Annotated in this window: 44 protein-coding genes and 1 tRNA gene; 26 read left to right on the forward strand and 19 right to left on the reverse strand. The window is 60.0% G+C overall.

The genetic code is table 11. The features are described 5' to 3' along the window. Positions 1-49: 49 nt before the first annotated feature. Positions 50-295, forward strand: a complete 246-nt coding sequence (locus D1159_RS12385; RefSeq protein WP_161845976.1) for a pyridoxamine 5'-phosphate oxidase family protein — start codon at positions 50-52, stop codon at positions 293-295. 57 nt (positions 296-352) lie between these two features. Here D1159_RS12385 and D1159_RS12390 read toward each other — a convergent pair whose 3' ends face one another. After that, positions 353-523, reverse strand: a complete 171-nt coding sequence (locus D1159_RS12390; RefSeq protein ID WP_161845977.1) for a 4Fe-4S binding protein — start codon at positions 521-523, stop codon at positions 353-355. Positions 524-673: 150 nt separating this feature from the next. On the opposite strand from D1159_RS12390, the gene D1159_RS12395 reads away from it, so the two are divergent. The 3 genes from D1159_RS12395 to malQ all read left to right on the forward strand — a co-directional run bounded on the left by D1159_RS12395 (position 674) and on the right by malQ (position 6,277). Next, entirely contained in the window at positions 674-3,220 is a 2,547-nt protein-coding gene (locus D1159_RS12395; RefSeq protein WP_202621071.1) for an ATP-dependent Clp protease ATP-binding subunit, read from the forward strand. 50 nt (positions 3,221-3,270) lie between these two features. Next, positions 3,271-4,647, forward strand: coding sequence for a nucleobase:cation symporter-2 family protein (locus D1159_RS12400; RefSeq protein ID WP_161845978.1), 1,377 nt, complete (start codon positions 3,271-3,273; stop codon positions 4,645-4,647). A gap of 142 nt (positions 4,648-4,789) precedes the next feature. After that, positions 4,790-6,277: a 4-alpha-glucanotransferase gene (gene malQ, locus D1159_RS12405; RefSeq protein WP_161845979.1), complete on the forward strand. Its 1,488-nt coding sequence runs from the start codon at positions 4,790-4,792 to the stop codon at positions 6,275-6,277. A 162-nt stretch (positions 6,278-6,439) separates the two neighbouring features. Here malQ and D1159_RS12410 read toward each other — a convergent pair whose 3' ends face one another. From D1159_RS12410 to D1159_RS12425, 5 genes are all read right to left on the reverse strand, one after another. Then, positions 6,440-7,156, reverse strand: a complete 717-nt coding sequence (locus D1159_RS12410; protein ID WP_161845980.1) for a stalk domain-containing protein — start codon at positions 7,154-7,156, stop codon at positions 6,440-6,442. Positions 7,157-7,201: 45 nt separating this feature from the next. Further along, the gene (locus D1159_RS19230; protein WP_202621074.1) at positions 7,202-7,498 is read right to left on the reverse strand and encodes a hypothetical protein; all 297 of its coding nucleotides are present in this window, start codon (positions 7,496-7,498) and stop codon (positions 7,202-7,204) included. Between the two features lie 90 nt (positions 7,499-7,588). Further along, a complete protein-coding gene (locus D1159_RS12415) occupies positions 7,589-8,815 on the reverse strand; it encodes an aspartate kinase (protein WP_161845981.1) in 1,227 nt (408 codons plus the stop codon). 171 nt (positions 8,816-8,986) lie between these two features. Continuing rightward, entirely contained in the window at positions 8,987-10,201 is a 1,215-nt protein-coding gene (locus D1159_RS12420) for a homoserine dehydrogenase (RefSeq protein ID WP_161845982.1), read from the reverse strand. 32 nt (positions 10,202-10,233) lie between these two features. Then, the gene (locus D1159_RS12425; protein WP_161845983.1) at positions 10,234-10,674 is read right to left on the reverse strand and encodes an ACT domain-containing protein; all 441 of its coding nucleotides are present in this window, start codon (positions 10,672-10,674) and stop codon (positions 10,234-10,236) included. Positions 10,675-10,852: 178 nt separating this feature from the next. On the opposite strand from D1159_RS12425, the gene ytvI reads away from it, so the two are divergent. Next, on the forward strand, positions 10,853-11,920 hold the full coding sequence (ytvI, locus tag D1159_RS12430) for a sporulation integral membrane protein YtvI (protein WP_161845984.1): 1,068 nt from the start codon (positions 10,853-10,855) through the stop codon (positions 11,918-11,920). A 58-nt stretch (positions 11,921-11,978) separates the two neighbouring features. Here the strand turns inward: ytvI and D1159_RS12435 are convergent, their stop codons facing one another. After that, a complete protein-coding gene (locus D1159_RS12435; protein WP_161845985.1) occupies positions 11,979-12,650 on the reverse strand; it encodes a TIGR03936 family radical SAM-associated protein in 672 nt (223 codons plus the stop codon). A 71-nt stretch (positions 12,651-12,721) separates the two neighbouring features. After that, complete coding sequence (locus tag D1159_RS12440; protein WP_161845986.1) at positions 12,722-14,560, reverse strand: TIGR03960 family B12-binding radical SAM protein; 1,839 nt, start codon at positions 14,558-14,560, stop codon at positions 12,722-12,724. A 393-nt stretch (positions 14,561-14,953) separates the two neighbouring features. On the opposite strand from D1159_RS12440, the gene D1159_RS12445 reads away from it, so the two are divergent. The 11 genes from D1159_RS12445 to purD all read left to right on the forward strand — a co-directional run bounded on the left by D1159_RS12445 (position 14,954) and on the right by purD (position 26,334). After that, complete coding sequence (locus D1159_RS12445; protein ID WP_161845987.1) at positions 14,954-16,147, forward strand: coenzyme F420-0:L-glutamate ligase; 1,194 nt, start codon at positions 14,954-14,956, stop codon at positions 16,145-16,147. A 376-nt stretch (positions 16,148-16,523) separates the two neighbouring features. Beyond that, complete coding sequence (purE, locus tag D1159_RS12450) at positions 16,524-17,012, forward strand: 5-(carboxyamino)imidazole ribonucleotide mutase (protein ID WP_347563690.1); 489 nt, start codon at positions 16,524-16,526, stop codon at positions 17,010-17,012. Between the two features lie 42 nt (positions 17,013-17,054). Then, positions 17,055-17,765 carry a phosphoribosylaminoimidazolesuccinocarboxamide synthase gene (gene purC / locus D1159_RS12455; protein WP_161845988.1) on the forward strand — a complete coding sequence of 237 codons (711 nt, stop codon included), beginning with the start codon at positions 17,055-17,057 and terminating at the stop codon, positions 17,763-17,765. A gap of 159 nt (positions 17,766-17,924) precedes the next feature. Next, a complete protein-coding gene (locus tag D1159_RS12460) occupies positions 17,925-19,352 on the forward strand; it encodes a phosphoribosyltransferase family protein (protein ID WP_161845989.1) in 1,428 nt (475 codons plus the stop codon). A gap of 17 nt (positions 19,353-19,369) precedes the next feature. After that, on the forward strand, positions 19,370-20,413 hold the full coding sequence (gene purM / locus D1159_RS12465) for a phosphoribosylformylglycinamidine cyclo-ligase (RefSeq protein WP_161845990.1): 1,044 nt from the start codon (positions 19,370-19,372) through the stop codon (positions 20,411-20,413). Between the two features lie 15 nt (positions 20,414-20,428). Then, positions 20,429-21,070, forward strand: a complete 642-nt coding sequence (gene purN / locus D1159_RS12470; protein ID WP_161845991.1) for a phosphoribosylglycinamide formyltransferase — start codon at positions 20,429-20,431, stop codon at positions 21,068-21,070. Positions 21,071-21,153: 83 nt separating this feature from the next. Then, entirely contained in the window at positions 21,154-21,864 is a 711-nt protein-coding gene (locus tag D1159_RS12475) for an IMP cyclohydrolase (protein ID WP_161845992.1), read from the forward strand. A 47-nt stretch (positions 21,865-21,911) separates the two neighbouring features. Continuing rightward, the gene (locus tag D1159_RS12480; protein WP_161845993.1) at positions 21,912-23,042 is read left to right on the forward strand and encodes a DUF2185 domain-containing protein; all 1,131 of its coding nucleotides are present in this window, start codon (positions 21,912-21,914) and stop codon (positions 23,040-23,042) included. 14 nt (positions 23,043-23,056) lie between these two features. After that, entirely contained in the window at positions 23,057-24,232 is a 1,176-nt protein-coding gene (locus D1159_RS12485) for a phosphoribosylaminoimidazolecarboxamide formyltransferase (protein WP_161845994.1), read from the forward strand. A gap of 4 nt (positions 24,233-24,236) precedes the next feature. Continuing rightward, a complete protein-coding gene (locus D1159_RS12490) occupies positions 24,237-25,043 on the forward strand; it encodes a TraX family protein (protein WP_161845995.1) in 807 nt (268 codons plus the stop codon). 31 nt (positions 25,044-25,074) lie between these two features. After that, entirely contained in the window at positions 25,075-26,334 is a 1,260-nt protein-coding gene (gene purD / locus D1159_RS12495; protein ID WP_161845996.1) for a phosphoribosylamine--glycine ligase, read from the forward strand. 174 nt (positions 26,335-26,508) lie between these two features. Here the strand turns inward: purD and D1159_RS12500 are convergent, their stop codons facing one another. Both D1159_RS12500 and D1159_RS12505 read right to left on the reverse strand, forming a co-directional pair. Then, a complete protein-coding gene (locus D1159_RS12500; RefSeq protein WP_161845997.1) occupies positions 26,509-28,083 on the reverse strand; it encodes a cellulase family glycosylhydrolase in 1,575 nt (524 codons plus the stop codon). A gap of 236 nt (positions 28,084-28,319) precedes the next feature. Next, positions 28,320-28,396 (reverse strand) — tRNA-Arg (locus D1159_RS12505). A gap of 187 nt (positions 28,397-28,583) precedes the next feature. Here D1159_RS12505 and D1159_RS12510 point away from each other — a divergent pair. The 5 genes from D1159_RS12510 to D1159_RS12525 all read left to right on the forward strand — a co-directional run bounded on the left by D1159_RS12510 (position 28,584) and on the right by D1159_RS12525 (position 34,616). Then, positions 28,584-30,467, forward strand: a complete 1,884-nt coding sequence (locus D1159_RS12510; protein WP_161845998.1) for a S41 family peptidase — start codon at positions 28,584-28,586, stop codon at positions 30,465-30,467. A 259-nt stretch (positions 30,468-30,726) separates the two neighbouring features. Further along, the gene (locus D1159_RS12515; RefSeq protein ID WP_161846015.1) at positions 30,727-31,359 is read left to right on the forward strand and encodes a redox-sensing transcriptional repressor Rex; all 633 of its coding nucleotides are present in this window, start codon (positions 30,727-30,729) and stop codon (positions 31,357-31,359) included. Beyond that, entirely contained in the window at positions 31,356-32,507 is a 1,152-nt protein-coding gene (locus tag D1159_RS12520) for a hypothetical protein (RefSeq protein WP_161845999.1), read from the forward strand. The genes D1159_RS12515 and D1159_RS12520 overlap by 4 nt, the downstream gene beginning before the upstream one ends. A 128-nt stretch (positions 32,508-32,635) precedes the next feature. Further along, entirely contained in the window at positions 32,636-32,767 is a 132-nt protein-coding gene (locus D1159_RS20060) for a hypothetical protein (protein ID WP_279280060.1), read from the forward strand. A gap of 595 nt (positions 32,768-33,362) precedes the next feature. Continuing rightward, complete coding sequence (locus tag D1159_RS12525) at positions 33,363-34,616, forward strand: hemolysin family protein (protein WP_161846000.1); 1,254 nt, start codon at positions 33,363-33,365, stop codon at positions 34,614-34,616. 46 nt (positions 34,617-34,662) lie between these two features. Here D1159_RS12525 and D1159_RS12530 read toward each other — a convergent pair whose 3' ends face one another. After that, positions 34,663-34,950 carry a helix-turn-helix transcriptional regulator gene (locus D1159_RS12530; protein WP_161846001.1) on the reverse strand — a complete coding sequence of 96 codons (288 nt, stop codon included), beginning with the start codon at positions 34,948-34,950 and terminating at the stop codon, positions 34,663-34,665. Positions 34,951-35,143: 193 nt separating this feature from the next. Between D1159_RS12530 and D1159_RS12535 the strand changes: the two genes are divergently transcribed. Continuing rightward, positions 35,144-37,183, forward strand: a complete 2,040-nt coding sequence (locus tag D1159_RS12535) for a serine hydrolase domain-containing protein (protein ID WP_161846002.1) — start codon at positions 35,144-35,146, stop codon at positions 37,181-37,183. Between the two features lie 62 nt (positions 37,184-37,245). Here the strand turns inward: D1159_RS12535 and D1159_RS12540 are convergent, their stop codons facing one another. Next, the gene (locus D1159_RS12540) at positions 37,246-38,439 is read right to left on the reverse strand and encodes a M20 family metallopeptidase (RefSeq protein WP_161846003.1); all 1,194 of its coding nucleotides are present in this window, start codon (positions 38,437-38,439) and stop codon (positions 37,246-37,248) included. Between the two features lie 677 nt (positions 38,440-39,116). On the opposite strand from D1159_RS12540, the gene D1159_RS12545 reads away from it, so the two are divergent. The 3 genes from D1159_RS12545 (at position 39,117) to D1159_RS12555 (ending at position 40,734) form a co-directional block, all read left to right on the forward strand. After that, positions 39,117-39,800: a VTT domain-containing protein gene (locus tag D1159_RS12545; RefSeq protein WP_161846004.1), complete on the forward strand. Its 684-nt coding sequence runs from the start codon at positions 39,117-39,119 to the stop codon at positions 39,798-39,800. A gap of 76 nt (positions 39,801-39,876) precedes the next feature. Then, a complete protein-coding gene (locus tag D1159_RS12550; protein WP_161846005.1) occupies positions 39,877-40,083 on the forward strand; it encodes a hypothetical protein in 207 nt (68 codons plus the stop codon). A 177-nt stretch (positions 40,084-40,260) separates the two neighbouring features. Beyond that, on the forward strand, positions 40,261-40,734 hold the full coding sequence (locus D1159_RS12555; RefSeq protein WP_243152269.1) for a hypothetical protein: 474 nt from the start codon (positions 40,261-40,263) through the stop codon (positions 40,732-40,734). 8 nt (positions 40,735-40,742) lie between these two features. Here D1159_RS12555 and D1159_RS12560 read toward each other — a convergent pair whose 3' ends face one another. The 6 genes from D1159_RS12560 to D1159_RS12580 all read right to left on the reverse strand — a co-directional run bounded on the left by D1159_RS12560 (position 40,743) and on the right by D1159_RS12580 (position 43,862). Continuing rightward, positions 40,743-42,251, reverse strand: a complete 1,509-nt coding sequence (locus D1159_RS12560; protein WP_161846006.1) for a recombinase family protein — start codon at positions 42,249-42,251, stop codon at positions 40,743-40,745. A gap of 108 nt (positions 42,252-42,359) precedes the next feature. Beyond that, the gene (locus tag D1159_RS20065) at positions 42,360-42,494 is read right to left on the reverse strand and encodes a hypothetical protein (protein ID WP_279280062.1); all 135 of its coding nucleotides are present in this window, start codon (positions 42,492-42,494) and stop codon (positions 42,360-42,362) included. Between the two features lie 114 nt (positions 42,495-42,608). After that, positions 42,609-42,914, reverse strand: coding sequence for a hypothetical protein (locus tag D1159_RS12565; protein WP_161846007.1), 306 nt, complete (start codon positions 42,912-42,914; stop codon positions 42,609-42,611). An 18-nt stretch (positions 42,915-42,932) separates the two neighbouring features. Continuing rightward, on the reverse strand, positions 42,933-43,229 hold the full coding sequence (locus D1159_RS12570; protein WP_161846008.1) for a hypothetical protein: 297 nt from the start codon (positions 43,227-43,229) through the stop codon (positions 42,933-42,935). Positions 43,230-43,242: 13 nt separating this feature from the next. Continuing rightward, positions 43,243-43,707 (reverse strand): hypothetical protein, encoded by a 465-nt coding sequence (locus D1159_RS12575; protein WP_161846009.1) that lies wholly within the window; start codon positions 43,705-43,707, stop codon positions 43,243-43,245. 20 nt (positions 43,708-43,727) lie between these two features. Then, positions 43,728-43,862, reverse strand: coding sequence for an XkdX family protein (locus D1159_RS12580; protein ID WP_161846010.1), 135 nt, complete (start codon positions 43,860-43,862; stop codon positions 43,728-43,730). 67 nt (positions 43,863-43,929) lie between these two features. Here D1159_RS12580 and D1159_RS12585 point away from each other — a divergent pair, with 67 nt between their 5' ends. Next, positions 43,930-44,568, forward strand: a complete 639-nt coding sequence (locus tag D1159_RS12585) for a hypothetical protein (protein WP_161846011.1) — start codon at positions 43,930-43,932, stop codon at positions 44,566-44,568. Here the strand turns inward: D1159_RS12585 and D1159_RS12590 are convergent. Next, on the reverse strand, positions 44,545-44,814 hold the full coding sequence (locus D1159_RS12590; protein WP_161846012.1) for a hypothetical protein: 270 nt from the start codon (positions 44,812-44,814) through the stop codon (positions 44,545-44,547). The genes D1159_RS12585 and D1159_RS12590 overlap by 24 nt on opposite strands. Positions 44,815-44,886 lie beyond the last annotated feature (72 nt).

A 44,886-nucleotide genomic window follows, 5' to 3' on the forward strand; every position in this document is an offset into this window, starting at 1 on the left:
TTCTCTGTATTTTATTGGATAACTCATATCTTCATTATACTACTTCGTTTTGTGCTTTTTCAAGTACTATCACTATACACTAACCATCCGGGAACTAGAGGACCCGGCGGAAAAGCGAACCGCCATCGAGAAGCTGGCCGCCAAATACGCCCCAGAAAGCAGCACCTTGGAATCGGCCAAAGCCATTGACCAGGACTGGAACCGCCTGTGTATGCCGGAAATGACCATTGACCATATTACCGGAAAAGAGGCAATCGAGCTGGCCAGGAAATCTTCCCAAGACAGCCAAACATGAAAAACATGGACCTGCCCTATAGGGCAGGTCCATGTTTTTTGCTCTATTGTGTGCCAATTAACCCTGGCTGATGGCGCCCACGGGGCAGGCGTCCGCACAGGTGCCGCAGCTGATGCAGGTACCGGCGTCGATCTGATAGTGATCGTCACCCATGCTGATGGCGCTCACAGGGCAGGCCCCCTCACAAGTGCCGCAGCTCACACAAGCATCACCAATCACATATGCCATAAGTAACACCTCCGAAGTTAAACTAAACACATTGTAACACATTTTTTTGAAATTGCAATGCTAATTTTATTGAAACCTGGGTATATTTTCTTCAGGCCGTCCGCCGCTGCCGGCGGGCGGGACTTTACACGCGGAAAAGAGGCATCATAGATGGAGCCATCTCATAAAAAGCAGGGTCACAACCAGACCGGCGCCAAACGAGGTGAACCTTTGAACGACATCCACTTTACCGAGCGGGCCCAGACCGCTTTCCGTCTGGCCCAGGAGAGCGCCGCGGAGCTCGGCCACGGCTATGTGGGCAGCGAGCATCTGCTGCTGGGCCTGCTGCGGGAGGGCCGGGGCGTAGCCGCCCGGGTACTCCAGGCCGCAGGGCTGGAGAGCGAAGCTGTCCGCGCCGCCATTATCCGCGCCGTGGGAGAGGGAGCTCCCGGTTCCCTCCCCTCCCAGGGGCTCACCCCTCGATGCAAGCACATCATTGAGCTGGCCCTGGCCTCCGCCGCGGAGACGAACGCCTCCTATGTAGGCACGGAGCACCTTCTGGCCGGCCTGCTCCAGGAAAAGGACAGCGTGGCCATCCGGGTGCTCTCCGCCTGCGGGCAGAGCCCCAAGCAGCTGTCCCAGATCGTCACCGCCGCCATGGGCGGAGAGCTCCCCCCCTCCTTCCACAACCCCGGCCGGGCCCGGCCAGAGCGGGAGTATGCCCCCGGCGACAGCAAGCTGCTGGACCAATTCTCCCGGGATCTCACCCGTATGGCCGCCGGCGGCCTGCTGGATCCAGTGGTGGGCCGGGGAGAGGAGATCGAACGGGTCATTCAGATTCTCTCCCGCCGCCGGAAGAACAATCCCGCCCTCATCGGGGAGCCCGGGGTGGGCAAGACCGCCGTGGCTGAGGGCTTGGCCCGGAAAATGGCTGCCGGGGATGTCCCCGACGAGCTGCGGTCCAAACGGCTGCTGGCCCTGGATCTCTCCTCCATGGTGGCCGGCACCAAGTACCGGGGAGAATTTGAGGAGCGGGTGAAAAACATCCTGGCCGAGGTCATCCGGCTGGGCAATGTCATCCTCTTCATCGACGAGCTCCACAACATCGTAGGGGCGGGTTCCGCTGAAGGGGCCATTGACGCCGCCAACATCATCAAGCCCGCCCTGGGCCGGGGGGAGATCCAGGTCATCGGCGCCACCACTACCGACGAGTACCGCCGCTACATTGAGAAGGACGCCGCCCTGGAGCGCCGCTTTCAGCCCGTCACCGTGGCTGAGCCCGGCGAGGAGACCGCCCTAGCCATCCTCCGCGGGGTGCGGGACCGGTACGAGGCCCACCACAAGCTCCACATCACCGACGAGGCCCTCCAGGCCGCGGTCACTCTCTCGGTGCGCTATCTGGCCAGCCGCCGCCTGCCGGACAAGGCCATTGATCTCATCGACGAGGCCGCAGCCCGGGTGCGTCTTGAGCGGCTGTCCGCCCCCTCCGGCCTGCGCGTTTTGGAGGAGCGGGTGGCCAAGGCCCGGCGGGAAAAAGAGGCCGCCATTCGAAGCCAGGACTTTGAGAAAGCTGCCCGCCTCCGTGACGCGGAAAGCGACTTTCGCCGGGATCTGGACCAGCAGCGCACCCTCTGGCACAGCGGCCAGAACGTGGGCCAGGTGGAGGCAGACGACGTGGCAGCGGTGGTCTCCCGCTGGACTGGGATTCCCGTCACCGCCCTGAGTCAGAGCGAAAAGGAGCGCCTTCTGGCTTTGGAGGAGGAGCTCCACCGCCGGGTGGTGGGCCAGGACGAGGCGGTTCGGGCCGTGGCCAAGGCGGTGCGGCGGGGCCGGGCCGGTTTGAAGGAGCCCGGCCGTCCCACTGGCTCCTTCCTCTTCCTGGGCCCCACCGGGGTGGGCAAGACCGAGCTGTGCAAAGCCCTGGCCGCCGCCCTCTTTGGCAGCGAGGATGCCCTCATCCGCTTCGACATGTCGGAGTATATGGAGCGCCACACCGTCTCCCGGCTCATCGGCTCCCCTCCGGGTTACGTGGGCCACGACTCCGGGGGCCAGCTTACCGAGGCGGTCCGCCGCCGGCCCTACGCCGTGGTCCTCTTTGACGAGCTGGAGAAGGCCCACGAGGATGTCTGGAGCCTGCTGCTGCAAATTCTGGAGGACGGCTTCGTCACCGACACCCACGGCCGCAAGGCCGACTTCCGAAATACGGTGGTGGTGATGACCTCCAACGTGGGCGCCGGCCGCATCACCGCCAAAATCGGGCGGCTGGGCTTCTCCCCCGCCGCCGGGGAGACCCGCCCTCTCTCCGAGCTCAAGGAGGCGGTGATGGGGGATCTGAAGCGCACCTTCAAGCCGGAATTTCTCAACCGCCTGGATGAGATCATCGTCTTCCGCCAGCTGGAGCGGACGGAGATCCGGGCCATTGCCCAGCGGTTGCTGGACGGCGTGGCCCAGCGGCTGGCCCCCCTGGGGGTCACGCTCCGCGCCGACAGCAGCGCCCTGGATCTGTTGGCCCAGAAGGGCTTTGACCCGGATTACGGTGCACGTCCCCTCCGCCGGGCTATCCGCGCCCAGCTGGAGGACCCCGCCGCCGAGGCCCTCCTCTCCGGCGCCCTCCAGGAGGGGGATCTCCTCCTGGCCTCCGCCCGGGACGGGCAGATCGCCCTCACCCCCCAGAAGACCTCCCGCCTCTGCCTGGAAAAAAAGCCGGACCACCCCTGACAGCCAGCCGCGCAGGGATCTGCAAAAGGTTCCTGCGCGGCTGCTGTTCTATGACTGCCCCGGCATCCCAGGAAAAAGAGCGGGACAAGGCGCTCATCTATCAACTGGAGGGCCGTCCCCCTCTCTCCACCGCCCTGCCCCTGGGGCTTCAGCATGTGCTGGCCATGTTCACATCCAATCTGGCGCCGATTTTGATCATCGCCGCCGCGTGCAGTCTCTCCGGCGCGGACACTGTTATGATGGTGCAGTGCGCCATGTTTGTCTCCGGTTTGACTACCTTTATCCAGCTCTACCCCATCAGGCTGGGCAGGCGCACCCAGATCGGCGCCAACCTCCCCATTGTGATGGGCACTTCCTTCGCCTTCGTCCCTACCGCCTCCACAGTGGCGGCCACCGGCGGTATCGGCGCCGTATTGGGGGCCAGTATTCTGGGCAGCCTCACCGAGGTGGTCATCGGTTTTTTCTACAAGTACATCCGCCGCTTCTTTCCGCCCCTGGTAGTGGGCAGCACTTTGATTACCATTGGGGTCAACCTGCTCACTGTAGGTGTCAGCTACTTTGCCGGCGGCGCCGGCAAGCCGGACTACGGCGCGCCGGAAAACCTCTTTTTGGGCTTTCTGGTGCTGATTATCATCATTGTCCTCCAGCGCTTCGGCAGGGGTTTGGTGAAGAACTCCGCCATTCTCATCGGCCTTGCCGCCGGCTATATCACGGCCGCTCTCATGGGCCGGGTGGACCCCTCTCCCATTGTGGACGCCGGCTGGTTTGCCCTCCCCATCCCCCTGTACTTCAAGCCCATCTTCTCCCTGCCGGCGGTGCTCGGCTTTGCCGCCCTCTTTGTGGTCTCCGGCCTGGAGACCATTGGCAACACCTCCGGCATCACCATCGCCGGCTTTGACCGGGAGGCCACCGAGCGGGAGACCTCCGGCGCCATTCTGGCCGACGCCCTGGGCTCCACCACCGCCGGCATCTTCAACGCCCTGCCCAACACCGCGTTCGGCCAGAACGCAGGCATTGTGGCCATGACCGGCGTGGTAAACAAATTCTGCATCGCCACCGGCGCTTTTGTGCTGATGATCTCCGGCTTCTTCCCCAAGCTGGGGGCCATTTTCTCCGCCATCCCTGACGCCGTTCTGGGGGGCGCGGTGATCTCCGTCTTTGGCATGATCCTCATCAACGGCATCAAAATGGTGTCTAAGGCCGGGTTCAGTGAGCGAAATGTTCTGGTACTCAGCATCACCTTTGCCCTGGGCCTGGGGCTGGCCAACCACCCGGAGGCCGTGCAGCAGCTCCCCGCAGCCCTGCGCTTCCTCTTCTCCGACTCCGTAGCCGCCACCTGCATTGTGGGCATTGTCGTCAATCTTCTCTTCCCCCTGCGGGATCAGGCGGATATTGAGCGGGCCCGCCAGGCTATGAGCGATACTTAACCCCCTCGTTTTCCTCCCGATCCCCCTGCTGGAGAAAGGCTCCGGCAGGGGGATCTTGTCCTTTTGCACAAAGACTTGCGGGTTTATTTCTGATAGATTATAATAGAATGGCAAATATTCATTGTACTGGAGGTTAAATCTGATGCTTGAGTACCGTTCCAGCGGCATTCTGCTCCCTGTCTCCTCCCTTCCCGGCCCTTACGGCGTGGGGACGCTGGGGGCCCATGCCAGAGGGTTTGTAGATTTCCTGGCCGCGGCCGGCCAGCGGTTTTGGCAGATTCTCCCTCTCGTCCCCCCCGGCGGGGGCGATTCCCCCTATATGTCCCCTTCCTCCTTTGCCGGTAATCCCTTCTTCCTGGATCTGGAGCAGCTGGCTCAGGAGGGCCTGCTCACCCAGCAGGAGCTGGAACAGGCCAAATGCCCCAATCCGGACCGGGTGGATTACCCCTGGCTCCACGCCACCCGTCCGCCCCTGCTCCGCCGCGCCTTTGAGCGAGGCCGGGCCGCCTATGCCAAAGATCTGGAGCAATTCTGGACTGCGGAGGAGGACTGGCTCCCCGACTACGCCTTTTTTATGGCGCTGCGGACCCACTTTGACGGCGCCGAGCTCAAGGATTGGCCGGAGGAGGTCCGCCGCCGGGACCCCGCCGCCCTCGCCCCGCTGAAAGAGGCGCTCAGGGATGAAATGGCTTACCACACCTTCCTCCAGCTCCTCTTCTACCGTCAGTGGGACGCCCTGAAAAAATACGCCAACGATAAGGGCGTGCAGATCATCGGCGATCTGCCCATCTATGTCTCCCCAGACTCCGCAGGGGTGTGGGCCCACCCGGAGCTGTTCCAGCTGGACGACGCCCTTCTGCCCAAGGCGGTGGCCGGCGTGCCCCCGGATGCGTTCAGCAGCGAGGGGCAGCACTGGGGCAATCCCCTCTACAACTGGCCCCAGCACAAGGCAACCGGTTTTGCCTGGTGGCGGCAGCGGGGCGCCCACATGGCCCGGCTGTACAACGTGGTGCGCATTGACCACTTCCGGGCTTTCCACACCTACTGGTCCATCCCTCTGGAGGCCAGGAGCGCCAAGGAGGGCCACTGGGAACCCGGCCCCGGCCTGGAGCTGGTCCGCCTGCTGGAGGACATCCCTGGCCTCACCCTCATCGCCGAGGATCTAGGGGATTTAGACGATGAGGTCCGGGCCTTTATCGCCCAGAGCGGCCTGCCGGGGATGAAAATCCTCCTTTACGCCTTTGATCCCGTGGGCGAGAGCGCCTATCTTCCCCATAACTGCCCCCCCAACTCCATCATCTACACCGGCACCCACGACACTCCCACCTTTGTCCAGTGGCTCTTTGACCAGGCCAGCTCCGCCGAGCGGGACTTCGCCTCCGCCTACCTCCGCCTGCGGGGCGAGGAGGGCTTCGGCTGGGGGGCGGTGTGCGGCGCCTGGGCTTCTCCCGCCCGGCTGGCCATAGTGCCCATGCAGGACCTGCTGGGCCTGGGAGCCGACGCCCGCATGAACGCCCCCGGCACCATGGGTCCCCACAACTGGAGCTGGCGGGTACGGGACGCCGCCTTTAACCCAGACGTATCCAGCCGCCTGCGGGCCATTACCCGTACCTACCGCCGCTGCCTGTAATCTCCCTATACGGTTCAATCCCCGCATTTACTGCTTCGGTCATAACGCCGCAGCATGACAATGGTTTGCCCCAGAGAAAACCTGCCGGTTCTCTGCACCTCAATCCGCAAAAAAGAGGCACGCCGCATTATACGGCGTGCCTCTTTTCAAATCTCTGGCGGATTACTGCTCCGCGTCCAAGTAGGCGTCCATGATTCTAACCTGGGGCCACTCTCTATTATTGGCCACTACCTCGAACTTGAGTTCCTTGGTGCGGAACAGGGGAAGCGTGACCGTCTTGGCAACCTCGCCCCCGGTGATGGCGTACTCACCCAAGATGGAGTTGTCATCTCCCAGAACCTTCAAGACGACATCGCGGTCAGAGTAATAGCTGAACGTCAGCGTGTCATGCTTGCCCTGCAAATTGTACGAAACCGTAATTCCGGCCCCCCAAGCGCAGTTCAGATAAATCCAATGGGATTGGGTAATGCCCGAAATACTCTCGGTCTTCTCATCCGCGGTCTTGACTTGTCCCGCAACGCATTCGGAGTTCCTCTTTTCCGTGTGATAAATGTCGTAGGTATCAATCAGGTCCACGCCGTTGGGCTGCTTGCCCAGCAGGACACTCTGGGTGCTCTGGTCCCAGCCAACGCCGACGCCCAGTATATTGCTGATTGCGCGGACGGGCAGATAGGTGCTGCCGTTATAGGTGATGGGGTAGATGCGGGCGCCGTTGGCGTCTATTAAGGACTGGGGCTTGCCGTCCAGCTTGACGGTGATGTCGGCATTCAGGTAAGCTTTGATCTCTTGCAGCTTACTGGAGGCGCCGGCGCCGAGGGTAAAGGCACACAGCAGTGCCAGGGTCAAAGCGAGCGCGGAGACAAGTTTTTTCTTCTTCATGACATCATTTCCTCTCTTTTTATTTTTGGACACAAAAAGCGCGTCTTATCCCGCCGAAGGCAGGATAAAACACGCCTGTTCCCAAATAGTATGAAATTTTGGACATGAAAAAACTACATAGCTACAGCTTTGCTTGCTTGCTTGCTTGCTTGCTTGCTTGCTTGCTTGCTTGCTTGCTTGCTTGCTTGCTTGCTTGCTTGCTTGCTTGAGGGTGGCACAAAACATTGCGTTTGTCAACCCCTTTTCTGGAAATGTTCTAAATTTTATAACTAAATTATAGCAGGAAACTGGGACAAATGCAAGGAAAATATTTCGGGAAATTGAAATTTCCTGCAATTCCATCACATTCGGCCGCCTAACAAAAATTGCGAGGGGCACTTCTTTACGAAGTGCCCCTGAGGCATTGCCTTTGTGCGATCTATTGCGCTTTTCTCAGTGATTGGAGCCGAACTGGGAGAAGAACCGGTCGTGAATGGCCTGGACCGCCCGGTCGGCATCGTTCTTATCCACCAGGACGGAGATCTTAATCTCAGAGGTGGAGATCATATTGATGTTGATGCCAGCGCTGAACAAGGCCTCAAACATCTGGGAGGCCACGCCGGCGCTGTTCACCATGCCGGCGCCCACAATGGAGATCTTGGCCACCGTGTCCACCACATCGATATGGTCGAAGTGCAGCGCGGCCTTCCGGTCCTCCAGCAAGACCTTGACACGGTCCATATCCTGCACGCCCACAGTGAAGCTGATATCCTTGGTGCCGTCCCGGCCGATGGACTGGAGGATGATGTCAACATTGATTTTCTCCTTGCCCAGCATAGAGAAGACCTTAAAGGCAATGCCTGGCTCGTCGGCCAGGCCGATAATGGCCACTCGGGCGATATCTTTGTCCTTTGCCACACCGCTGACGTTCACTTTTTCCATGTTCTTTGTAACCTCCTTGACTTTGGTGCCGGGCTGGCCGGAGAAGCTGGACAGCACCTCCAGATTCACGTTGTACCGCTTCGCCATCTCAACCGAGCGGTTGTGCAGGACCTGGGCCCCCAGGCTGGCCAGCTCCAGCATCTCGTCATAAGTGATCTCCTCCAGCTTGCGGGCGCCGGTGACCTTTCTGGGATCCGCAGTGTAGACGCCGTCCACGTCGGTGTAAATCTGACACAGATCCGCGTGGAGGGCGGCGGCCAAGGCAACGGCGGAGGTGTCAGACCCGCCCCGGCCCAGCGTGGTAATATCGTCATACTTGTTAATGCCCTGGAAGCCGGTGACAATCACAATGCTCCGGCGATCCAGCTCGGCCAGCACCCGCTCCGGCGCGATGCGCTTCATGCGGGCGTTTCCATAAGTGGAATTGGTCCGCATTCCGGCCTGCCAGCCCGTCAGTGAGATCACCGGATAGCCCATGGCCTCAATGGCCATGGCGCACAGAGAGCAGGAGATCTGTTCCCCAGTGGCCAAAAGCATATCCATCTCCCGCTTGGAGGCTTTTGGGTTGATCTCCGCGGCCTTGGCAATCAGATCGTCTGTGGTGTCCCCCTGTGCGGAGAGCACCGCCACAACGCTGTGCCCCTGGCGGTAGGTCTCGGTGATGATGCGGGCCACGTTGCGGATCTTATCCGCGTCCGCCACCGAGGAGCCGCCAAATTTTTGTACAATCAGTCCCATGGTATCTATGTACCCCCTAAATTTCAGAGTAAGAGCCTGTAGCATCGGCAGATTTCCACGCTGAGGCGCGATACAGGCTCTAAGTGAACGGCGCCGTCCCGCTCAGCGGGCGGGGGACAGGCAGCTGTCTCCACTCCCGCACTCCATACTATGTCTGTCCGGCCCGGCTGGTCAGTCCAGCACCCGCAGGGCGAAATGGGCCCCGCCCAGCTTGGCCAGCTTCTCCTCCAACGCCGGGCCGCTCATGGCCCCGGTGAGGAAAGCGGTCTCCCCCCCAGGCGCACCGGCCCGCGCCAGGAGAGATACCTCGCCAAACGCGCTCCTGACCGCCTCCGCACCGGCCTCCGCCCGGACGTACCAGCCGCTCTCCAGCCCGCCGGCAGGCGCCACCGCGTCCTCTGCCCCCGGGCCCCAGTGGAGATACTTCTTCGTCTTGCGGTGCTTGGCCGCGTCCACCACGTCGGCCACCACCGCGGAGGCGGTGGGCCGCTTGCCCGCGCCCCGACCGTAGAACATCACGTCCCCCACGGCGTTGCCCTTGACGGTGATGGCGTTAAACACGTCCTCCACCCCGGCCAATGGGTTCTCCCCGTGGACCAGGTGGGGTGCCACATAGGCACACAGTTGGCCGCCCTCCAGACGGATGGCCCGGCCCAGCAGCTTGATTTTGCAGCCGCAGGACTCGGCATAGGCCACATCCGCCAAGGTAATCTTTGTAATCCCCTGGGTGTCCACCTGCTTGGGGTAGATGTGCCGCCCGAAGGCCAAAGAGGACAGAATGCAGATCTTGCGGCAGGCATCGTGGCCCTCAATATCGGCGGTGGGATCCTGCTCGGCGTAGCCGTTCTGCTGGGCCTCCTTTAGCGCCGCCTCAAAGGTGAGGCCAGCCCTGATCATCCGGGTGAGGATGTAGTTTGTTGTCCCGTTGAGAATACCGCAGATCTCCTCGATCTCATTGGCCGCCAGGCACTGGTTCAGGGGGCGGATGATGGGAATGCCGCCGCCCACGCTGGCCTCAAAGAGATAGCTCACCCCGTTGGCCTCCGCCAGCTGAAGCAGGTCATAGCCGTGCTCCGCCACCAGCTCCTTGTTGGATGTCACAACGCTCTTCCCCGCTTTCAGGGCCCGCTCGGTGAACTCCTTGGCCACCTTCGCGCCGCCGATGGTCTCCACCACGATGTCCACGTCCGGGTCATTTTCAATCACGGAAAAGTCCTGGACAAACCGGCTGGCAAAAGGGCTGTCCGGGAAGGCGCGCACATCCAGAATATATTTTAGGCGGATATCCTCCTCCGCCTTGCGTCCAATCTGATTGGCGTTTTCGGTCAGCACCTCGGCCACACCGGATCCCACCACGCCATAACCCAAAATCGCTACGTTTACCATTCTCGCTTCCTCCTTACAGTTGCGGGCCCAGGTCAGCCCGCCAGTATCTCGCTGCGCACTACGCCCTCCACCGCCAGGGTACGGTGGAGAAACTCCTCCAGAGACAGCTCCAGCCCGGAGGTCTCCGCACCAATGGACACCGCCGCACAGCCATTTACCGGAATCCCCTGGTTGATGGTCAGAATATTCCCGCCGCTCTGGGCAAAAATATTGAGGACCGCCGACAGCACCCCCGGCTCATCCTTCAGCAGCATCTGAAAGGTGATGATCCGCCCGTGGAGCATGTCGTTAAAGGGCCGCACCGCATCCTTGTATTTATAAAACGCGCTGCGGCTGATGCCGGCCCGGCGGGTAGCCATGTTTACCGTATCCACTTCCCCCGTCTCCAGCATCCGCTTGGCCTCGGCCACCTTCAGGAATATTTCGGGCAGTGCGCCCGCCTCCACAATAAAGTAATTCGGTGTTTTGCCCACCCGGCGTCCCCTCCCAGATGTCTTTCTCAGAAAGTCATTTGTTCGTGATATGTGCTCTATTTTAGCACAGTAAAGGGGCAGATGCAACGAAAAAACGGTGGCGGAATGGATAATCTTCACCCGCCGGACCGCCGTTATTTCCGTCGAAAACGACAGATTCCGAAAGGAGCTTTGTACCTTGCCTGAAAAATGGTTCCGCACCGCACTGCGTCTGCTGCTTCTCCTGGCCCTGGCCGCCGCCGGCTGGCTGCTGCTGGGCGTCCTGCTCCCCTGCCTGTTTCCCCTGATTCTCGCCCTGCTCTTTTCCGCCGCCCTGGAGGGTCCGGTAAGCTGGCTCACCCGCCGGACCAAGCTGACCCGCCCCTGGGCCGCCGGCGTGTGTACTTTGATTGGAGTCCTGCTGGCCGCGGCGGGGGCTGGACTGCTGCTGTGGCGGCTGGCAGCGGAGCTGCTGGTGCTGGCGGAAAAGCTGCCCCTCCTCCTCTCTGCCCTCTCCCCGGTGCTGGACCGGCTCCAGGACCGGCTGGACCGGCTCATTCTCGCCGCCCCCATCCCCGCCCAGGCGCCTCTGCGGCAGGGCGTCCACAGTCTGATCGGTCAGGCCGGCGGCTGGCTGGGACAGGCGGTCCCGTGGCTGGGGAGCCGGGCGGCCCATTGGGTCTCCGCCCTCCCCGGAGTGGGACTCTTTCTCTTTACCACCGCCCTGGCCACCTTCTTTACCAGCGCCGACCGGCCCGCCGTCACCGCCTTTCTCTGGCGGCAGGCGCCGGGACGCTGGCAGGACTGGCTCTCTCAGGCCGGCCGCGCCCTGGGAGAGGCGCTCCTGTCCTGGCTGCGGGCCCAGGGCCTGCTGATTTTGGTCACCTTTCTCCTGCTGGCCGCCGGCTTCCTTCTCCTCCGGGTGGAGCTGGCCCTGCTGGCCGCGGCGCTCACCGCTCTGCTGGACGCCCTCCCTGTCTTTGGCACGGGCGTCGTGCTGCTCCCCTGGGCTCTGATTGCCCTGATCCGGGGCCGGTCCGGCCTGGCCGTGGGGCTAATCCTCCTCTATGGGATCGCCATGCTGGCCCGCAGTCTGCTGGAGCCCCGTCTGGTGGGCCGGCACGCCGGCCTGCCCCCCCTGGCCGCGCTGCTGGCCATGTACGCCGGCTTCGCCGCCTTTGGCACGCCTGGCATGATCCTCGCCCCCCTGGCCGCCGTCCTCCTCAAAGAGCTCCACGCCCGGAATCTCATCCGCCTGTGGAAATAGAAAACGCGCGCCAGCGTGTGGAAAAAATTTTCTCGACACTCTGACGCGCGTTGGCTTTTCATTCCCAGATTTGAAAGGATTCATCCAAAACCTGGCGGCGGTGGAAGGCGACAAAATCAGGGGCCATCTCCGGGCAGTGGCTGCGGATGGCGGCCACAATGAGCTCTGGGTTCAGTCCGGGGTTCTGGGCCCGGAGCGTGAGGTCCATCGTGACGGAATCCCGCCGCTCCTCAATGCTTTTTTTAGCGATGAGGGGAATCAAATCCACCTCGGTGAAGCCGCTCTTGGCCTTTTTGGACCGCTTCTGCATCACAAGGCTGTCCCGGCTGAGTAGCTCCTCCATGGCGGTGTCCGCCCCAAAGGGGGCTCCCGCCTCGTACTCCAGGGTGACGATGTAGTTCACATAGGCCAGCGTCTTCACCGGGCGCCGGGCCTCATAGCACCGGCTGACCTGAATCCCCGCCGGCAGCACCGGGTTCATCCGCTCCGGCACGGCAGCCAGATCCGGGGACTCCCCTAAGATCTGGCATTCTAACACCTCGCACCCGCTGGAGTACCCCACCGGAAGGGGCAGGGGGATGGAGACAAAGGCGTGGGGGTGAAAGCCCTCTGTGTGTTTGATGGCCAGATCGGCCCGGAGAAAGGCCCGCTGGAAGGTGCGCATCAAATCCAGATGGGAGATAAATTTCGCGGTATCCGTCTTGGAAAAGGCCAGTCGATGGGTGGTCACAGGCCAAACGCCTCCTTACATTCGCTGAAAGATAGGTACCATTCGTCGGGGAAGGCGATTGGCACAGCGGCTTACTCCCCGTCGCACACGCCGCCTGGGTACAGCTTATCCGCCCCGCAGCCGGAGCACTGCCGGCGGCAGTCCGGGGTAATGACCCCCTCGTAGGCCCGCTCCCGCTCCCGCCACAGGAAGCGGGAACTCACCCCGGTGGAGGTGACGCTCCAGGGCAGAATCTCCTCCTGGGGCCGGGGGCGGTTGGCATAAAAGGCAGGATCCAGCCCGCAGGCCTCAAAGGCCGCCGTCCAGCGGCCATAATCAAAGTACTCGTCCCAGGTGTCAAACTTGGCCCCCATGCGCCACACCGTCTCCAGCAGGTCCGCCAGGCGGCGGTCCCCCCGGGCCAGCACCGCCTCCAGCACGCTGGTTTTGGGGTCGTGCCAGTGGTAGGCGATGGACCGGCCCCGCATATTGTCCCGCAGCAGCTTCACCCGGCGCTCGTATTCCTCTTGGCTGATCTGGGGCTCCCACTGAAAGGCGGTGTGGGGCTTGGGCACAAAAAAGGCGGTGGAGACGGTGATCTTCACCCCCCGGTTCCGGTAGGGCGTCACCTCCCGCCAGGTGTGGTAGACCTTCTCCGCCAGCTCAGCGATGCCCAGCACGTCCGCATCGGTCTCCGTGGGCAGGCCCAGCATGAAGTAGAGCTTCACTGTGCTCCACCCGCCGGCAAAGGCGGTGCGGCAGAAGGACAGAATGTCCTCCTCAGTGACGTTTTTATTGATTACGTCCCGCAGGCGCTGGGTGCCTGCCTCCGGCGCGAAAGTCAGCCCGCTCCTGCGGCCGTGCTGAAGCCGCTCCATCAGCGCCCAGGAAAAGTTGTCCGCCCGCAGGGAGGGCAGAGATAGATTCACCCCGTTGGGGTCGCACCACTGCTGAAGTCCGTCGCACAGGTCTAACAGACGGCGGTAGTCACTGGTAGACAGCGAGGAAAGCGTCATCTCCTGATAGCCGGAGTTCCTGCACGCCTCAATGCCCTGGCGCACCAGCAGCTCCGGGTCCTTGGCCCGCACCGGCCGGTAGGCGTACCCCGCCTGGCAGAACCGGCAGCCCCGGATACAGCCCCGAAAGACCTCCAGCATCACCCGATCGTGGACAATCTCTGTGGAGGGGACGATGTTTTTCACCGGAAAATAGGACTCGTTCAGATTCTGCACAATCCGTTTGGTCACCACGGCGGGGGCGCCGTGGGTGGGGGTAATGGACTGTATGGCGCCGCCGGCACAGTATGTCACCTCATATAGAGAGGGCACATAGAGCCCCGGAATCCGGGCGGCGGCGATGAGCAGCTCCTCTTTCGTCCAGCACTCCTCCCGGGCCTTCCGGTAGAGCTGGATCAGCTCCACCGTCACGTCCTCCCCCTCGCCCAGAGAGAAGATGTCAATAAACGGGGCCAGGGGCTCCGGATTGAAAGCGCAGGTTCCGCCGGCGATCACCAGCGGCGCGAACTCGTCCCGGCTGGCGCTGCGCAGGGGCAGCCCCGCCAGCTCCAGCATGTTGAGCACGTTGGTGTACGCCATCTCATAGCCCAGGGAAAAGCCGATGATATCGAAATCCGCAATGGCGTCTCCGCTCTCCAGGCCGTAGAGGGGGATGCCCTCCCGGCGCATCTCCTCCTCCATGTCTCCCCAGGGGGCGAAGACCCGCTCGCACCACACCCCGTCCATCTGGTTCATCACGCCGTATAGAATACGGATACCCAGATTGGACATGCCAATCTCATAGGTGTCTGGAAAGCACAGGGCCACGCGGGTGTCCACCTTGTCCCGGTCCTTGACCACCGCGTTATACTCCCCGCCGGTATAGCGCGCAGGCTTCTGCACCCGGGGCAGGATATGCTCTAACATATGGTTCATAACGCACTACCACCGCCTTCTTATCAAAATCCATCTGAATCCATCTGTGCCGGGCCTGAACGGATCCCATCCGTGCGCCGGTCTGGACATGCAGATTTTATTGTACCTGTTTCCGCCCCATATTGCAACCCTAATCCCCAAAAAAGCGGACAAAAACCGGCTGTGCGGCAGAAGCCGCCTCCGTAAAGAAGCTAAGAACCCTTCATTCACAACCGTGAAACACCAGATGGTTCACAGCAGCGTGTCCTCCACTCCATGAAATCCGAACCCGCCGGCAAACTTCGCTTTAACGTTTACAACGCCGCCTCTTTATAGTATAATAGACCCGCCGTCTGGCCGCAGCTGCGTCAAACGGCCCAAGACCAATGAACAAAATTTTAGGAGTGTTGCTGTATGAGCCGGATGGTCGGTACTGTTTCCAGGGGAATACGGGCCCCCATAATCCGCAGTGGGGACGACTTGTCCCAGATCGTCCCCGCGTCTGTTCTGGAGGCCGCTGCGGACGACGGCTTTACCGTCCGTGACCGGGATATCATCGCCATGACCGAGGCCATTGTGGCCCGGGCCCAGGGAAATTACGCCACCGTTGATGACATTGCCGCCGACGTGCGGGCCAAGCTGGGGGGCGGCGCCATCGGCGTGGTCTTCCCCATTCTCAGCCGCAACCGCTTTGCCGTCTGCCTGCGCGGCATCGCCAAGGGGGCGAAAAAGGTGGTGCTGGTGCTCAGCTACCCCGCAGACGAGGTGGGCAACCACCTGATCGATCCCGATCTTCTGGACGAGAAGGGGATCGATCCCTACCAGGACGTGCTCACTCTGGAGCGCTACCGGGCCCTGTTCGGCCATACCGTCCACCCCTTTACCGGCGTGGACTATGTGGACTACTACGCTCAGCTCATCCGGGACAGCGGCGCGCAGGTGGAGATCCTCTTTGCCAACGACCCCCGGGCGGTGCTGGCGCACACCAAGGACGTGCTGGCCTGCGACATCCACACCCGCCGCCGCACCAAGCGCCTGCTCAAGGCCGCCGGCGGAGAGCGGATCTTCTGTCTGGACGAGATTCTCAACGCCCCGGTCAACGGCAGCGGCTATAACGCCGACTACGGCCTGCTGGGCTCCAACAAGTCCACTGAGGATATGGTAAAGCTCTTCCCCCGGGACTGTCAGGCCCTGGTGGACACCATTCAGAAAACCATGCTGGACAAAACCGGAAAGCATGTGGAAGTCATGGTCTACGGCGACGGCGCCTTTAAGGATCCGGTGGGGAAGATCTGGGAGCTGGCTGACCCAGTGGTCTCCCCCGCCTACACCCCCGGTCTGGAGGGCACCCCCAACGAGCTCAAGCTGAAATATCTGGCGGATAACCAGTTTGCCAGCCTGTCCGGCGAGGCCCTGCGCAGCGCCATCAAATCGGAGATTAAGAAGAAGGACGGCAGTCTGGTGGGACAGATGGTGTCTGAGGGCACCACCCCCCGCCGCCTCACCGACCTCATCGGCTCTCTGTGCGATCTTACCTCCGGCTCTGGGGACAAGGGCACCCCCATCGTCTATATCCAGGGCTATTTTGACAACTATACCACAGAATAAAAAGACCGGCGGGATGAAACCAGATTATCCCGCCGGTTTTTCTGCTCTCTCCCGGCTCCCTTCTCCGATTTGTCAATGGGTTTGTTTTTATCTCCCCCTAATGTTGTACAAGCTCACAAATTTCGACAGATATACTTGCATTGCGCACCCGAAACAGATATAGTATAAGCATTCATTCTCTGACAAAGGGGAGCAAATGGGATGCTTGAGCGCGCCTGCCGCCACAATTCGCGATTTTGTGCCGTTCATGGCTCCAATGCGTCCAAATATAGCAAATAAAGCAGGTCCAGGGTGTCCGCAGGCCGGATGCCCTGATTTATTTTTTGAAACCTGAAATTTTATTTGCCGCGCCCTTGAACAGAAGGAGGTCTTCCCTGTGAAAAAAGTTGCCGTTATCATGGGCTCAGACAGCGATTGGCCGGTGGTCAAGGCCGCCTGTACCCAGCTGGCCGAGTTCGGCATCCCCTACGAGGCCCATATCCTCAGCGCCCACCGCACCCCCGCCGCCGCCGCGCAGTTCGCCCGCAGCGCCCGGGAGAAGGGCTTCGGCGTGCTCATCTGCGCTGCCGGCATGGCGGCCCATCTGGCGGGGGCCTTTGCCGGCAACTCCACCCTGCCGGTGATCGGCATCCCCATGAAGGGGGGCGCCATGGACGGGCTGGACGCCCTGCTGGCCACCGTCCAGATGCCCAGCGGCATCCCCGTGGCCACGGTGGCCATTAACGGCGCCAAAAATGCCGCCGTGCTGGCCGCTCAGATTCTGGCGGTCTCCGACGAAGCCCTGGCCGCCAAATTGGACGAGGCCCGGGTCAAAATGGCGCGGCAAATTGCGGAAAAAGAGGCCAAGCTCCAGGCGGAGCTGTAACATCTGACAAGTCTGTATTCACTGCAAAGGAGAGAGTTTGATATGGAAAAGCGCGAACAGCTGTACGAGGGCAAGGCCAAGAAGGTCTACGCCACTGACGACCCCAATCTGGTCATCGTCTCCTATAAGGACGACGCCACCGCCTTCAACGGCCTGAAAAAGGGCACCATCACCGGCAAGGGGGCCATCAACAACAAGATGACCAACCACCTGATGCGCAAGCTGGCCCAGTCCGGCGTGCCCACCCACTTTGTGGAGCAGCTCAGCGACCGGGACACGGTGGTGAAGAAGGTGTCCATCGTCCCCCTGGAGGTCATCGTCCGTAATATCTCCGCCGGCTCCTTCGCCAAGCACTACGGCGTGGAGGAGGGCATCGTCTTTGACGCCCCCACCATTGAGTTCTCCTATAAAAACGACGACCTGGGCGACCCTCTGCTCAACGAGTACCACGCCCTGGCTCTGAAGCTGGCCACCCGGGAGGAGATCGACCTCATCAAAAAGTACGCCTTTGCCGTCAACGACTTCCTCAAGTCCTTCATGAAGGGCATCGGCATCGACTTGGTGGACTTCAAGCTGGAGTTCGGCAAGACCAGCGACGGCGCCATTGTCCTGGCGGACGAGATCAGCCCAGACACCTGCCGCCTGTGGGACGAGAAGACCCATGAAAAGCTGGACAAGGACCGCTTCCGCCGGGATTTGGGCGGCGCGGAGGAGGCCTATGAGGAGGTCATGCGCCGCCTCATGGGCGACTAAATCGCTGTACTGACGGTATCTTAGAGGCTGTACCGATAGCCGCGGCACAAAACTCTGCGGCCAAAACGATGTGTCTTGGCGATTGGTACCGTTTCTTACTCTGGCGGGCCGGCTGCATTTTGCCGGTCCGTCCCCATACTTTCACGGGAGGAACGAATATTGGGCGGTTTTTTTGGCGCGGTCTCCAGGCGGGACTGTGTGCTGGATCTCTTTTTCGGCGTGGACTACCACTCCCACCTGGGCACCCGCCGGGGCGGCATGATTGTGTTCGACCAGGACAGGGGATTTCAGCGTCAGATTCACAACATTGAAAATACCCCGTTCCGCACCAAGTTTGAAAAGGACTTGGGCAATTTCTCCGGCCGCAGCGGCATCGGCTGCATCAGCGACACCGACCCCCAGCCCCTGCTGGTGCGCTCCCACCTGGGGCTGTTCGCCATCACTACCGTGGGCATCATCAACAACGCCCAGGAGCTGGTGGAGCAGTACTTCGACAACGGCACCGGCACCCAGTTCATGGCTATGAGCTCCGGCAAGGTCAACTCCACCGAGCTCACTGCCGCCCTCATCAACCAGAAGGACAACTTTGTGGACGGCATCCGCCACGCCCAGGAGGTCATTGACGGCTCCGCCACCATCCTCCTGCTCACCTCCGGCGGGGAGATCATCGCCGCCCGGGACAAGCTGGGCCGCCTGCCGGTGCTGGTGGGCCGGGATGAGGAGGGCTGCTGCGTCTCCTTTGAGTCCTTCGCCTACCACAAGCTGGGCTACGGCGACTACTACGAGCTGGGCCCCCGGGAGATCGTCAGGGTCACCCCCGACGGGCTGGAGTCCCTCTCTCCCCCCGGCGCCGAGATGAAGATCTGCGCCTTTCTGTGGAGCTACTACGGCTACCCCAACTCCAATTACGAGGGGGTCAACGTGGAGGTCATGCGCTACCGCAACGGCGAGATCATGGCCCAGGCCGACCGGGAGCGGGGGAGCGCTCAGGACGTGGACTTTGTGGCCGGGGTACCGGACTCCGGCCTGCCCCACGCCATCGGGTACTCCAACGCCAGCGGCAAGCCCTTCGCCCGGCCCTTTGTCAAGTACACCCCCACCTGGCCCCGCTCCTTCATGCCGGACAACCAGAAGGTGCGCAGCCAGGTGGCCAAGATGAAGCAGATCCCCGTGCCGGAGCTCATTGAGGACAAAAAGCTCCTGCTGGTGGACGACTCCATTGTCCGGGGCACCCAGATGCGGGAGACGGTGGACTTTCTCTACGAGTCCGGCGCCAAGGAGGTCCACATCCGCTCCGCCTGCCCCCCTATTATGTACGGCTGCAAGTTTCTGAACTTCTCCTCCAGCAAGTCTGAGATGGAACTCATCACCCGCCGCACCGTCCAGGAGCTGGAGGGGGACGAGGGGCAAAAGCATCTGGACGAGTACGCCGACGCCCGCACCCGGCGGGGCGGATGTATGCTGGATGCCATCTGCAAAAAGCTCCGCTTTACCTCCCTGGGCTTCCAGTCCCTGGACGGCCTGCTGGACGCCATCGGCATTGACAAGGATAAAATCTGTACCTACTGCTGGACGGGAAAAGAGTAATATTCTGGAGGTTTATGATGAACAACTCCCATTCCGAATCTTACGCCGCCGCCGGCGTGGATGTCACCGCCGGCTATGAGGCGGTCAAGCGCATCAAGCCCATGGTGGAGTCCACCTATATCCCCGGAGTGATGGGCACGCTGGGTGGCTTCGGCGGCATGTTCGCCCCCGATTTTACCGGGATGAAGAAGCCGGTGCTGGTCTCCGGCACCGACGGCGTGGGCACCAAGCTCAAGCTGGCCTTCCTCATGGACAAGCACGACACGGTGGGCATTGACTGCGTGGCCATGTGCGTCAACGACATCATCTGCGGCGGCGCCGCCCCCCTGTTCTTCCTGGACTACATCGCCTGCGGCAAGAACGACCCAAACCGCATCGCTGCCATTGTCTCCGGCATCACCGAGGGCTGCCGTCAGGCGGGCTGCGCCCTGGTGGGGGGGGAGACCGCGGAAATGCCTGGCTTCTACCCCCCGGAGGAGTACGATCTGGCCGGCTTCTCCGTGGGGCTGGCGGACGAGGAGAAGATCATCGACGGCAAAGACCTCCGGGCGGGGGACGCACTCATCGGCCTGGCCTCCTCCGGCGTCCACTCCAACGGCTTTTCTCTGGTACGCAAGGTCTTTGACGTGAACGCCAAGAACCTCAGCGTGTACCACGACGAGCTGGGCCGCACCCTGGGAGAGGCCCTGCTGGAGCCCACCCGCATCTATGTCCAGGCGGTCAAGGCCCTCCTGCTCAACGGCGTAAAGCTCTGCGCGGTAAGCCATATCACCGGCGGCGGCTTCTATGAGAATGTGCCCCGGATGATGACCAACGGCCTCACCGCCGCCATCCAGACCGCCTCCTTCCCCCACCTCCCTATTTTTGACCTAATCCAGCGCACGGGGAATATCCCCACCCGGGATATGTACAATACCTTTAATATGGGCATCGGCATGATTTTGGCCATCCCCGGCAATCAGACCGGCCTGGCCCTGGACGTGCTCACTGCCGTGGGCGAACAGGCCTACCAGATCGGCGAGGTAATCCCCGGCGGCGGCGGCGTAGTCCTGGATCTGTAACCCATGGAGCGCGCCATGACAAAAAAGATTGCGGTTCTCGTGTCCGGCGGCGGCACCAACCTCCAGGCCCTCATCGACGCCCAGGATCGGGGGGAGCTGGGGGGCGGCGTCCTCACCGCCGTCGTGTCCTCCGCCCCCGGCGTTTTCGCGCTGGAGCGGGCTCAAAAGGCGGGCATCCCCACCTATGTCATCTCCCGAAAGGACTTCCCTGACAGCGCCGCCATGACCCGGGCCATCACCGCCCAGCTCCAGGCGCTGGAGATCGATCTGGTGGTGCTGGCCGGATTCCTTCACATCCTCACTTCAGAGATTGTCCGCGCCTTCCCTAACGCCATTCTCAACGTCCACCCTGCCCTGATCCCCTCTTTCTGCGGCAAAGGGGCCTATGGCCTCCATGTCCATGAGCAGGCCCTGGCCTACGGCGTAACAGTCACCGGCGCCACCGTCCACCTGGTCAACGAGCAGGCCGACGGCGGACCCATCGTCCTGCAAAAGGCGGTGGACATCCTGCCAGACGACACACCCGAGACCTTACAGCGCCGGGTCATGGAGCAGGCCGAGTGGATACTGCTCCCCCGGGCGGTGTCTCTTTTCTGCCAGGATCAGCTGGCCGTGGAGGGCCGCGCGGTGCGAATTTTAGGAGACGCTATGCTATGATTGGGGAGTGGGAGCGCTGCCGGATCTGGCTGAGCCGCTTTTTAGAAGAATACTGACCGGATGGAACGGAAAGGAAGATCGTTTTGAACACACTGGATCTCTTCCAGCTTTTGGAGCAAAACCCCTACCCTGGCCGGGGCATTGTCCTGGGCCGCTCGGCGGACAACAAAAAGGCGGTGATGGCCTACTTCATCATGGGCCGCAGCGAGAACAGCCGCAACCGGGTCTTTGAGGAGACGCAGGACGGTATCCGTACAAAGGCCTTCGACGAGAGCAAAATGACCGACCCCTCCCTGATTATTTACCACCCGGTCCGGCACCTGCCCAACGGCCTCACCGTAGTCACCAACGGGGACCAGACCGACACCATCCGGGACGCTATCGCCCAGGGCCACTGCTACCGCCACGCCCTGAATGCCCGGTCTTTTGAGCCGGACGGCCCTAACTTCACCCCCCGCATCTCCGGCGTAGTCAAGCCCAACGGCGCCTATAACCTGTCCATTCTCAAGAGCTTGGACGGGGATCCCGCCTGCTGCTGCCGGTACTTTTTTGAGTATGACGCCCCTACCGCCGGGACGGGCCACTTCATCCACACCTACCAGGGAGACGGAACTCCCCTGCCCTCCTTTGAGGGGGAGCCCCGCCGGATCTCCCTGGATGCCCCTGACGCCAAAGCTTTGGCCGGCCGGCTGTGGGCCAGTCTGAACGGGGATAACAAGGTTTCTCTCTTCGTGCGCTTCCTCTCCCTGGACAGCGGCGAAGCCGATACGGTCATTCTCAATAAGCACGCCTGACTGCCGCCAATGCGGAACAGGTTTTGACGATTAAGGAGGCGCGTACTATGGACCTGTCAACCCTGGTTGACTTTACCCCTCTGGACACCGGGCTGGGCCAGCCGGTCCGGGAACTGGAGCAGTCCTATCGGGACGCGGCGTCCCGCCCCCGCACCCCCTGCGGCCGGGACGCCTTTCTGGCCCTGCTGGCGGGTGTGCCCGCCCTGCGCAAGACCCCCGGTATTCCCCCGCCGGCCCAGTCCGGCCCCAGTCACTTCAGCGCCCTCCCCCTGTGCGCCACGCCGGAGGACGCGGACCTCTGCCAGGCCCATCTGAAGGAGATCTTCGGCATCACCGGCCGGGAGAGTATGCTGGAGTTTTGTAACCAGCAGCTGCGCTGCCACTCCAACTATCTGGATTTTGAGGGCTTCTGGGAAGGTCGTCCCCCCTTTGACCCCACGCCCCTCATCAAGGACGGCCCCAGCTTCTTCACCATCGCCCGGGACTTTTCCGCCCAGTTTTATCCCATTGCAGGTCATCGGGGCTATCTGGCCTGGGACATCAGCGAGTGTGTGGGCCACCTCCGGGCGGCCTACGCCTGCGGCCTCATCACCCGGGAGGATCTGGACGAGCTGGCAGAGCACTGGATTGTCCAGGCCCAGGCTTTCCACAGCTGGCCGGAGTTCGCCGTCAGTCTGGTATGCGGCGCGCTGTACTGGGATTTCCGGGGCGGCGCCAAGCTCCCCGCCCTGGAAAAGAGCTTGGACCTGTGGCTGCGTCTGGTCCGAATGCTTTTGGACGACGGCGCCGCCTGGGGCGGCGGCTTCTGGTATACTCCGCCCCGGAAAAAGGAGTATCTCCTCTGGCCGCCGGAGTTCCGGCTCTATTTGCCGGACTGGGGGGAACCCAACGGCTGCCTCGCCACCGACCACATCACGGTGCTGGGCAAAAAGGTGGGCTGGTGCTACCGGGAGGAGCCAGACGGCCAGTTCCCTGACAGCGGCTGGCGCTTTTTCTCCGGGGAGGAGAGCGACAGCTATATCAGCGACTTGGCCCACACGGACGTCTATGACCTGAACACCATCTGCAACTACGACCCGGATGTGATTCCTCTTCTTCGCGCCCCTTATGGCACCGCCTACGTCCGCGGCGCAGACGGGAAGTTTCGCGCCGAGCCCTATCACCCGCCCAAGGACTGAAAGGAGCGCAGAACATGACAGAACTGGAGCTGAAATACGGCTGCAATCCCAACCAGAAGCCGGCCCGCATTTTTATGGAGGAGGGCGAGCTGCCCCTCACCGTGCTCAACGGCAGGCCGGGCTACATCAACTTTATGGACGCCCTCAACTCCTGGCAGCTGGTGAGAGCCTTGAAACAGGCGGTGGGCCTGCCTGCCGCGGCCTCTTTCAAGCATGTCTCTCCCGCCGGGGCCGCTCTGGGCCTCCCCCTCACCGATGTGGAGCGGCAGATTTACTTCCCCCCCGAAGGAGAGCTCTCCCCCATCGCCTGCGCCTATGTTCGGGCCAGAGGCGCGGATCGGCTGTGCTCTTTCGGCGACTGGGCCGCCCTCAGCGACGTGTGCGACGCCAGCGCCGCCCGCTGCCTGGCCGCTGAGGTATCCGACGGCGTCATCGCCCCAGGCTACACGCAGGAGGCTCTGGACATTTTGAAGGCCAAGCGCAAGGGCGGATACAACATCATTCAGATTGACCCCAGCTACACCCCCGCCCCGGTGGAACGGCGGAACATCTTCGGCATCACCTTTGAGCAGGGATACAACAGCCTGGACATCAACGAAGCCCTGCTGGACAACATCGTGACTCAGAACAAGGAGCTGCCCCAGCAGGCAAAGAATGACATGCTTCTCGCCCTCATCACCCTGAAATATACCCAGTCCAACTCTGTCTGTTATGTCAAGGACGGCCAGGCCATCGGCGTGGGGGCCGGGCAGCAAAGCCGCATTCACTGCACCCGTCTGGCGGGAAACAAGGCGGATATCTGGTGGCTGCGCCAGCACCCCAAGGTTCTGGAGCTGCCCTTTGTCCCCGGCATCCGCCGGCCTGATCGAGACAACGCTATCGACCTGTATATTTCCGACGACGCCCCCGCGCTCCTCCAAGACGGCGCCTGGGAGGGGATCTTCACCCAATGCCCGCAGCTGCTCACCCAGCTGGAAAAGCAGACCTGGATTGCCCGCCACCTGGACGGCGTCACTCTGGGCTCCGACGCTTTCTTCCCCTTTGGCGACAATATAGAGCGGGCCCATCAGTCGGGCGTGAAGTACATCGTCCAGCCCGGCGGATCCATCCGGGACGACCAGGTTATCTCCACGTGCGACAAGTATCAGATGGTCATGGCCTTCACCGGGGTCCGTCTGTTCCACCACTGATCGGATGGAGGGACGCACCGCGGAAGGCCTCAGCGCCACCCAGTTGAAGTACATTGCCGCCCTCTTTATGGTCATCGACCACTGGAACCACATCTTTCTGCCCCTGTCCGGCCTGGCGGCGGCCAGCCCCACCTGGTCCAATCTCTTCTATTATGTCGGGCGGGCAGCCTTCCCCATCTTTGCCTTTTTCGTGGCCGAGGGCTGCCGGAAGACCCGCGATTTCCCCCACTATCTGCTGCGGCTGGGCCTTTTTGCCCTTATCACCCAGCTTCCCTTTCTGGGCCCCTTCCGGGGACAGGGGGGCAGTATTATTCCCACCTTTTTCTTGGCCAGTCTGGCCGTCTATCTGGCCCAGCGGATGGCGTCTTTGGGCCCTGGACGGTGGCTGGCCGTCCTTCCCTGCGCGTGGCTGGCCCACTGGATGCAAAGCGACTACAGCTGGATGGGTGTGCTTACCGTAGCCGCCGTCTATCTGGCGGGAGAAACGCACCGGAACCAGCTGCTTATGCTGGGTCTGTGTACCTCCTTCCTCTACCTGGTTCAGCTTCCGGCCCAGGCGCTGGTTACCTACTGGCTCCCAGCGGGAGAGGCTCTTCTCCCTGCCCTGGCCCAGGCGCTGCCCTCCTTCCTCCGGACCTGGCTCCCCTACTATCTCCTCAGCGCCGCCGGCGCACTGGCCGCCCTTCCCCTGCTGGCCTGGTACAGCGGAGCCCGGGGCAATGGAAGCAAGTGGTTCTTTTACTGGTTTTACCCCGCCCATATGGTCGTTATCTGGGGGCTCCACTTCCTTTTCTCCACATACCTGACATAAACCCTATCTTCTCCCCAGGAGGTTGAACACGATGAATGTATTAGTCGTAGGCGGCGGCGGACGGGAACACGCCATTGTGTGGGCTCTGTCCAAAAGCCCCCTGGTCAAGCAGCTCTACTGTGCCCCCGGCAACGCCGGCATCGCCGGGCTGGCCCAGTGTGTCTCCATTAAGGCCACCGACGTGGACGCCATGGTAAACTGGGCCAAGTCCAACGCCATGGACTTCGTAGTGGTCGCCCCTGACGACCCCCTGGCCCTTGGCATGGTGGACGCCCTGGAGGCCGCTGGCATCCCCGCCTTCGGCCCCAAGGCGAACGCCGCCGTCATTGAGGCCAGCAAATCTTTCTCCAAGGATTTGATGGAGAAATACCACATCCCCACCGCCCGCTATCAGGCCTTTACCAGCCTGGACGCCGCCCTAGCCTATATCGAGGCCCAGGGCGCCCCCATTGTGGTCAAGGCAGACGGATTGGCCCTGGGCAAAGGGGTCATTGTGGCCCAAACCGTGGAGGAGGCCAAGCAGGCCGCCCGCTCCATGCTCTCTGGCCAGGCCTTTGGCGCCGCCGGAACAAAGGTGGTCATTGAGGAGTATATGACTGGCCCCGAGGTGACGGTACTGGCCTTCTGTGACGGAAAGACCTTGGCGCCCATGCCCTCTTCTCAGGACCACAAGCGGGCCTATGACGGCAACCAGGGCCCCAATACCGGGGGCATGGGGGCCATCTCTCCTGTCCCCTGCTTTACGGAGGAGCTGGCCCGCCAGTGCATGGACACCATCTTCCGCCCCACGGTGGACGCCATGGCCGCGGAGGGACACCCCTTCCACGGCGTGCTCTACTTCGGCCTGATGCTCACCCCTGACGGCCCTAAGGTGGTGGAGTACAACTCCCGATTCGGCGATCCGGAGTGCCAGGCGGTTCTCTCCCTGCTGGACAGCGATTTGATGGAGATTTTCCAGGCCTGTCGGGCGGGCACTCTGGATCAGGTGGACATCCGCTGGAAAGCGGCCTCGGCCTGCTGCCTGGTGCTGGCCTCCGGCGGCTATCCCGGCCCCTATCAGAAGGGCTGCCCCATCACCGGCCTGGAGGATGCCGGCAGAGCCGCGTTAGTCTTCCACGCCGGCACCGCCCTGAGCAGCGACGGCGCCGTTGTCACCAGCGGCGGACGGGTGCTGGGGGTTACCGCCTTGGGGGATACTCTGGACGCCGCCATCGCCGCAGCCTACGCCGGAGCAAAGCACATCCGCTTTGACAACATGCAGATGCGCTCTGACATCGGCCGGGCCTTTTAAACGCTGTACCAATGGCCCAGACGTATTGCTTTGCGGGACAAAATTGCCGACGGCAAAACAATTGCACGAATCCTGGGCGGCAGTTTCTGAATTCCCACAGCTCTATACAGATATAAACCCCCGGCGGGAGCACGGCAGCGTTTACGCGATGCCGTATCCCCGCCGGGGGTCATTTCAGTTTAGCCGGAGGCGGGAGAAGACGAACTGTCCCGACTCTGACAAGTCTTTTTCCGTCCACTGGGCGTCGGGGGCGGTCCCCGGCCTCAGTGCGGCGGAGGTCTCGTTTTTATCGCACAGGGACCAGTTCACCCAGCTGATCCCCCGCTGGTCCAAAAAGTCCAGCCACTCCCTGGAGGCGTCCAGGAACACGCCGCTGCTGCCATCCGCGGCACTGGCGCCCCACTCTGAGATGAAGACCGGCAGTCCCGCAGCCAAAGCCCCGTCAATCCGCTCCCGCAGCCAGGCCCCGTGGGTTCCGGCGTAAAAGTGGCAGGTGTACATTAGATTCTCCCCGGCCACCGGATCCGCCGCCGCTTCGTGGATGTCCTGGCTCCACGTCCCGCTGCCGATGAGAATCACCGATTTCGGTGCATTCTTCCGGATAACCCCTACGATCTCCTCCGCATAGGGCTTGATATCCCGTTCCCATGTTACGCCGCCGTTGGGCTCGTTGCAGATCTCAAAGAGCACCGCCGGCTCTTCCCCATAGCGGGCCGAAACCCGGTCGAAAAATTCCTTTGCCTCCCCCAGATGGCTCATGGGGTTTCCGTCAGACAGAATGTGCCAGTCAATGATGACGTACATATCGTTGGCAATGGCGGCGTCCACCGCCTGAAGGGTCTGGTCCAGCACCTTCTCCCCCTGGCTGAGATAGCCTCCCTCCCCGGTGTACATGGCCACCCGGAAGACATTGGCCCCATAGCCCGCGGTGTTGGCAATGGCCTGCCGGGAGGTAAACTGGGGATACCAGTGGACGCCGTGGCTGCTCATCCCCCGCAGGACCACTGGCTCTCCCTTTTCATTGCACAGGGCGGTCCCCTTTACCTGAAGCCAGCCATTCTCCGACACGCCCCTCTGAATGGGCTCCGCCGGCACTGGGGCGGGCGCGGGGGTTGCCGCCGGCCCCGGATCTGAGGGCAAGCCGGTACGCTTCGCCGCTGCCCGTTGGATGATGGCGCAGGCCTCTGCCCGGGTCAGGCCGTCCCGCCCGTGGAAGCAGCCGGCGCTGTCCCCCATTACTACTCCGGCGGCATAGGCGGCGAACACTCCCTCATAATACCGCCCATCCAGCGCCTGTAAATCTTTGATCTTAGGCGCCTGCTGGCCGTACTCTCCCCGGACCTCCGGCAGCAGGGCTTTCATAAGGATCTTCACCGCCAGCTGGCGGGAGATGGGCTGTTCGTACTTCTCCCCTGTGGGGGGAAGCTCATCCCAGTCGTACCACCCGGCCTCCAGCGCGGCCTGGAGGGGCCCTGCCGCCCAGTGGCCTGTCCCACTCTGCCGGTAGGGCAGCCCCCCGCACCGGACCACAATACTCACAAATTCCGCCGCTGATATCTTCTGCTCCGGCCGGAAGGTCCCATCGGGGTATCCGCTGAGCCACCCCGCATCCGCCATTTCCTCCACCGCCCCGGCATACCAGCTGTCCAGACGGACATCGGAAAATCCCTTCCCTGCCGCATCCACCGGCAACCCCACTGCAATGGCGCATAGTACGCCCAAAACCAGAGAAAAAACACTCCGCCGCATCGCCGCTCCTCCTCCAAACCCTCTCCATTCCCGATTAGTCGGGCAAGGACATCAAATACCTGACCGCTCCAGCGCAGGTTTCGCCGCCATGCCGAAACGGCAGCGCCTTTGCCCTCCATGTCCCCCCGTCCTCCCCGCGAAGCCCAAGCGGGTTCGCGGGGAAAGCGAAGAAATTCCCATCACAGCGCAGTTTTCGCCGTTAGGCGGAAACGGAGCAGTGATGGGAATTTCTGAGCTGGTACGGCTGAAGGGATTCGAACCCCCGACCTACTGGTTCGTAGCCAGTCACTCTATCCAGCTGAGCTACAGCCGCATATACATAACAAGAACAATGTTAAGTATACACCAGCCGGAAAAAGAAGTCAAGAAAAATTTAGGGCAGGCGTTGCTATAAACAGGGGGAAGGATAGATTACAAATAGCTACAAAACAGCCATCCCCATTGTGCAGGCGGCCTTTTTATTGTAGAATGGTGTTAACATAACTAAGGAGGCCCTTTTCATGCACAATAGATGGCTGACCCGCCGCATGGCGGCGGGAATCTGTATCTGCACTGCGCTGACCTTTCCCGCCCAGGCCCTGACCGTACAGCAGGCAGGGATTCTTCTGGAGCGGTATTATATTGACCCGATTCCCCCCGCCGTTCTGGATCAGATCAGCGTGGAGGACATGCTGGAAGCCCTGGGGGACCCCTATACCCAGTACTTTACCGCAGAGGAATACCGGGAATTTCTGGGATCCATGTCGGACTCGGATATCGTGGGCATCGGCGTTATCTCCAATGTGGAGGAGGACGGGCTGCTTTTGACCATGGTGCTGGAGGGCTCTCCGGCCCAGGCGGCGGGGCTTCAGCCGGGGGATCTGCTGGTGGCGGTAGACGGCGTGTCCCTGGCGGAGGGCCGCGGGGCCCAGGGCTCGGAGCGGCTCAAGGGAGAGGCAGGCACCCAGGTGCGCATTACTTACCGGCGGGCGGGAACGGAGTACACCGTGACCATCACCCGGGCGGCGGTGACGGTGCCGGCTACCCTGTGCCAGATGCTCCCAGGCGGGGTGGGATACCTGGACTGCGACACCTTCGGCCCGGAGACGGCGGGGCATTTCCAGAACAGCATTACCAAGGGGAGCGAGGTAAGACACTGGGTGGTGGATCTGCGCAATAACGGCGGCGGAGAGACCAAAGCGGCAGTGTCCGCCATCGGAGCCTTTACCGGTATATCCGTTGTGGGCAGCCTGCGGGGGCGCAGCGGCTGGCCGGACCCCTTTGTGCATCGGGAAGAGGCGCTGACCAGTGCGCCGCTGATTGTGCTGACCAATGGATATACCGCCAGTTCCTCTGAAATTATGGCCGCCAGCGTCCGGGATATGGACCGTGGCCTGGTGGTAGGGGGACGGACCTACGGCAAGGGAGTTGCCCAGGCGCTGCTGGACGGCAGCAGTTATCCGGAGTACTTCGACCAGGGGGAGGGGATGAAGATCACAACCGCCCGGTACTATTCCCCGGACCGGACCACCACGGATGTGGTAGGAGTGATCCCCCATCTGCTGGTGCCCTCCGGACAGGCGAAGCAGGCGGCCCTGCTGCTGTCCGGGGACCAGCCAGTGGGAGCGTGTACAGGCTATCTCCGGCTGAGGCTGGCGGACCAGTACTGGTACCTTAATCTCAATCAGGCTGTCCAGGAGGACAGCCGGGGGGCGCTGGAGGCCATTCTCTCCGCCATCCCCGACCAGGCCGGACTGTGGCTGGGGGAGGGACAGAGCTGGCGGGAGATTACTCCCCAGGCTGCGGCGGAGCAGGCGGGGGTGGCCTATGAGGACCGCTCCTTTACGGACACGGCAGACAGTCCCTACTGCGGCGAGATCGACCTGCTGGCCACCTATTATCTGCTCTCCGGCACGGGAGCGCGCGAGTTCCTCCCCCGGGAGGAGCTGACCAGGGCGCAGCTGTGCTCCATGCTGGCCCAGGCTATGAACTGTATGGTGCCCAGCGGAGAGAGCGCCTTTTCCGATGTGCCCATGGACGCGTGGTACGGCCCGGCGGTGAACGCTTTGGCCCAAATGGGCCTGGTGTCCGGCGTGGGGAACGGCCTCTTCCGGCCCGATGATTTGGTGACCCACGAGCAGTATTTTGCCATCATGGGCAGCGCCGCCCGATTCCTGAACTACAATTTTGACCAGTCCTATGAGGGCGCCACGCTGGCGTCGGAGAGCCTGGCAGGCTACGCCTCCTGGGCCAAAGAGGGGGTATGGCGGCTGTCTGACAGCCAGGGGGAGAACCTCCTGTGGGCGGAGCCGGAGGAAATCGATCCCCAGCAGATCACCACCCGGGAAGAGGCTGCGGCCCTGCTGTGCAATCTCTTTACGTATACAAATTTGATTCCCCGCTGAGTTTGAACAAATGAAAACTTTGCTTTTGATAGACAATTGTGATATAATAGCGAAAAGGCAGCGGTGATATCAAATGTCTGGGCGCTGAGCGATCAGGCCAGACGGCTGAAAACCGGCAGGGCGGAAAGGCTGGGGAGGAAACTGCAAAAGGGAACCGTCAGGTTCCCTTTTGTGCCGGATAGACCAATGGTCAGGCCAGGGTCAGGGAAAACGATCCCCGGTGCGCTGTATAAAATTTGGAAAAGCGAGCGTGATCCGGATGAAAAAGCAGAACGTATCCGAGGCGGTGATCCGCCGCCTGCCCCGGTATTTTCGCCACCTGACGGAGCTGAATCAGGCGGGTGTGGTACGCATCTCCTCCAGCGCCTTGGGAAAGTCCATGGGACTGACAGCCTCCCAGATCCGGCAGGACCTGTCCTGCTTTGGAGAGTTCGGGCAGCAGGGCTACGGGTATAACATCAACAAGCTGCTCCATGAGATTGGGAATATTCTGGGAATGCAGGCGGGACATACCGCGGTGCTTCTGGGCGCGGGAACTTTAGGGCGGGCGCTCATTGAAAATTTCGACTTTGAATGGAGCGGATTCCACCTTATGGCCGCCTTTGATGTGCGCCCCGAGATGTTAAACCAGACTGTGGCGGGGGTGCCTGTTCTGCACATCGACCAATTAGAGGGCTATCTGAAAGAGCATCCAGCCAGCGTTGGGATTCTGACTGTCCCCAAGTCGGTGGCCGGCGCCATGGCGGACCGTCTGGCGGAGGCCGGGGTAAAGGGCATCTGGAATTTTACGAATATTGAGCTGAATCCAAAAAACGAGGATGTTTTTGTGGAGAATGTCCACTTTTCGGACAGCTTGCAGACATTAAGCTATATGATTTCGGAGGACGTATGAAAAAATTTGGTGTGTTGCTGCTGGTGCTGCTGGCGGTGATTGGCTGCGGTGTGGTCTACGCTGTGGGTGGATCGGCCGCGGACCCGCTGATTACACTGGACTACTATCAAACGGTTTATCAGCCGGGGGTGCTCTCCCAGGCGGAGGATCGGATCCGCGTCAGGACGCAGGAAATTTACGACGGCGTGCTGGAGGGGCTTAACGCCATGCACCAGGCGAATCTGAACGCCCAGGGCGGGACGGAGCTTGGCGGATCGGCCCCGGCGGGGCTGGCGGACCAGCGCTATAAGCAGGGGGACGCACTGTCAATGGATACCGGTTCCACCTTTGTACTGCTGGCGGGGCGGGCAACAGTGCGCTTTCCCAGCGGCACAGTGGTGGATCTGACCGCGGGGAGCACGGCGCCCTCAGGCACGGCGCTGACCCGGTTCCACCGCTATCTGGCGGCAGAGCAGACCACGGCGTCGGTGGTGATTACCTCTGAAACAGCTGTGTTGTCCACCGAGGGTCCCAGCACTCTCGCCGCCAGCCAGACCACCGACTACAACCAGCTGGCCTACGCCCTGAAGCGGATGGGCCTCTTTGCGGGGACAGACACCGGCTACGGGGAGGGCTATGACCTAGAGAATATCCCCACCCGCATTGAAGGGCTTATCATGTTCCTGCGCCTGATTGGGGAGGAGTCCGCCGCCCGGAGCTATACCGGCGCCATGCCCTTTGCGGACGTGCCGGACTGGTGCCGCTGCTATGTTGCCTACGCCTACAGCAAGGGATATACCGCCGGAGTGGGGCAGGATATGCAGGGCAGGGAGTCCTTTGCCCCCCTGCGTCCCATCGGCGCGGGGGAGTACCTCACCTTTGTCATGCGGGCCCTGGGCTACCGGGACAGCGGGGAGAACCCGGACTTTACCTGGCAGAACGTTCTGGCGCGGGCCCGGGAGCTGAATCTTATCACGGCGGGAGAGTACAGCCTCTTTGCCGACGCTACTTTCCTGCGGGCCCATGTGGCGTACTGCTCCTACTTTGCACTGGATCTCCAACAGAAGCAGGGGGGGAGTCTGCTGTCGGCCCTGAGTGCCTCTGGCGCCCTGGACGGAGCGGAGGCCGCCGCTATCCGGTCTCAGGTCACCGTCCAGCGAGTGGCTTAACCATGAAAATTTGAGTATCTCAACGCCCAGGCACCAACCGCCGCCGCCGGCATAGTATGGACTGTGGCCGGACAGAGGGGGAAGACCTGTCTGGAACGGCCGAGAAATCGTCTTAGGAGGTACTCATTATGGGTTGCAATGGAAATTGGGGCGGCGGTCTGTGGCTGATCATCATCATTATTGTGCTCTTTGGCTGCGGCGGCTTTGGCGGCTGCAACAACAATAACTGTGGCTGCAACAACAGCTGCGGCGGCTGCTGACTTACCATAGCCGGAAACCGGCAAAACACGGCGGAGCCAAGCTCCGCCGTGTTTTTATAGCGGGGCGGGCTATTCTGGGCGGGACACTCATTTACAGAAAGTTCACACACTGTTCCCAATCTGTCCATTTTTGAAGAAGAGAAATCTGTTATCCTTATAGCTGTCAGGAAACAGAAGATCAATACTCCTCCTCTCTCTTCCCTCTCTTTATTAATTTGTGTTGTCCCCCGGCAGAGAACTGCCGGGGGACAGGCCTTTTCAGACGCATATTTTATTTGGGGAATGCTGCCTTCGGTTGACAAGGGGCAACACGCCTGCCGGGCCTGTCACCCTCCTGATTCACCCTTGCAATCTGGCGGCAGGTGTGGTATACTGTTCTATACTGTGAGAACAGGTAAACTTTGTCAGAAGGAGTGGGTGAACCCACGTGGACGAACCTCCTTTGCAATTTGTTTTTGGAACAAAAGGACAGCCTTATCCCGTTTTGGGGCGATAGGGCTGTCCTTTGCTGCGTAACCCGATTCTCCCAGGAACTTCCAGACGGCAGTCCCGCCAATACCGATCATTATGAAAAATGGAGTTGATTGTTTCCCTTATGGACAGTGCCAGTATGATGATTGCCGCCCTTCTCTTCCTTGTGGCCATGTCGGCTTATTTCTCCGCCACAGAGACCGCATTTACATCCCTCAACCGCATCCGTCTGAAAAACCGGGCGGAAAACGGCGACCGCAGGGCCGCCAGAACCCTCGCCCTGGCGGAAGACTATGACAAGCTACTCTCCACCATCCTCATTGGAAACAACATCGTCAACAACGTGGCCACGACTATCAGCGCGGTTTTGTTTATCAAGCTTATCGGTGAGGCCCGGGGACCGGCGGTGTCCGCCACGGTGCTCACCGTGGTCATCCTTATCTTTGGTGAGGTCTCCCCCAAGAGCCTAGCCAAGGAGTCCCCCGAGACCTTCGCCATGCTGGCCACCCCCCTGCTGCGCCTCTTTCTGGCGGTGCTCACCCCGGCTAACTTCCTCTTTACCCAGTGGAAGAAGCTGCTCTCTCTGATCTTCCACAGTAAGGATAACGCCGGCATTACGGAGGAGGAGCTGGTCACCATGGTGGACCAGGCGGAGACCGAGGGCGGGCTGGACGAGAACAAGAGCCAGCTCATCCGGGCGGCCATTGAGTTCGACGACCTGGAGGTTCAGGAGATCCTCACCCCCCGGGTGGACATCGTCGCGGTGGAGGACACCGCCTCTTTGGACGAGATTGCCGCCGCCTTCGCTGAGAGCGGCTACTCCCGCCTTCCCGTCTACCATGAGGACATCGACGATATTACCGGCGTCATCCACGAAAAGGATTTCCACGCCGCCCGCTATCACGGACAGAACGATGTGTCCGCCTTTACCAGCACCGTACTCTACACCACCGGCAACACCAAGATTTCCAACCTCCTGCGCATTCTCCAAAAGGCCAAGGCCCACATGGTCATCGTCGTGGACGAGTACGGCGGCACCGAAGGCCTAGTCACATTGGAGGACATCGTGGAAGAGCTGGTGGGCGAGATCTGGGACGAACATGACGAGGTCATTGAGGAATTCAAAAAACAGCCCGACGGCAGCTATCTTATCTCCTGCAATGCCGACCTGCCGGATCTCTTCGACCTGTTCTCCATCCGGGGGGAGTGCAGCGCCAACACCGTGTCCGGCTGGGTGATGGAACAGGTGGGCCGGGTTCCCGAGGAGGGCGACCGCTTCCAGGCGGAGGGTCTGGATGTCACCGTCACCAAGGTGGATCACCGCCGGGTAATGGAGATCCGGGTGGTGGTCCTGGCGCCGGAGGAGGAGCAAAAATAAAGGACGCCGGAAAGCCTCTTTTCCGGCGTCCAAAGGGCGGTTTTGTTTATAACGTACGCAGGAAGGCCAGCAGGCTTTCCCGCTGCTGGGGTGTCATGCGCCGGATGAGGCGCAGCAGCTCCTCCTCTGCTTCTCCCCCGCCCTCGTCGAAAAAATCCCGGAGGGAGATGTCCAGCGCGTCGCACAGCAGGGCCAGGGTGTCTACGGTAGGCCGCTTGCGCCGGTGCTCAATCTCCCGCAGAAAGCTCTGCGAGACCCCCGCCAGATTCGCCAGCCGGTTGGTTGTATAGCCCTTCTCCTCCCGCAGGGCCACCAGACGCCCGCCCACATCCATCTACTTTCCCTCCCCGCTATTTTTATCACTATAGCAGAATTATGGGCAAATAATTACATCTATAGAGCTTTATTCTATTGCTATAGAAATAAAACTGTAGTATAATCAGGCTGTGCCGCTTCGATCGCTATCACTATGGAGAAAATGCGGTTCACCTCCAGGAAGAGAATCCCTATGCAGAAAGGAAGTCGCTATGAAACACACAACCCGTTTCGCTGCCCTGGCCCTGACTGTGGCCGTCACTACAGCCCTGGCCTGTCCCGCCGCCGCCCAGGAGCGCCCCTCCGACCGGCAGCAGTCCGCCCAGGCCGCCATTGAGGCCGCCGCCCAATACGGCGGGGCCGTCAGCATCCAGTACGCGCTGTGGGAGGAGGGGGAGATCACCCTCACCGGCCACGCCGGCACCTTCTCCCGGACGGAAAACCGCGCCCTCACCGACAGCGACCTGTACGGCGTGGGCTCGGTGAGCAAGATCTATACCACCGCCGCCGTGATGCAGCTGGTGGAACAGGGCAAGGTTGATCTGGACCGGCCCGTCACCGCCTATCTCCCCGACTTCACCATGGCGGACCCCCGCTATCAGAATATCACAGTGCGGATGCTTTTAAACCACTCCTCCGGCCTGATGGGGGACTCTACCCGGTCCGCCTTCCTCTTTGACGACTACGACGGCGCAGCCACAGACGAGCTCCTGGCCCGGCTGTCCACCCAGCGGCTGAAGGCGGACCCCGGCGCCTACAGCGTGTACTGCAACGACGGCTTTACCCTGGCGGAGCTGGTGGTGGAGCGGGTGTCCGGCCTGGACTTCTCCGACTACCTAGCCCAGAATATTACCGGCCCCCTGGGTCTGGCGGATACCTACACCCCCGCCGGCGATTTTGACCGGGACCGTCTGGCCCGCATCTACCAGGGAGACGACACTCGGGCTCTGCCTACGGATACTTTGAATATCGTCGGTACCGGCGGCATCTACGCCACTGCCTCCGATCTGGCCCGCTTCGGCGGCGCCCTGTGCGGGGAAGACCTGCTCACCCAGTCCTCTCTGGACGCCATGGCCAACGACGAGGCTGTCCGAGGCCTGTGGGCTCCGGACAGCGAGGACGATATGCTGGGCTACGGCCTGGGCTGGGACAATGTCCACCAGTACCCCTTCCACCACAGCGGCATCCAGGCTCTGGTCAAGGGGGGCGATACCCTCTACTATCACACCGGCCTGGTGGTGCTGCCCCAGTACGATCTGGCGGTGGCAGTGGTGTCCTCCGGCGGAGTGAGCACCTATAACGAGCTGGCCGGCATCCAGATCCTGCTGGACGCCCTGGCGGCCCGGGGCGTCTCTGTCCAGGCTCCCGCCTCCCTGCCGGAGGCCCAGCCCGCCGCCATGCCAGCAGAGCTGTCCTCCATTGCCGGCACCTATGCCGCCCCGGGCAACGTCCTCACTGTCACCGTCCAGGAGACGGGGATTACCATCACTGCCGCCGCCGCTCTGGGGGGCGGCGCCCAGGAGCTGGCCTACTACAGCGACGGCAGCTTCCGGGACAGCGAGCAAACCATGCTTGTCAAATTTGACACCGCGTCCAACGGCCGCACCTATCTCTACCAGTTGGCCTACTCCCAGCTCCCCGGCCTGCCTACATTCGGCACTGCCAACTACGGACTGGAGCGGCTGGAGCCCAACGATCCCGGTTCCGCCGCTGCCCAGGCCTGGACCGCCCGGGGAGAGAGCCTCTACCTCCTGCTGAATGAGAAATACACCTCTCAGATCTATGCTGTGGGACAGTTCGTCACTGCGGTGGGCCTGCTGCCGGAGGCCTCCGGCTATGCCGCTTTCTGCCGCATTGACGACGCCAACACCGCCTCCCAGTATCTCACCCTCCCCGGCACCGGCTCCCGCTCCGGCGGCGACCTGTCCTTCCACACAGAGAACGGCGTGGACTATCTCAGCGTTCGGGACTACCTCTTTATGGACGCCGCCGCGGCTCCGGTGCTCTACACCGGCCCCGGCGCGGCCCTGTCCATTCAGCCAAACGGCTATGCCCGCTGGTGTCAGGTGGGCCAGGCCGGCGGCCAGACCAAAACCATCTCCATCCAGGGCCAGGGCGGCTTCTACGTCTATGACGCCCAGCTGAATCTGACCGCCAGCTCCGTGCTCTACGGCGACGCCTCTGTCACCCTCCCGGAGAACGGCTGGCTGGTCTTCGCCGGTGATGCCGGCACTACATTTTCCCTGAATTAACGAAAGCTCACGTCAAAAATTCCGCCCCCCAGAGCATCAGAACTCTGGGGGGCGGCTGCCTGCTATTTTCCGAATTCTTCCATCGTCTCCAAAACGGATTGGGCCAGGAGGGCCGCGCCCAGGGGGAGGGCGCTGTCGTCTGTCTTGAAGCGCTCGTTGTGCCAGCAGGGATTGCTCTGACCAGGAAAGCCGGTACCCAGCCAGTAGAAGAAGGCCGGTACCTCCCGGCCAAAGACGGCGAAGTCCTCGGAGCCCATATCCCCCCGGGGCTGGACGATGTTCTCCTCCCCCACCACGGCGGCGGCGGCCCGCCGGGCCAGACGCACCATCTCGGGCCGGTTGTCTGTCACGGGGACTTCCGGAACAAAGCGCACCTCACACCCGCACTGGTAGGAGGCCGCGATCCCCTTGGCCAGCGCCTCCAGCCGGTTTTGTGTCTTCTGAATCACCTCATCAGAGTGGGCCCGGATGTCCCCGGTCATGGTGAGGGTCTCGGGGACGAAGTTCTCCGGCGTACCGGCATTGATGGAGAAGACCGCGCACACCAGCGGGTCCTGGGGGTCCGTATTGCGGCTGACAATGGTCTGTATCCCATTTACAATGGCCGCACCCGCCACGATGACATCCACGCACTTGTGGGGTGCACCGCAGTGGCCGGTTACCCCGGTGAGGGTGATAAAAAAGTGGGACTTCCCCGCCATTACCGCGCCGGGGATTACCGCCACCTGTCCTCTGGGTACCTCCGGCCGGGTGTGCAGGCCGAAGAGCTGGGTGGGCTTCTGGGGCAGCCGATCCCACAGACCGCGGCTGAGCATGGCCGCGGCCCCCTGGGTAATCTCCTCCGCCGGCTGGAACAGGAAGGCCACGTTCCCCCGCAGCTCCCCCCGGCGCTGGGCCAGCAGCCGCGCCGCCCCCAGCAGGCAGACAGTATGAAAATCGTGGCCGCAGCCGTGCATCACCCCAGCCTCTTCCGATACCACGCCGTTGTCCGCCGGCTCCTGCTGCTCAATGGCGTCAATGTCCGCCCGCAGAGCCACGGTGGGACCTGGAGCGCCTCCCTCCAGCCAGGCCGCCGCCCCGGTCTCCATACCGGTGTCGATCAGGTGCAGCCCCATGGCCAGAAGCTGATCCTTGATGACCTTTGTGGTGCGGTGCTCCTGAAAGGCCAGCTCCGGGTGGCGGTGAATATCGTCCTTGACCGCCTTCAGCTGGGGATAGAGGGCTTGTGCCGCCTCCAGTATTATTTCATTCATCATTACAGACATCCTTTCTCCGCCGGGACGGCAAGGCCGTGCCTCCGTCCCACCAAAGCTAATATAATCCCTGTCCCCTCTCTTTTCAAGTGGCAAAGCGCCCGAATTTCCTCTCTGGACGTTCCCAAGACCGGGACAGATTTCCCCAGGCGCCGGTCCTGAGCGAATACGGAGACAACCTCTTGCCAAAAACGGTGAGATTGACCGGAAGGCACAAAATATTCCACAAAAATATCTGATTCGGCCTCCATTTTCCCTTGCTATTTTTCACAAACAGGTGTATAATAAGGGCAAGTTCAAGAGAGAAAGGAGTATTCGCTATGATTGTATGGAACAGCGGTGGAACCGATGTAGATGACCTCATCTTTGGCGGCGACGAACAGGTAATTCGAAGCGAGCGATAAGATCAGCGGGCCGGTACACAGAAGTTCCACACCATAATTATTGGTGTGGTTTTTTCGTTTTTACGCAGATATGATAGAGAGGGCGGCTGGAACCCATGATTACGCCAGGACAGCAGAATTGACGGCAAGGCGCCTTGCGCCTTGCCGTTTTATTTTTCTTTCTGAAAAAGCACGCCCGGCTTCAAAAAAACTTAATGAAATCTCTATAGCGGCCCACTCAAAACCGTGGTACACTTACATCACGGAAATCTTTGGAGAAATGGGGCGGCACCTTACATGAAACGCCATAGTCATCTTTGGATCGGTACGCTTTTGCTGACGCTGGCCCTGCTGGCGGGCGGCTTCTGCTTTCTCTGGAAAACCGGCTTTTTTCAAGCGGTCTCCTCTCTGGACGGGATGCGCGCCTATATGGAGCGCTTTGCCCCCTTTTCCCACCTGGTCTTTTTTCTTGTCCAGCTGGCCTCTGTCATCCTGGCCCCCATCCCCAGCAATCTCACTGCACTGGCCGGCGGGGTGCTTTTTGGCGTTTGGGTCTCCTTTTTTCTCACTGCCGCCGCGGTGATCTCCGGCTCGGTACTGGTCTTCACCCTGGCCCGGATTTTGGGGCGCTCTTTTGCCGACCGCTTTGTCAGCAAGCGGCTGTCCGATCGGTATCTGGAAGTCATCCGCCGCAAGCGGGATACCTTTCTCGCTTTGGTCTTCCTCTTCCCCTTCTTTCCCGACGATCTCATCTGCATTCTGGCAGGACTGACCGATATCCCCACCTTCCGCTTTTTTCTCCTGGTCACCCTCACCCGCCCCTGGGGACTGTTGGTGGCCTGCGCCCTGGGCGGCTCCGCCATCTCCATCCCCCTGTGGGGCATGGTGCTCATCGGTCTGGCCGGCCTAGCCATTTTTGGGGTGGCCCTCAAATTCGGCGACAAGTGGGAAAACGCCCTGCTGGAACGCTTTCAGAAATAGGCGCTCTGCCGCCGGTTCCCCCTGCCTCCCCCAGTGCATAGGATAGTTCGATTCCAATCTCTTGGAGGTGATTCTTTTGACGATGCTTGCCACCGTATGTCAGGTCTATTCTGACGCCCTCCTGGTCTGCGATCACGCCACCCACCAGGAAGTCGTGGTCAATACTTCCCAGGCTGCCAGCTTTCAGCCCGGCAATCAGGTCCGCATCCAGTACAGCGGCGCTATGACTCGGAGCATCCCGCCCCAGATCTCCGCTATCTGCATCTGCCTGGTCCGCGCTTGATTTTTGACCTCCCCCAGGACTGCCCCTTTCAGCGGCCCTGGGGGAGTTTTCCATCCTGTCCCCCCGCTCCCATATTCGGTTTGACTCAGGCCGCTGTTCCTCCGCTCCGCACCAAATGCCAGCCAGGTCATAGAATGGTTTGGAAGGAATTCCAACACTCTGTTAGGAGGTACTGCAATGCCTGAAAAAATTCTGCCAGGCCCTGTACAGGATACCGCCTGTATCCGCGAGGCCGTCTGTATTGACACCAGAAAAATCTTTGACAGCTGTAAAGATAAAGACTGCATTGAGGATCTGCGCTTCTATCCCACTCAGGATTCTCAGGCCGCCATCGACCGGGCGCTGAGCGTCAAAGCCGGCAAGGCGGAGCTGCTCTATGTGTACATTGACGTGGAGCCCATCGGCTTCAACCGGGGGTTCTATACGGTGGACGTCCGGTACTACTACCGGGTCACCGCCGATGCCTTTGTAGGCGCGGTGCGGCCAGTGCCCATCTCTGGCCTGTGCGTCTTTGACAAGCGGGTTATCCTCTATGGCAGCGAGAGCACCGCCAAGATCTTCTCCTCTCAGGTAGTCGCTGAGGGCGCAGATATCCAGATCCAGAAGAGCAATGTCCCCACCGCGGTGGTAGAGATAATATATACCAAATAGGGAAAATTTTAGAGAGTTGCTATTTCATCCACCTTTTTCAGGACAATTCGTACGGTTCCCTCTCTATTGACACTAATATGGTCAATAATTTTCCGTAAGTCGAGGTTTGTCACTGTTTCAAGTTGCAAAAACCGCTCTATCTCCTGCATATAAGCCTGTACAAAGGTTTCGCTGCCCTGACGAACCGCAAGTGCCTGTTCATACTGCTTCAGGCTGTAGTCCAATGCCTTCAATTCATCGGCGATACTGGCAGTCTTTTCCTTTAGCTCGCTCATCGTCATCACATCGTTGGCGTACATCTCCTGATACCGTTCCTTTTTTGCAAGCAGGCGCTTCCGTTTCCGCTCAATATCGGCTGTGTTAACCTCCTCTTGCCTGTCCGGACGCCGATTTTCAACAATAGCAAGAACCTCTTTTATAAAAGTATCCTTGTCCTGAATGATAGAAGAAATATACTTCCGAATCTCTTCAAGGAGTCTGTCCTCTTCCAATTTGACCGTGTTGCCGCACCGCTCAGCTGTATACTGATCGTTGGTTACACATTTCCAGTAAACGCGAGTGTTGACATGGGTATAGTGCTTCCGGCAGAAAGACCGCCCGCAATGCTCACACTTGATCAGCGTACTAAACAAATGCTTGCTGCTGTATCTTGCGCCTACAAACGGTGCGCCGCAATCATACTGCGTCCGTCTTTCACTTAACTGCCGCTGTGCTTCCGCAAACATTTCCGGAGAAACAATCTCCCACTCCGGTCTCTCGTGATGGAAGTGCTGCTCTTCTGGGATACGTACCTGTTTGCCTGTCAGATAGTCCTTAATCTCATACTTATTATTAACGTAATGACCGCTATAAATAGGATTCATAAGGACGCGCCGGACGCCTCTTGGATTCCACTCGCAGTCAAACTTTGTCCTGTAACCCAGGTTGTTCAGCGTCATGCTGATGGTACGGCAACCCAATCCCTTTTCTGTATACAGGCGGAAGATTTCTCGAACTACCTTGGCCTCTTTATGGTTAATCGCAAGGGTAAAATTATCAATGCGATCGTAGCCAAAAATCCGCTGCGGCACTCGCCCTTTCTGAGCATTGATCTTTTTTCCAAACTTGACACGTTTGCTAAGATTTGCGCTCTCTTCCTGCGCCATTGCGCCAAACATAGTAAGGACAAATTCGGATTCACCCAAACTATCCATATTCGCGGTCAGAAATAACGTGTTTACACCAAGGCTTTTCAAGGCACGGATACTTTGCAGAAAATCGACCGTATTTCTTGCCAAACGGGAAACGTCTTTGACAACGACCATGTCGAACAGACCAAGCTTAGCGTCCCTCATAAGCCGAACAAACTCATCGCGTTTTTTCAGGCTGGTTCCAGAAATGCCTTCATCCGCATACAGGCGGACCAATTCATGGCCATTTCTGACTGCATATTCCTCGAAAAATTCCTTCTGATGCCCCAAGCTGTCCATTTGCTCTTCTTTTTCAGTTGATACGCGGCAATAAGCTGCTATCTTCATTTGTTGGTTGCTCCTTTCTTCCAACCAACCTATAATCCATCGATAGTATACCATACAAAATAACAAAGATAAAGTGATTGAATATATTTACCTTCGGTATTCATGGATTTAGGTTGTCGTTTCTACTTTTCCTTCTATGTCGAGCGCAAAAACTTTCTCCGCAGCTATCTTTTGCAGCACTTTACGCAGAGCCTCTGCTGTATTGGGGTCTTCGAATACGTATACCACAGTGGTCTTTTTCAAGTAAAGAACACCTCCCAGTTTATAACCTATCTATATGTTTTGATTGCTTACAAATATCCTACAGACGCAAAGAACCCCGCAGGCCTATTTTGAAGACCTGCGGGATTTCCGTTTTTATTTACTGCCTGCCTTTCCAATAGCCTCCATAAGCTTGTCATAACCAAACATGGCCGCATATGAAACCATAAAGCCCAGCACGACTGCTGCGGCGCCCATATACCATGCCACCGTGATTGCTTTGAGCTGACAATAGGCGAAGAACACCGTCAGTGTGAGCGTCATTGAGACGATAACCGCCAAAATGTTTGTCGGCAGTCTATCCCATGTCAACTTCTTGAGCACCTGGACCACGATATTGGTCAACACTACCAGTACACCGACGATGTTGATAACCGCGGACCAGTTCAGAATACTTTCCATACATGATTCCTCCTTATACTACGCAACTCTATCGGGCGGATTTGAGTCACATTTATCCGGCCATACATTGTTCTTGCTGAGATTTTCCACGGCGGCTTTGACAGCATATACCAACACTACGCCAATAATTTCGGTGAGCGCCACCTGTGAGAGGCTCTCGGCGATCTGCTCTCTGCCTAGCCACGCCAAGATGTAGCTGCACCACACCCAGGCAAGGCCATTAAGCAGACAGACCCATACGATGACCTTCATAGTAGTCGCTTTTCTCTTTCCAGCAAAAATATCCGTGTTCTCTTCTGTTTCAGTATTCCACATATTTCTCCCCTTCCTACTCCTGCCCCGCTTCAGCTTCGTCCTTTGCGCGGCTCTCCTGGAGGAAGTCCCGCTTCTTCAGACGTTCCCTATAGACCTCCCGGATGTTCTCAATGGCAAGGACCGCCCGGTTATTGGGGTAATCGGGGTGCTCTTCACAATACCGCTCATAATCGTCGATTTTAGCCAGTACCTCGACAAACTCCTCTTTCGTATGATCAATGGGGCGAAGCAGTTCGTTATTAAAGTGCAGGATTTGAACTCGACGGCTGTCGGCGGTGCGGCGATCATCCATATCGATATGATGATCCAACTTCGCTTCAATACCGCCCAATCTATGGGATATGTCGGCGTTGACCGCTTTGCCAACGGCCTTGGCAAACGCCGACCAGGGGGTTATTTTAATAGGGGCGATCTGCACCAGCGTCATAAGAACCAGAAGCAGACCACCCCCGCCAGCTAAAAGCTCTTGGATGTTCAAGATTCACTCCTCCTGTCACATTACTTGCTGTCTGGTGTTCTGATTAACTTCTCCGCTTCTTCCTCCGTCAGCCGCCCAGCGGCCACTAGAGCCTCCAGACGGGACTTGTCCCATAGACGGGGATAGTAAGCTGCCGCCATCTCAAATATCTTCATGGAATCACATCCTTTCTCTTTACATTGTTGGTGATATGTTGTATCATTGGATCAAGAGGTGATTATATTGGCCAAAAAGCTTGGAGAAAAAGATTACCGGGAGCATCTACGAGATCAAATTTGCTTCCTACAGTCGTCTGCTAAGTCTTATGACCTTGGAACAGAAATCGAAGCAAAGCGTATGGCTGTTTCTCTGCGAGTTCTTTTATATGACACAAAAGATTCTTCATCTTTGCTGGGGCAGATGCAACTTAAAAAGAAAATGAAGTTTATAAGTACAGCCCAAAAATATGACTCAGCAAATTTATTATCGCAACAATGCCTGTTATCAATGACTATTGGTCCCAGTGGTGGACGATATAATCCACTATTTGAAAATAACAACCACTGCAAACTCATATCTTGTCGAGAATGGGGTTATGAGGTTGTATTTTGTGATACGTATAGAAAACTATATCGCCGGAAAGACCTTATTCAGCTTTTAGCGAATATGGATGGCGGTGCGCATGTTGATGCGGAACTTTCAGATAATTATTCAGGACTCAAAACGAACAGCTTAACCGGCTGGGTCATCCGATCGGAAGATGGCACAGATAAGGGAATGGAAAACGACCCAGTCTATGCATCTATGCGACAAATGACATTCGAAGTTTTGCAGTCTCTTTATAGAATCAAGCAGCCATTATTCTCTGAGAAATATTTCTAACCGCTCTAGCAGGTAGGAAATATCCTCCTTTGCGTACGCAATAAACCTCGCATCAGCGGCCATAGTTTCCCGAACGGTATGACTCAGATTATCATAGCTAGTCTGCGCAATGTACTGCCCGTTTTCAGTCACAACAACAGGACTATCATCCCCGAAATATTCATCATTAGCTTGCCATACTTTCCAGGCTCCAGGCGTAGTTGCTTGGAGCCTTTCTTTTATCTCCAAAACTCTCTGCCCACTCACAAACTCACCCCCTGCATGGCCGCCAGGAAGTCAATATCCGCCCTCAGCCGCTCCGTCTCACTGGGCGGGGGC

The sequence above is a fragment of the Pseudoflavonifractor sp. 524-17 genome (genome assembly GCF_009935845.1).
GTDB lineage: Bacteria > Bacillota > Clostridia > Oscillospirales > Oscillospiraceae > Pseudoflavonifractor_A.

What these genes read in the sequence shown, in the direction of transcription:
- D1159_RS12540 (WP_161846003.1), bottom strand. Translation starts at nt 38,439, where the DNA reads ATGATGAATGAAATAATACTGGAGGCGGCACAAGCCCTCTATCCCCAG.
- purC (WP_161845988.1), top strand. Translation starts at nt 17,055, where the DNA reads ATGGAAAAGCGCGAACAGCTGTACGAGGGCAAGGCCAAGAAGGTCTAC.
- D1159_RS12500 (WP_161845997.1), bottom strand. Translation starts at nt 28,083, where the DNA reads ATGCGGCGGAGTGTTTTTTCTCTGGTTTTGGGCGTACTATGCGCCATT.
- D1159_RS12545 (WP_161846004.1), top strand. Translation starts at nt 39,117, where the DNA reads ATGAAACGCCATAGTCATCTTTGGATCGGTACGCTTTTGCTGACGCTG.
- D1159_RS12485 (WP_161845994.1), top strand. Translation starts at nt 23,057, where the DNA reads ATGACAGAACTGGAGCTGAAATACGGCTGCAATCCCAACCAGAAGCCG.
- D1159_RS12490 (WP_161845995.1), top strand. Translation starts at nt 24,237, where the DNA reads ATGGAGGGACGCACCGCGGAAGGCCTCAGCGCCACCCAGTTGAAGTAC.
- D1159_RS12555 (WP_243152269.1), top strand. Translation starts at nt 40,261, where the DNA reads ATGCCTGAAAAAATTCTGCCAGGCCCTGTACAGGATACCGCCTGTATC.
- D1159_RS12420 (WP_161845982.1), bottom strand. Translation starts at nt 10,201, where the DNA reads ATGGTAAACGTAGCGATTTTGGGTTATGGCGTGGTGGGATCCGGTGTG.
- D1159_RS12395 (WP_202621071.1), top strand. Translation starts at nt 674, where the DNA reads ATGGAGCCATCTCATAAAAAGCAGGGTCACAACCAGACCGGCGCCAAA.
- D1159_RS12510 (WP_161845998.1), top strand. Translation starts at nt 28,584, where the DNA reads ATGCACAATAGATGGCTGACCCGCCGCATGGCGGCGGGAATCTGTATC.
- purM (WP_161845990.1), top strand. Translation starts at nt 19,370, where the DNA reads ATGAACAACTCCCATTCCGAATCTTACGCCGCCGCCGGCGTGGATGTC.
- D1159_RS12515 (WP_161846015.1), top strand. Translation starts at nt 30,727, where the DNA reads ATGAAAAAGCAGAACGTATCCGAGGCGGTGATCCGCCGCCTGCCCCGG.
- D1159_RS12530 (WP_161846001.1), bottom strand. Translation starts at nt 34,950, where the DNA reads ATGGATGTGGGCGGGCGTCTGGTGGCCCTGCGGGAGGAGAAGGGCTAT.
- D1159_RS12480 (WP_161845993.1), top strand. Translation starts at nt 21,912, where the DNA reads ATGGACCTGTCAACCCTGGTTGACTTTACCCCTCTGGACACCGGGCTG.
- D1159_RS12415 (WP_161845981.1), bottom strand. Translation starts at nt 8,815, where the DNA reads ATGGGACTGATTGTACAAAAATTTGGCGGCTCCTCGGTGGCGGACGCG.
- D1159_RS12410 (WP_161845980.1), bottom strand. Translation starts at nt 7,156, where the DNA reads ATGAAGAAGAAAAAACTTGTCTCCGCGCTCGCTTTGACCCTGGCACTG.
- D1159_RS20060 (WP_279280060.1), top strand. Translation starts at nt 32,636, where the DNA reads ATGGGTTGCAATGGAAATTGGGGCGGCGGTCTGTGGCTGATCATCATC.
- D1159_RS12525 (WP_161846000.1), top strand. Translation starts at nt 33,363, where the DNA reads ATGGACAGTGCCAGTATGATGATTGCCGCCCTTCTCTTCCTTGTGGCC.
- D1159_RS12520 (WP_161845999.1), top strand. Translation starts at nt 31,356, where the DNA reads ATGAAAAAATTTGGTGTGTTGCTGCTGGTGCTGCTGGCGGTGATTGGC.
- purD (WP_161845996.1), top strand. Translation starts at nt 25,075, where the DNA reads ATGAATGTATTAGTCGTAGGCGGCGGCGGACGGGAACACGCCATTGTG.
- D1159_RS12390 (WP_161845977.1), bottom strand. Translation starts at nt 523, where the DNA reads ATGGCATATGTGATTGGTGATGCTTGTGTGAGCTGCGGCACTTGTGAG.
- D1159_RS12400 (WP_161845978.1), top strand. Translation starts at nt 3,271, where the DNA reads ATGACTGCCCCGGCATCCCAGGAAAAAGAGCGGGACAAGGCGCTCATC.
- D1159_RS12445 (WP_161845987.1), top strand. Translation starts at nt 14,954, where the DNA reads ATGAGCCGGATGGTCGGTACTGTTTCCAGGGGAATACGGGCCCCCATA.
- D1159_RS12535 (WP_161846002.1), top strand. Translation starts at nt 35,144, where the DNA reads ATGAAACACACAACCCGTTTCGCTGCCCTGGCCCTGACTGTGGCCGTC.
- D1159_RS19230 (WP_202621074.1), bottom strand. Translation starts at nt 7,498, where the DNA reads ATGGAATTGCAGGAAATTTCAATTTCCCGAAATATTTTCCTTGCATTT.
- D1159_RS12570 (WP_161846008.1), bottom strand. Translation starts at nt 43,229, where the DNA reads ATGTGGAATACTGAAACAGAAGAGAACACGGATATTTTTGCTGGAAAG.
- D1159_RS12565 (WP_161846007.1), bottom strand. Translation starts at nt 42,914, where the DNA reads ATGGAAAGTATTCTGAACTGGTCCGCGGTTATCAACATCGTCGGTGTA.
- purN (WP_161845991.1), top strand. Translation starts at nt 20,429, where the DNA reads ATGACAAAAAAGATTGCGGTTCTCGTGTCCGGCGGCGGCACCAACCTC.
- D1159_RS12560 (WP_161846006.1), bottom strand. Translation starts at nt 42,251, where the DNA reads ATGAAGATAGCAGCTTATTGCCGCGTATCAACTGAAAAAGAAGAGCAA.
- D1159_RS12440 (WP_161845986.1), bottom strand. Translation starts at nt 14,560, where the DNA reads ATGAACCATATGTTAGAGCATATCCTGCCCCGGGTGCAGAAGCCTGCG.
- D1159_RS12580 (WP_161846010.1), bottom strand. Translation starts at nt 43,862, where the DNA reads ATGAAGATATTTGAGATGGCGGCAGCTTACTATCCCCGTCTATGGGAC.
- malQ (WP_161845979.1), top strand. Translation starts at nt 4,790, where the DNA reads ATGCTTGAGTACCGTTCCAGCGGCATTCTGCTCCCTGTCTCCTCCCTT.